The sequence below is a fragment of the Dechloromonas sp. A34 genome (genome assembly GCF_026261605.1).
Classification (GTDB): Bacteria; Pseudomonadota; Gammaproteobacteria; order Burkholderiales; family Rhodocyclaceae; genus Azonexus.
In genome coordinates, this window is record NZ_CP102486.1 from 1,352,053 (window position 1) to 1,407,373 (window position 55,321).

The window sequence follows — 55,321 nt, forward strand, 5'->3', positions numbered from 1 at the left end:
CGAGGACATCCTCGCCTTCAACGACATCAACCCGGCGCGGCCGGTGCATGTGCTGGTTATTCCGAAAAAGCACATCACCTCACTGGCCACGGCGACCGCTGACGATGCGCCGCTGCTGGGTCGGATGCTGGCCAAGGCCAACGAAATTGCGACGGCGCAGGGCAGTCCGGACGGTTTTCGCGTCATCATCAATACCGGGCGGGTGGGGCAGCAGGAAGTGCCGCACCTGCACATACATATCGTGGGCGGACCGGACCCGGTCGGCCCCATGCTGAAACGCCTTTAGGAGACAAACATGGGCAGTTTTTCCATTTGGCACTGGTTGATCGTCTTGGTCATCGTCTTGCTGATTTTTGGTACCAAGAAACTCCGCAATGTCGGGCAGGACCTGGGGGGCGCGGTCAAGGGGTTCAAGGACGGCATGAAGGATGCTACGGCCGAGAACAAGCCGGCCGATACGCAGCCGACGCAGCAGGTTAACGGCCAGACCATTGACGTCGAAGTCAAGGAAAAGACCAAGTCGTAACCGATGAGCGGATCTGTTCCGTTCGTCCTCCGAGCTTCCATGAATGTTTGATATCGGCTTTTCCGAACTCATTGTGATCGGCATCGTCGCCTTGCTCGTCATCGGGCCGGAGCGACTGCCCAAGGTGGCGCGCACGCTGGGGCATCTGCTCGGGCGGGCCCAGCGTTATGTCAGCGACGTCAAATCCGATATCAACCGCGAAATCCAGCTCGATGAACTGAAAAAGCTGCAGACCCAGGTGACCGATTCGGCCCGCGAGCTGGAAACCTCAGTCCGCAAGGAATATGAAACGGCGCGCAGCAGCATTGAAACGCCGGTTCAGGCTGCCGTGGGTGAACTGGAAGCTGTTTCTCAAGTAACGTCGTCTGTGCCGTCAGCCGCAGATGTTCCAGCCAAGCCCGCTGCATGAGCGATACACAGTCGAATTCCGCCCCGAAGAATCTTTCATTTCCCATCTGATCGAGTTGCGCGACCGCTTGTTGCGCAGTCTGATCGCGGTCGGCGTGATACTTGGCATCCTGTGCTTCTATCCAGGGCCCGGCGAAATCTACGACCTGCTTGCGGCACCGCTTACGGCGGCGCTTCCCGAAGGGACCAAGATGGTCGCGATAGGGGTCATCACTCCGTTCATGGTGCCGCTCAAGGTGACCGCCATGGTCGCGTTCGTGCTGGGTTTGCCATTCATTCTCTACCAGGCGTGGGCGTTCATCGCGCCGGGCTTGTACGCTCATGAAAAGCGTCTGGGCATTCCGCTGATCGTCTCCAGCACTCTGCTCTTCGTGTCGGGCATGGCTTTCTGCTATTTCTTCGTTTTCGGACAGGTTTTTCAGTTCATATCGAGTTTTGCCCCGAAGAGCATCACGCCGGCGCCGGATATCGAAGCCTATCTGTCTTTCGTGATGACCATGTTCCTGGCTTTCGGGATTGCTTTCGAGGTTCCGGTGGCCTTGGTCGTCCTCGTCAAGCTCGGCGTCGTGACGGTCGAGAAGCTGAAGGAATGGCGCTCCTACTTTGTTGTGGGTGCCTTCGTCGTGGCCGCCGTGGTCACACCTCCCGACGTCGTCTCGCAACTGTCGCTGGCGATTCCGATGTGCCTGCTCTACGAAATTGGCATTTTGGCTTCGCGCCTGGTCTCCAAGCCGGTGCCAGAGGATGCGGTGGCTGATGAACCGAGTCCGGCTGCTTCGGATGCCGCGATGGATCAGGCGGAAGAAGAGTTCCGCAAGCTGAGCGGCAAATAATCAGGCCGGCCGTTTGGCCGGTCCGGGCATCGTCGCCAGTGTCCGGACCGGAGAGCCCTCTTCAAACCACCACAGGGTTCCAGCCGGCATTTCTTGCCATGCCTCGTTGTCAGTGAGTGGTAGCGTGGCGATTACCGCTACCCGGTCATTCGGTGTGGTGATGTCGCTGAAATCGACCGTGACGTCCTGATCCTTCAGGTGGGCCTGAGTGAATGGCGCCTGTCGCACGACAAAACTTAGTTTGGTCGAGGCGTGGGCAAAGAGCCAGTCTCCATTCGACAGCAGGAAGTTGAATTCGCCATGCCTCGTGATTTCCAGCGTCAGTGCCTGTACTGTGTTGAAGAGGACCGAGCGTTCAGGTGCTGTGCTGCCGAATTTGCGGCGCAACTCCTGGAGCATCCAGCAGAATGCGCGCTCGCTGTCGGTCAGTCCGACCGGCAAGAAACTGCCGTCAAGTTCGGGATTGAAATCAAAGAGGTTGCCGTTGTGGGCGAATATCCAGTAGCGCCCCCACAGTTCGCGCATGAAGGGATGGGTATTCTCCAATCCGATCGATCCTTGGGTGGCCTTGCGAATATGGGCGATGACGTTCTTCGAGCGGATCGGGTAATGGCGGACCAGTTCGGCGACCGGCGAACAGTATGAAGGCTGCGGATCGAGAAAAAGGCGCGTTCCCTTGCCTTCGAAGAAGGCGATGCCCCAGCCGTCGGAATGGACATCGGTGCCGCCGCCGCGCGACTGGAAGCCGGTGAAGGAGAAGCAGATGTCGGTCGGCACGTTGCAGTTCATGCCTAACAATTGGCAAATTTTACGTTACCTCCGGTTCCATGTTACGGTTTGACAATGACCACTAAAGCCTATTCATACATTCGCTTCTCTACGCCGGAGCAGATGAAGGGAGATTCGCTGCGCAGGCAGTTGGAGAAGTCACAACTTTACGCCGCCGAGCATGGATTGGAACTCGATACGACGCTTAATATGCGCGATCTCGGCGTGTCGGCGTTTCGGAAAGCGAATGTTGAGAAAGGAAATCTCGGTGCTTTCATTCAGGCTATCGAGAAAGGCATAGTAAAGCCGGGGTCACATCTTCTCGTTGAGTCGCTGGATCGTCTGTCTCGCGCCGAAGTCGCTGATGCACTGCGAATCTTCCTGAATATCATCGAACATGAGATAGTCATTGTCACATTGGCCGACAATCGGGTCTACAGCAAGGATTCGATCAATAAAAATTCGGTCGAGTTGATCATCAGCATCGCGATAATGATGCGCTCGCACGATGAATCGCTGACGAAAAGTGTTCGTCGCCAAGCTTCGTGGAAGCAAGCAAAGAAACTCGCTGCCGAATCAGGCAAGAAGATTACCCGCAAGGTGCCGTTCTGGCTATCGCTACCCGACAAAAACGGTGAGTTCGTGGTCAAGCCTGACGAAGTTGAAGTGGTGCGCCAGATTTTCGAATGGGCGAAGAGCGGATTGGGGTACCTGCTGATCAGCAAGCGACTCAACGAGCGGGGCATTAAATCGCCTGCCGGTTCAACCTACTCCACCGAGCGGGTGGAAAGGGGGTGGGGAACATCGTCCGTCGCCTACGTTATCAACTCCGAAGCCGTGATTGGCAATCTGGTAGTCGACAAAAAGGCGGTGGAGCCCACTGTGATCAAGGGCTATTACCCGGCAATCATAGATGAATCGCTGTTTTACGCGGCACGGCCAAGACCGAAGCAGTCAAAGGGCGGGCGTGCCTCGCCTGCCAAGACCAATCTGTTTACGCATCTGCTTCATTGCGGCTATTGCCGAGGCCTGATGCAGGTCGATGCAGGCAAGGTGAATGGTGTCCGACGCAGCAACATGGTCTGTCAAAACGGGCGTCGGGGTTTCGGCTGTTTGGCGAAACCTTGGCACTACGAGCAGTTCGAGGAATCATTCCTGACCTTTGTTCGGGAGGTGGAAGTCTCGACGCTGGTGGGGCGTAAGAATGGGAATGTGCGACTGAGAGACGATGTTGATGGGGTACGTGGCCGTATCACTGACAACGACGCTCGCACAAAAGCAATCACCAGTGCTATCGAAGAAGGAGGGGCATTGTCACCCTTGGTAATGCGCCTCAAGGAACTCGAAGCAGAAAGGCTGGAATTAGAAATCGAACTGAAGGTGAAGTCGCTGGAACTCGACGACTATCTTCATTCTGAGTCGCGGCTCAATCAGAGCATTGAGCAGATCAAGGTGCTGTACGCCCAAATCAAGGCGGAGGAGTGCGAGGATCGCGTCATACTTCGCTATGCAATTGCGGACCACATCGCCAGCATCGTCGATTCAATTGAGGTGTTTAGTGCCGGGACAATGCTGGCACCGTTTGAGGCAAACGCTGATCTTGGCATCTATCCTGATCCTGTCCGGAGTTTCACCGTGAAGTTCAGAAACGGGATGTTGAGGCTGGTGCAGCCTGACGGGGAGTGGACTATCAAGTTGTAGTCTTGCCTCTGTGTCAATCAGGCCTGTTGGCGAGCACTCAGTACAGTTGTAAGAAACTGATCAAACAGTATTCCCACCTCGGGCAATACGCTGTTTAGTCGATGATCGCCATCCAGCACATGTAGTTCTGCACGCTGCTGCTGGGCGAAGCGGATGCCATGTTCAACTGGAATCACCTCGTCCTGCCAACCGAACACGACGCTGGTGAATATCGCACCTGAAACTGGCGACTGTTCCGCATAACCCGGTATGTAGAAGGCCGGTGCCATCAGGAATAGGCCTGCCGGTTTCAAGCTTTGCGAAGCGACTGTGGAGACGTAACCGCCCATGCTGGACCCCACCAACACCAACCGGCCATGAGGCAGCAACTCCATAGATAGCAAGCGACTAACTCGGGCATCCGCATCGATTAGATCGCTGTAATCGGGACTGAGGACCTTACAACCGTGGCGCTCGGCAATGGCAGCCAGATGTTTAATCTTGGAGCCCCATGGCCCAGATTCCTTGCCGTGGGCGAAGAGGACGAGAGTTTTGTTGGTGTGCATAAGCGGTTTTTAGAAAGACGGCGTCAGTCCAGATATTTTATGCCGCATCCCTTCAGTATTCCTCGGGAAGTAGGATCGTCGTGAATGACCGATCCGCTTCGGTTAGCACCCACAGCTGCCTGTGAGTATTCATCTCATCGACAGGAGCAACGTCATAAGCAGACAGGATGCGGCTGCCATTGCTCACTGACTGATGATTCACCCTTTGGTCATCGTTTGATATGTCACCCCAGTCCCCTGTCTGATGCCGGGCAATGAACCAGATCCAGTTGAGGTTGAAGTTCTTCATCAGGTCGTAAGCGCAGGGAGTCACGGCGATTTCACCGAGTGGAAAGAGAGCTTTGACCATGATTGACTCCGTTCGGGTAAGGGGGCGTCGAATGCCGGGTGTCCGGAGATCCGATAGCTATGCTGGCTATTCTTCCCCGCCTACTTAACGGTGTACATAGCCCCATAATGCTTACCGATGCCGGGGCGAAGTATCGTTAACTTCTGTTCAAAAGTTAATGAGCAACTTCCCGTTATTATCCGTTTCTGTTCAACGGGTTGAATGGAGTTGTGAATGAAAGATATCAGTTTTGGATCGAAGTTTCGTTCAGTATTAAATGAATGTTTAAAATAGTTAATCCCCGCTAGAGGTTTGAATCCCGAGCTAGACGCATCAAAACACTGTCCACTAGAGAAACGATGGTTGCATGCCTCACATGACGACTGTATGCTCGCTGACTAAACACTCAATGGGAGCAGTAACATGCGACTTGTCGCTTATGCTGGTGCTATCGCCATGGCTCTAGGCCTTGCCGGTTGCACGCATGTGGAAACGCGGGTAACACATTTCTACGGTAAGGACTTCCTAGAGCGCGGAGAGATTTACGTTATTTCCGCCGATCCCACCATTGTCCACAGTCTGGAGTTTGAGGCTCACAAAGCAAAGATTGAACAGAAGCTTGTTGGCGTGGGTTATTCGATCGCGCCGCCCCAAGAGGCGAAGTACGTTGCAGTTGTCTCTTATGGCATAGATAGCGGAAAAACAGAAATGGTCTCGGTTCCGATATTCGGAAAGACGGACGGCGAAACCACCTATACCTCAGGAACGATCTCTGGGCCTCGGGGAACTTCGGCATACAGTGGGACTTCTTACAGGATGCCTTCTTTCGGCGTAGTAGGCGCATCGGTAGGGGCGCAAACTGCGTACACGCGAGTGATTGCCATCGACATTGTTCCCAAAGCGAACAATTCAATGACCATCCCGGCAAAGACCTTTGAGTTGCGTGCGAAGAGTATAGGAAGCTGTCCAGTCATCAACGGCGTGTTTGATGAAATTCTCGAGGCACTGTTCAAAACATTTCCAAGCGAGAACGGCAAGACCCGAGTCATCAATGTTGTATCGAAAGGCAGCTGCTAATGCTTAAAAGCATTGTTGGATTTATTCGCGGATTTCCGGAGAATGCGAATCTTCGCCTGTTGTTAAGCGAATCACGCAAGGAGCTTGGCGAAGCGAAAACAAAAATAAAAGCTCTTGAGTCTGACATAACTCAGCGCAACGAAAAGATAGAGGAGCTGACAAACGATGTTAATAAACTTAAACGGCTTATAGACGGCGCAAAAAATCGACCTGCGTTTGCAATAACTGATGAAAATCCGCTCGGATAGAATCAGCTCTACCCCCTCACCCGGCGTATGAGTGCCGCACAATACCCAAATCGAGAATTATGCCCACTTTCTACTTCGCCCTTTTCGTAGCAATAGCCACGGGGGTCATGCAAGCAAGCCTCGACAAAGCTGGGGTTGGTCGTGTCGAAGATACTGCATCATCGACATTTTCAAATGTGCTTGTCGTGGCTTCCATACCCATCACTTTTCTGAGCAACCTTGGGCTTATCGTTATTGCCATTTGGTCATTCTTTGTTTTGCCCTGGCTTCCAACACTCGGCGTAGTTGCTGGCACATTTATCGGTTTCTCGTTTATCTGGGGCATGCTATTTACTTCGGCTCGCCGAAGCCAAAGCTGGGACAAGATCGCCGCTGCTGGTATTTCTCTCGTTATATTTCTTCGCCTAGCTTGTGCAGGCTGCGTCGTTTTCTTAGGCTTTAACTATGTTCGAGGTGTGGTGTCATAACATGACGCATGGCTTCATTGGCTCTTTCGCCGAGCGTTCAATTGTCCGACATAGTGTTTTTAATCAAGGTGATGTACACGCCTAAAGAGGCGAGATAGGATGTGTATGCAATATGCATTGACATTCTAGGAGATCACTATGTCCGCTAAAGTCGAGCCGACCACCAAGCAAGTCGTCCAGCCTGTTGCCGAAAAGCCTCGCCGTGTCCCCCTCTCCAAGCTGACCGGCCAACAGGTCAAGGCGCGTATCGAAGAGCTGGACGCCGAGATCAACGATCTCGTCGAGCGCACGATTAAGAACTTGGCTCCGGGACGTGGCTTTGATCGCAATCTGATCCGTCAGATGAACAAGGCCCAACGCGAGAAGAACAGGATCGTCGCTTCTCGGTTCATCTCCCTGCTGGATATCGGCCATCCGGAGGCTAAGGAACTGCTCAACAGGCTGATGCAGATTCCGGCATGAGCTACAGATGACGGCAGCCCCGTGCTGCCGCCATCACAGCTTCGGCGGTAATATCACGGCATGAAAATCTGCCGTCTCTTGGCCTTTGCCGCCCTTGTTCTGCTGTCGAATTGCGTGCTGGCAGACATCTTGATCGGCCGAGTGGTTCGCATAGCCGACGGTGATACCCTGACCGTCTTGGAAGACAACCGGGTTCAATACAAGGTCAGGTTGGCCGGCATTGACACCCCTGAAAGAAGACAGGCCTTCGGTGCCAAGGCCAAGCGGCACCTGTCAGACATGGTGATGGGGCGCACAGTGACCGTGGAGTATGGGAAGCTCGACCGATACAAGCGGATCGTCGGCAAGGTCACGCTGAACGGAGTCGACATCTGCCTTGAGCAGATCAAAGCCGGCTTGGCATGACACTACAAGAAATACATGAAGGAACAGTCGGCTGCTGACCGGGCGATGTATGGGGCCGAGGAGGACGCGGCAAGGGAGCGGAAGATCGGCCTCTGGTCTGATCCCTATCCAGTTCCACCGTGGGACTTCAGGAAGGCCAAGGACAAAAGGCCGGCTTTGGAATGAAGGACCAATGCCGATCTGCCGAACGTCCCGTGTGAGCTACTTCTTGCCTTTGGCCTGAGCCAACGCACTGCCCGCTGCTGACTTTGACTGTGCACTCGTTCTGCCGTCTTGGAGAACCTTCGAGGCAGCACTCGCGGCAGCAGGTGACGTCTGTTTTCTGGGAGCGCCGGCCTGTGACAGCGCACTTCCCGCTGCCGCCTTAGAGCTAGAACCGGTTGAGTTGCTTTGGAGTGTTTTTGAAGCCGATGTAGCGGCTTTGCTGCCGGTGGTCTTTGTGTTTGCCATGACGTATCCTCTGAACAGTGAACCGAGATTTGTCATAAGAATACAGCAATGGCATTGCAAATCGGAAGCAACTGAAATCAGTTGCTTCCGATCACAACAGAAATGAATCACTGCTTCCGGGCTGTTTCGGCCTTGGCACGTTCCGCAGACTGGAGGAGGGTTTGATTCAGGCGTTCAATAAACAGCGGGTTGTATGACGCCATCCGGTGCAGCGCGTTGATGATCTCTCCGGCGACGACGTACATGCAGACGAACGCCTCCTTGCCGTCCACTTGGTCATAGGCCAACTGCAGCAGAGTCTCCTCAACGTCGCCTGCTGGTGTTGCTGCCTTCGGTACTGCTTGGGGTTTATTCTGCACTACGGCAAGTTCTTCGAGTGTCATCTTCGTTCCTTTGGTGATCTGGTTGTTGCTGATATTTATCTGCGACAACTGATCATCCCTCGGCGCCTATGTGTCACCCCCAACGACGGCAGCAAGATCTATTGCGGTGTTGCCGATCTCCTGCCCCACCAGATCGCTAATCGTAAGCAGAAGCCGTTACCGACAGTCCCCATGCCTCCTGCAGCAGAAGAACAGCACACTCACTGACTAAGATAATTATATAAATTCAAATTTTTGAAGATAGTAATAACAGTCAAAACCGGAAGCCATCCCCCCCAAAACACAACGGTCCCCAAGCCGTTTTCGAGACTTGAGGACCGTCTTTGGCAACGGTTTCTGCCAGCCGTTGTTACCCACTCACCTTCATGCGATCAATCAGCTTCAACTTCCTTACCTCGTGTTGAGCGTCAGCCATGTCCGTTGGTTCGGGCGATTCATCCAGCAACTCAACCGACTCGTTGAAGCGAATGTTCCAATCCAGCTTCCACTTGCCGAGCACATTTGCCACGGCCGTTCTCAACACATCACGCCCCGGCAAATAAACCGTGGTGTGGTTGCCCTTTTTGACCGAGCGTCCCCCGAGGGCGGTGATGAACATCGAAAACTTATTCTTCGCCACCGGTTCCATCCTCCGGTTGCCCACACAGAACACGAGATAGGCTTCGTACAGGTTGGCGAAGCTCACCGAGCTACCGCACTTGATGTAAAGGTTGTCATCCGGTTCACCGAGCACACCGACCCGTTCCCTACGCATCGCTACCAGCATGTGGCTCTCCACCATGCCAATGCCTGCAAGCTCATAGAAGAACTTCAGCTCGCTCCGGGAGGTCATGCTGTCCTCCAGCGTGTCGAAGCCGGTCGTGCGTGCCGGAAGTTGTGACGCCTTCCATCCGGAAATGTCGCGCTGCTTGAGGAAGTGGAACAGATTTTCCACGCCCCCCTGCTTGAACATCGCCTCGCGCAAGTCGCCAAAAAACTCCGGGGATGCCGGAAAATCCTTGGCCGGCTCAAGAATCAAGTAACGGCGGTCGTCGGCATCCAGCCGTCCCCAGCGGACGTTGTTTGTCGTAATGACCAGCCTAGAATAATTCGGCGCGTCGAAAGACTCCAGCCCCTTGTACTCGCACCGGAACGTCGGATCGGTGATCAACTTCTTCGTGAACTCGACCTGCTCATGGTTGCCGCTGAAGGTGGCTTCGTTCAAGTTGATCAGCAGTTTGTTGGCGATCTTGCTGTTGAATCCGCCGGTCAGATCCTTGTTGCTAATGTCACCGGAGCAGTTGTGCTCGCCGATCATCGCCGTCAGGATCTCGATGAACGTCCCCTTACCGGCCCCCTGATGGCTGACGATGGCGATGGCCGTGCCGGGACGTTCGGCCGGTTTTTGCACCAGATGAGCCAACCACGACAACACGTACTCGTAATACTCGGCGTTGCCGCCACAGAACCCGTCACGCAACATGGCAAGAAAAAGGTGATGGTTGTCGCCCGCAGTCGGCGAGGTTCCCCAGCCGTTCCACAAATTGAAACGCTCGCGATACCGCTTCGGTCCTTCCGGTTGGAACGTCACGCCCGCAAAATAATCTGCCTCGGGACTGGCCCGCCACAGCTTGAAACAGTTGATTCGCGTCGGCTTCCCGTCTTGCGTCACACCTTCCTCGAAGATAGTGACGCCATTACGCAGCAAGTATTCTTCCGCGTCACGAACAGGAGACCAAACCTCTACCAGGCTGTTGTTCAACCATTCCTTGCGATCCTTGATCAAAAAGGCGGCACGGCCATTGATCCGAATCAGCCCCAAGTAGTCATTAATCTCGGCGAAGATTTCAGACCGGGTTTTGGGAGCCTCAAGCAGTTTCGCGTTGATCTCGGCACTGATCGCCATCAGCGCATTGGCGTCGCCAGCTGCCGCGACCTTAAGAACGAACTGCTGCTTCGTCGTCTCGTCGAAGGTCGCCGCCATGATGGCGCTAAGCAGGTTGGGGCGGGGTCGTTTACATTGTTCATGGGTTTTTTCTCCTTATTGTTGTTCCCATTGGGTTGATCCCTACGCGTAGGCGTAGGACTTGCGAGCCGTCGTGTCGTTAAAGTACAGACGGCCCATTGCGTCCCTCTGCACGAATGCCGAAGGGCGGTTCTCCTGACGGAAGGGGCTGAAGCAAGCCAGACGATTCTCGTAGCCTGACTTCATCCGCTTTCGCAGATCCTTGCATGTCGTCACCTCGCCGTTGGCGAGAATGACGATCAAATTCTTGTTGAATCGTTCCGGCTGGCCATTCGGCATCTCCGACGGCGAAGAGTCGTCTACTGCTTGAGCTGCCGGTTTCTTAACGGGCTTGCAGGCCGGCAACGATGAACTAGCCTGACCGACCACGACCAAGGCATCGACGCGTTCCTTGTCCATGCGGCGAGCAAACGGGTTATCGATCCGCACAACGGCATTGGGGCTCCCGAAAAACATCCGCGCCCTATCCCGGCACGAAACGTCGGCCATAGGGAACTCGGCGAAAAGCCCAGCATAGAAAGCCGGCACACGCACGGCTGGCAACTGCTCCGACAGGACGAAGACAAGCCGGAATCGAACCATCGCTTGGCCTACTCGGGTCCGAATTGCCGCAGCCTGTGCATCGCTCATGATCACTGCCTTGCTATCCGGCAGATCGTCCTGAACCTTGCCGTGGCTCGGCGTGCTGTACAGGCCGATGGCGTAGTCCTGATAAAGCGGATGCTCTGTCGCCTCCTCAACGGTCCAGGTATTGTCAAAGTCGAGCTGCGCCACCCGAATGCCTGCAACGTTCTCCCCCGTGCGCTTGCCGTCCTCCTTGAGCACGGCGGCAGTCGCAAACCCGAAATCCGCGCAAACATCCATAATCTGCGTCGGCGCCAGGGTGTCACGAACGTTGACGAAGCTATTGTTGTAACGCTTCAGTCTCTCAAGGTCCTTACCGATGATCTGCTCGTTCAGTGAAAATATGCTGTCGTCCATGTCGTCCTCCCGTCGCTCAACGACGAGCGCTGTTGCTGGCGGAGCTGGTTGACGTGCCCCTCTGCGCTGAGCCATCCCGTAGGAAATCGAGCAGTTTCTTGGCTACTCTCATGCGCGAGGCAATATCCGGCGTATCAACGTATTCGGGCGTCCCGAAGATATCTTCTGGCTCGGTGATGGTGTCTTTAATCTTGCTGTTCATTTTTGTCTCCTGCCGCTTAATGCGGCTATTGTTGTTATTTAGGGCTGGGCATTTTTCTGCCGCCCTGACTTCTGGGGTGGGTGCTGCTCACAGACGCCTAGTCCCCCAATCTAGAGGCACATAAAGCTCCTCCAGCACCGCCAGCACCACGTCGTCGTCGTTGATGACCTCGGCAGCCTCCCTAAGCTCGACCATGATTCCAGCCCTCCCGTCCGGCAAGACCGTTGTGCTGACCGCACTGATATGCCGCCCGAACGCGTTTTCAAAGAACAGGCTCGCTGCCTGCTCTCGGCATTTATCTATCATTGCCGGACTGAAGTTGTCCCCCCCTACCATCCACGTAACCATCTTCTGCCTCCTGTCCATACCGGACTCTCGTTCTTGTTTTCGATGGGCCGATTTGTTTCGGCTCGGGTATATTTAGGCCAGATTTCAGCGCAACATCAAATCTTCAGTAACAGCATTAAGATGTAGCTCTAAGAGTTTGTTATTAAACATTGCGGAAATTATCAATACTCTTCGGGGAGCAACACCGTCGTTGCCGACCGGTCTGCCTCGGTCACTATCCAGACCTTCACGGGTTCACTTCCGGTCCCTACCGTATAGCTCGACAGGACGCGGTTGCCCATTCTCAAAGACCGTTCGTTCTCTTCAGCATCTTCGGCGCAAACGTCACCCCAGTCGCCTGCTCCGTGTCGGAGCAACAGGTCGAACACGACAACGCCAACCGACTCAAGTGCCTTCAAAGCGGCTGGTGTAGCAACCATCTGACCCACAGGAAACCGGAACTTCACCATCATTCACCTCCTTCTCAGCTGGTTCTATTCTTTCCTCATCTGGCGGTCGTGTACATAGCCAGAAAATTCCCACAACGGCCGTTATCGCTGGATGTACACCGTTCAGGCATTGTGATAATTTGACATTGTCATGTTCGTAGGCTGGGCGCAATGTCATCACCGAAGGGACGCAATCCGAACCACCCGAAGCCCGGCTCGATCATCCGCGTTGAGCCGATCCGGGACGTGAAGGCCATCGGCCGCATTAAGAAGTTGCTGGCCGATCACCCGCGCAACCATGCGCTGTTTGTGCTGGGCATCAACACGGCGTTTCGTGCCGGTGACTTGCTGCGTGTCCGTGTGGGGCAGGTCCGTGGCCTTGCGCCGGGTGACATGCTGGCTGTGCGAGAGGAGAAGACCGGAAAGGCGAGGGCGGTGGTTCTGAACCATCAAGCCTTGGAAGCGATTCAGCGATTGATCGAGGCATCACCCGACAAGGACGACGACGATCTGCTGTTCACTGGCACGAGAGGTTCGATGACCGTGCAGTACGTCAATCGTCTGGTCAAGGCGTGGTGCGCCGACGTTGGGCTTCACCGTGAGAACTACGGGTCACACAGTTTCAGGAAAACTTGGGGGTACCACCAACGGGTGACTTACCGGACGGATTTGCCGGTGCTGATGGATGCGTTCGGCCATTCGACTCAACGGCAGACCTTGAGTTACCTCGGCATTACGACAGACGAAGTTCGTCAGTGCTACATGAATGGGCTTTGACGAAGATGCTGTGGCTCAGCTTGTTGCCTGCAAGGTTCATTGACTGGTTGCAGTACAGGTTGCTCTGGATTGAGGTCAGGTTTGCCGACGGTACAGGGCGTGACGAGCACGGTGCAATCCAGTTCTACTGGCTACGGATCGTTCGTGATGACGGTCAGGTAAGGGTAAGCACACTGCGCCGCAGGTATGCCGACTGCCCCGTACAAAAGATCGGTGGCTGGTACTTTGTGCTGGTTCTGTCTGGCTGAATTGTCAGCCACGCCCTATCAAGTAGACAACGGCAGCTTGGGCAATGACTCAAGCCTAGATGGCTGCTCCTAAATTTGCGTAATATTGTCCACTAAGTACCGAGCAACTGGCACATGGCTTATTCCTTTTCAGCCCGGATCGCGGGTCGCTTGCCGATCTTGACCTGAACCTCGACGATGGTCTTGTCACGGCGCAGACGGAAGCCGGCTTTTTCATCCGGTTTCAGGGCGGCGATCAGGTCGAGCATGACTTGCGGGTCGCGTACTGTCTTGCCGCCCACCGTCAGCAGCACATCGCCCGGGCGGATACCGGCTGTGTCAGCAGGACTGCCGCGCATGACGCCGGCAATCAGGGCGCCTTCGGTGTCGGGTAGGCCAAATGACTCGGCCAACTCGGCGGTGATTTCCTGCGCTTCGACGCCGATCCAGCCGCGGGTGACGGCACCGTTCTGGATGATCTGCTCCATGATGCTGCGAGCACTGGAGGCCGGGATGGCAAAACCGATACCGTGATTACCGCCGGTGCGGGAATAGATGGCGGTGTTGATCCCGACCAGGTGGCCGTCGACATCGACCAGCGCGCCGCCGGAGTTACCCGGATTGATAGCCGCGTCGGTCTGGATGAAGTTCTCGAAGGTATTGATGCCCAGATGCGAGCGGCCTAGTGCCGAGACAATGCCCATAGTGACCGTCTGGCCGACGCCGAAGGGGTTGCCGATGGCCAGCACGATGTCGCCGACCCGCAGGCCCTCGGTTTGTCCGAAGGTGACGGTGGGCAGTTTGTCGGCCTTGATCTGGAGTACGGCAAGGTCCGATTCGGGGTCGCTACCGATGACCCGTGCCTTGTAGGTCTTACCGTCGTTGAGCGAGACCTGAATGTCGTCGGCGGCTTCGACTACATGGTAATTGGTTAGGATGTAGCCATTGGCGCTGACGATGACGCCGGAACCGAGGCCGGAGTTTTGTGGTGCCCGGCCCTCTGGACGTTCGCCGAAGAAGTGGCGGAAAATCGGGTCGTCGAACAGCGGATGACGCTGCTGCTTGATTTGTTGCGTGGTGTAGATGTGCACCACCGAGGGTAGTGCGGCCCGGGCTGCCTCGCGATAGGAGGCGGCCGGGGGCGGTTGCCATCGTCGGAGCTTGCCGGGGCTTCCTGTAGCGCCAGCTCGGTGCGTTGATGGGGCAGCCAGTCCGGTTTCAAGGTCATCACGACGAACAGAATCGCCACCGCAACGGTAACCGTTTGTGCAAAAATCAGCCACAACCTGTGCATGAAAGACCGTATCGATGAAACGCGAAGAGTTGGTGAGCTATCTGGACGGATTGCTTGAATCCGGAAGGTTCAGGGATTATTGCCCAAACGGCCTGCAAGTGGAAGGACGTAGCGAAGTGCGGCGCATCGTGGCCGGGGTCACGGCCAGTCAGGACTTGCTCGACGCCGCGGTAACCCGCGGTGCCGATGCCATTCTGGTTCACCACGGTTACTTCTGGAAAGGGGAGGATGGGAGGGTGACCGGGATTCGTCGGCAGCGTCTGCGGACGCTGATCGCCAACGATATCAATCTGATCGCCTATCACTTGCCTTTGGACGCCCACTCCGAACTGGGCAACAATGCGCAACTCGCCAGTCGCCTCGGATGCCAGTCGGAAGGTCGGTTTGGGGAACAGGATATCGCCTGGTTCGGAACGCTGACCAAGTCACTGGACCTGGGCGTTCTGGGCAGCAAGGTGGCGTGTGCCCTTGGTCGGGAGCCGCTGGTGATTGGCCGGCCCAGCCAGCCGATTCGCCGTATTGCCTGGTGCTCGGGTGGGGCGCAGGGCTATTTCGAGCAGGCCATAGCGCTCGGGGTCGATGCCTACCTGTCAGGAGAAATATCCGAGCAGACGGTACATTTGGCTCGCGAAAGCGGCGTGGCCTATATCGCTGCCGGCCATCATGCGACGGAACGTGGCGGGGTAGAGGCGCTGGCCGCGCATCTGGCCGCCCGTTTCGGGCTGGAATGCGAGTTTGTCGATGTCGACAACCCGGTCTAAAACCACAAAGGCAAAGGCTGACACTAGTTCGGGCGCTTTAGTCCGTAAGCCTCTTCGAGGATGCGCATCAGAAGGGCAATTTCCTCGACCACTTCCAGCGGAAAGCCGCTGCGCTGGCCGGCACGGTTGTCGTGAACGAGTTCATAGAGGTAGTTCAGACATTCCTGGGTGCCCCAGCTGTTGGATGCTCGCCAGACAATATGGGCATAGTCCTCCAGCGACTTGAGGCCGGAGACTGGCGAATTCGACTCTGCCCAAGAGGGAACATGGACATTGAATTTTTCACGCATTCGGCCGGCCAGCGTTTCGAATTCGCTAGGCATGTCACCCCGGCGATAGAGATCGAGCAGCATGCTCCACGGCTGAATATTTTCCGGTGAGTTCTCTTCGATATGCTGGGCCAGGGTTTCGGCAGCGCCCCGTACCCGGCCGAAGGAAAGCATGATTTCGGCAAGCTCAAGCGCGGTGCCACCTTCGTTGTAATTGACGTCGACCGTTTCGGCTTCGAGCGGAATATCCACGGTGGTTGCCGTTGGGGCGGGCAATGTTTCGGTTGGCTGACTGGTACTAGTCGCTGGTGATTCGAAGACGCTGGAGGCGGGCGGCCTGACCACGACTTCGGGACGGTAGCCGGAGACCGCGAGTGGGAGTTCATCATCGCTCCGGCGTTGACGGTGGCGACTCAGCAGGTGGGCCATGCCTGCCGCAATGCCACCCCCCGCGAGGGCGCTGAACAACAATTCAAGCCAGTTGTTTTGGCTTGAGCGATCAACCGGCGGTGGCGCGGTGACACCGGCCTTGACGGCTGGCATGGCATCAGGCACCGGCGGGGCCGATTGCGCGGCCTGGATCTTGTTCTGGATGGCCAGCGCTTCGGTGGTCAGCGCCAGGGCGCTGTTCAGTTTGTCAATTTCCTGATTTAGCACCTGCAGCGTCGTTTCCAGCTTGAGCATGCGCTCTTCCATCTCGTTCAGGCTTGCGCGAGGTGGAACCGCCTTTTCGCCCGGTTGCAAATCCTCCGGCGGCTTGCCGAGGACAAGGCGGTCGCCACCTTTTTTTGTCTGGTTGGGAGCGGCCTCTGTCTTCGGAGCTTTTTTAGGCCGGAGGGGGGGGGCTTGCTCTCTCTGCGCGCGCAGCGGTTGCGGGGCGCTACTGCTGGGTGGGGCGCTTCGCTCGACGGCGGTGCGTTGCCGCAAATACGGTATCCGGACCAGCGTTCCTTCGGTGAGTGGCTCGTCGGCGGAAATCGCTGGGTTGGCACGCTTCATCGCCAACAACAGGCGGCGTTGCTCGCTGCCGCCCTCCGGCGCCTGCGATTCTGCAATTCCTGCCAGGGTGTCGCCGTCGTGGGCTTGCCATTCGCGGAAATTGACAGATTTCCGGCTGGCCGTGCTGGTAATTGGCGGGGGCGCCTCGCCATCGGCCGAAGCCAGCATCACCGGCGCTGCAGGCATCAAGACATAGTCGCGTTGGAGATCAACGCCGCAGTTGGCGCGCAATCCGATAACGAAGATAGGTTCGGCAACCGGGCGGGTGCCTGAAATGAGCAGGCGGTACGCCGTACCGTTGCGAACCAGTCGGATACGGGCATTGCTGACGGCGGGAAGTTCGGAACCCGGCAGCGGGGCTAGTGAAAAGCAGGCGGTATCGATGGATTCGCCGGCGCCGGCGAGGAGCGGAACTTCGGCTCTTAGGGCTTCGCCGACCCGGGAGTGCAGGACTATTTCACCAAATCCGACCGCCCCGGCGTAGCTGGAAACCAGGGCCAGGCCCAAGGCGTTGAGTCGAAACAGCTTTGTATTCATTGGGGTTCCCTCGTGGCGCGCTTTTTTTTATGTCTGGCGAAACAGTAACATCGTGCTGACACTGTCAGGGTGAAATATTGCACACTTCTGACCTTGGTCAAACCAGCTCGAGACAATCCATGAAATATGCATTTTTGCCACATCCCATTCCTTCGTTGCCGATTGCCGGGAGCGATCAGCGTTTTCCCGTACGGCGGATCTTTTGCGTTGGCCGCAACTATGCCGAACACGCCCGCGAGATGGGCGCTTCCGACCAGGCAGCCGGACTCGAGCCACCATTTTTCTTTATGAAGCCCGGTGACGCCTTGGTCAGTGGGAGTGGCGAACTCAGCATCGCCTATCCACCGATCACCAAGAACCTGCATCACGAGGTCGAAATGGTCGTCGCGCTAGGAGCGGGGGGGGTGAATGTTGCAGCCGAGGCTGCCCATAAACTGATTTTTGGCTATGCCGTCGGCCTCGATCTGACCCGGCGCGACATTCAGGGCAAGGCCAAGGAAAAGGGCCATCCCTGGGATATGGGCAAGGGTTTCGATCAGTCGGCCGTGGCCGGGGAGATCAGGCCTGCGGCTCTGGCCGGGCATCCGGGTCAGGGCCGTATCTGGCTGTCGGTCAATGGCGAGCTGCGTCAGGACGGCGACTTGTCGGACATGATGTGGAAAGTGGCCGACATCATCGCCAACTTGTCGACCTCGGTGCGTCTGGAAGCCGGCGATCTGATCTATACCGGCACGCCGGCCGGGGTCGGGCCGATCGTGCCGGGCGACCGGCTGGAGGCTGGTGTCGACGGCGTCGGTACGCTGCGCGCCCGGATCGTCTGAGATTTACTTCGGGCGTTTGTCAATAACGCGTTTCGCCTTGCCGATCGAGCGCTCGATGCCGCCGAGTTCGACAATGTCGATGCGGGCCGAAATTCCGATGTAGGACTTGATGTGGTGCTGCAGATCGTGCGCCACGAATTCCTTCTCGGCCGTGCTGGCAAATTCGAACTCCCGCTTCAGCTCGACATTGACCTTCATCGAATCCAGGTGGCCGTCGCGCGAAATTTCCAGTACGTAATGCGGCGACAGCTTGGGTTGCTTGAGGATCAGTTCCTCGATCTGCGACGGGAAGACATTGACGCCGCGGATGATCAGCATGTCGTCCGAGCGGCCGGTGATCTTGCCGATCCGCCGCATCGAACGTGAGGTCGGCTGTAGCAGGCGGGTCAGGTCGCGGGTGCGATAGCGGATGACCGGCATCGCTTCCTTGGTCAGCGAGGTGAACACCAGTTCGCCCTGGCTGCCTTCGGGCAGCACCTCGCCGGTCAGTGGGTCGATGATTTCCGGGTAAAAGTGGTCTTCCCAGATCACCGGGCCATCCTTGCTTTCGGCGCATTCGTTGGCGACGCCCGGACCGATGACTTCTGACAGCCCGTAGATATCGATGGCATCGATGCCAAAAGCGGCCTCGATCTCGCCGCGCATGGCGTCGGTCCACGGCTCGGCGCCGTGGATGCCGATGCGCAATGCCGTGCTCCGCGGGTCGATGCCCTGACGGCGGAACTCGTCGGCGATGTTCAGCATGTAGGACGGCGTCACCATGATGATGTTCGGTTTGAAATCGCAGATCAGCTGGACCTGCTTTTCGGTCTGCCCGCCGGACATCGGGATCACCGTGCAGCCCAGTTTCTCGGCGCCGTAGTGGGCGCCCAGACCGCCGGTGAATAGGCCGTAGCCATAAGCGACATGGACGATGTCGCCCTTGCGGCCGCCGGAGGCGTAGATCGAGCGGGCAATCAGCTCGGCCCAGGTGCCGATGTCCTTCTGCGTATAGCCGACCACGGTCGGTTTGCCGGTCGTGCCACTCGATGCATGGATGCGCACCACCTCTTCACGCGGCACGGCGAACATGCCGTAAGGGTAGTTGTCGCGCAGGTCCTGCTTGGTGGTGAAGGGGAAGCGGGCGAGGTCGGCCAGTGTTCGGAAATCCTCCGGATGGATCCCGGCGGCATCGAACTTGGCGCGGTAATGTGGCACATTGTTATAGACATGCGACAGCGTCCATTTTAGACGTGCGGTCTGTAGGGCGACGATTTCCTCGCGGCTGGCGTTTTCGATGGCGTGTAAGCCTATTTTCATTATTGACTCCCTCCTGAAGCCGGGATTTTCGTCCGGCATACCGGGCGGCTGCTTGAGCCAGATCAAGGTGGCCCGTATTTGCCCGGGCGGCCGAGGCCGGCGTGCGTGCGACAATCTCCTCTCATGCTCCTTGCCGCTGCCCGTGGGCTGCTTGCCCACGCCTTCCCCATCCTGATCGCCCAACTGGCCTCCATCGGCATGATGGTGGTCGATACCGCTGTGCTCGGCCATGTCAGCCCTGTCGATCTGGCTGCGGTGGCGATCGGCGGCGGCATCCATGTTTCGGTCGTCTTCGCGCTGGTCGGGATTTTGCAGGCTGTGGCGCCGGTGGTAGCGCATTTGCATGGTGCGAAGCGCGAGGGCGAGGTGGCTGGCGTTCTGCAACAAGGTTTCTGGCTGGCCCTGCTGTTGAGCCTGCCAGGCGTGCTGTTTCTGACCCATCCGGGGCGGTGCTGGGAATGGCGGAAATGGATGTGGCGGTGGAGGCCAAGGTTCGCCAGTATCTGGCCATGCTCGCCTGGAGCTTGCCGGCCGCGCTGTGCTATCGCACGTTCTATGCTTTTTGCAATGCTCTGGGCAAGCCGCGGGTGCTGATGGCTATCGGTCTGGGCGGCCTCGCCCTGCATGCGCTGCTGGCCTGGGGGCTGACCTTGCAAGGCTGGTCGGGCGAACCGCTCGGTGTCGCCGGGTGTGCGCTCTCCAATATCCTGATCGGTTGGCTGGCCTGTTTGAGTGGGGCGGCCTATCTCGCCTGGGGCCGCTCGGACAACGATATCGGCCATTCAGAAAGTGGCAACGGCCGTGCTGGGCCGGTTGGCGAGAACTATTGCGTCTTGGGGTACCGATGGGGCTGTCCAATCTGGTGGAAATCACCTCATTTACGCTGGTCAGTCTGTTCGTCGCGGAACTGGGGGCGACAGTGGTGGCGGGGCACCGCATCGTCGCCAATATTTCGGCGTTGGCTTACATGCTGCCCTTGTCGCTGGCCATCGCCACCATGGCTACGGTCGGGCAGGCGGTCGGCGGAAGAGATTGGCCGCGCGCCCGCGCCGCAATCCGGGCCGGGCTGTTACTGGCTGCCGGGCTGTCCACGCTGGCCGGCAGTTTCCTCTGGTTGGCGGCCGAACCGTTGATCGCGGCCTACACGAACGATCCGTCGGTACGGGCGATTGCCCTGGGCCTGATTGCCTACGTGGCGATCTACCAGTTTTTCGATGCGTTGCAGACGGTCGCCGGACATGCTTTGCGGGCCTACCGGGTAACTTTTGTCCCAATGCTGGTCCAGACGATCTGCTTCTGGGGCGTCGGGCTGTTGGGCGGTGCCTGGCTGTGCTACCGCTGGCAGCCTCCGCTCGGCGTGGCCGGTTTCTGGCTGGCCGCGGTGGCTGGAATCGTCCTGGCCGCTGCCATGCTTTTGCCACTGCTGCGCAAGGCCATTCTGGTCGTCGAGTCGCGGCCATAATTATGAATTTTGGCGCGCAATAAAAATGGCGGTCTGTGGTAACATTTTGGGTCCAAGTCGGTATAACCAAGCGGGGCCGGGGGACTGTATGGCTACCGTTTATTGCTCGCAACTCAACTAAACGCAAGGAAAGCGCATGAAAATTCACGAATATCAGGGCAAACAACTCCTGAAGAAATTCGGCGTTACGGTTCCGCGCGGGATCTTCTGCCAGTCCGTCGATGACGCGGTCAAGGCAGCCGAGACCCTGGGCGGCAGTGTCTGGGTGGTCAAGGCCCAGATTCACGCCGGTGGCCGTGGCAAGGGTGGTGGCGTCAAGGTGGCGAAGTCGCTCGAGCAAGTGCGCGAGTACGCCAACCAGATCCTCGGCATGCAACTGGTCACCCACCAGACCGGTCCGGAAGGCCAGAAGGTCCGTCGCCTGCTGATCGAAGAAGGCGCCGACATCAAGCACGAGTACTACGTTGCGGCGCTGACCGATCGCGCCACGCAGACCGTCGCCATGATGGCTTCCTCCGAAGGTGGCATGGACATTGAAGAAGTCGCCCACAAGACCCCGGAAAAAATTCTCAAGGTTTTCATCAACCCGCTGGTCGGCCTGACCGACGAGCAGGCGCTGACCCTGGTAGCCGGTATCGGCATCCCGGCGGCTTCCCAGGCGCAAGCTGTTGCAGCGCTGAAGGGGCTGTACAACTGCTACATGGAAACCGATGCTTCCTTGGCCGAAATTAATCCGCTGATCCTCGAAGGCAACGGCAACATCAAGGCCCTCGACGCCAAGTTCAACTTCGACTCCAACGCCCTCTACCGTCAGGAAGAGATCGTTGCCTTCCGCGACTTGGACGAAGAAGATGCCGACGAAATCGAAGCTTCCAAGTTCGATCTGGCCTACATCTCCCTCGACGGCAACATCGGCTGCCTGGTGAACGGTGCCGGTCTGGCTATGGCCACGATGGACACCATCAAGCTGTTTGGCGCCGAGCCGGCCAACTTCCTGGACGTCGGTGGCGGCGCCACGACCGAGAAGGTCACCGAAGCCTTCAAGATCATGCTCAAGAACACCAAGGTCAAGGGCATCCTGGTCAACATCTTCGGCGGCATCATGAAGTGCGACACCATCGCTGCCGGCGTCGTCGCCGCGGCTCGCGAAACCCATCTGTCGGTGCCGCTGGTCGTTCGCATGAAGGGTACCAACGAAGATATGGGCAAGCAGATCCTCAAGGATTCCGGTCTGCCGATCATTTCTGCCGATTCCATGGCCGAAGCCGCCACCAAGATCGTTGCTGCGGTCAAGTAAGGAGCTATTGAATGTCCATTTTCATCAATAAAGACACCAAGATCATCACCCAGGGCATCACCGGCAAGACCGGTCAGTTCCATACGGAAAAATGCCAGGAATATGCGAACGGCAAGAACTGCTTTGTGGCTGGTGTGAACCCGAAGAAGGCCGGCGAGTCGATCTTCAACATTCCCATCTTCGGTTCCGTCAAGGAAGCCGCCCAGCAAACCGGCGCTACCGTTTCCGTCATCTACGTGCCGCCCCCGGGCGCTGCAGCAGCGATCTGGGAAGCCGTTGAAGCTGACCTCGATTTGGCCATCTGCATCACCGAAGGCATCCCCGTCCGCGACATGCTGATCCTGCGCAACAAGATGAAGGAAAAGGAAGCCAAGGGCGGCAAGAAGACCCTGCTGCTCGGCCCGAACTGCCCTGGCCTGATCACCCCGGATGAAGTGAAGATCGGCATCATGCCGGGTCACATCCACAAGAAGGGTCGCATCGGCGTGGTTTCCCGCTCCGGCACCCTGACCTACGAAGCCGTCGGCCAATTGACCGAAATCGGTCTCGGCCAGTCGTCTGCCGTCGGTATCGGCGGTGACCCGATCAACGGTCTGAAGCACATCGACGTCATGAAGGCCTTCAACGACGATCCGGATACCGACGCCGTCATCATGATCGGCGAAATCGGCGGTCCGGACGAAGCCGAAGCTGCCATGTGGTGCAAGGCCAACATGAAGAAGCCGATCGTCGGCTTCATCGCCGGTGTTACCGCTCCGGCCGGCAAGCGTATGGGCCACGCCGGTGCCTTGATCTCCGGCGGTGCCGATACCGCCGATGCCAAGCTCGCGATCATGGAAGAGTGCGGGTTCAAGGTGACGCGCAACCCGTCCGAAATGGCCAAGCTGCTCAAGGCCATGCTGTAAAATTCGAGCCTAGCTCAACCAAAAAGGCGGGCCGCGGGTCCGCCTTTTTTTCGCCTGGTGTTTATGGAACTTGACCTTACTTCTAGCCTGTTCTGGATCGCTGTCGGCCAGATTATCCTGATCGACATCGTGTTGTCGGGCGACAACGCCGTGGTGATCGCGCTTGCCTGTCGCAATCTGTCGCCGGAGCAGCGCAAGACCGGTATTTTCTGGGGTGTCGCCGGGGCGGTCAGTCTGCGCGTCGTGCTCACTGTATTCGCCGCGCTGGTCATGAATTTGCCGTGGCTCAAGCTGATCGGCGGCCTGTTGCTGGTCTGGATCGCCGTCAAGCTGATGCTCCCGGGCAATGAGGAAGGGCACGATATCGAGCCCTCGGCCCATCTTTGGGGGGCGGTCAAGACCATCGTCGTCGCCGATTTTGTGATGAGCCTGGACAACGTGATTGCGGTGGCCGGCGCCGCGCACGGCAGTCTGGCCCTGCTGCTGTTCGGCCTGGCGGTCAGCATTCCGCTGATCGTCTGGTCCAGCCAGCTGATTCTGCACTGGATGGAGCGCTGGCCATCGATCGTGCTGTTCGGCGCAGCCTTGCTCGGTTATGTGGCCGGTCAGATGATCTTCAGCGATCCGGGGCTGACCGCCTGGCTGCCGCCAATTCCGGACTGGTCGCCCAAGGTGGCCGGTGCCGTCGGGGCGCTGCTGGTGGTTGTAGTCGGGCGTTTGCTGGAACAGCGAATTCTGGCGCGACAGGATCAGACCATCGTTTAAGGGGAAATCATGGCACTCTTTCTTTCGGAAGCTGACGTAAAACAGGTACTGAACGTCGAGATGGCGCTCGAGGCAGTCGAATCGGCGCATCGCGACCTTGCCCTTGGCCAGGCGCTGGATACGCCACGGGCGCGCAGCCGTCTGCCGCAAACCGTGCTGCACATGCTGCAGGGAGCGCTGCCGGCGCAGGGCGTCATCGGTTACAAGGCCTATACCACCAACCGCAGCGGTAACCGCTTTCTGGTGCATCTGTTCGATGCGGCCACGGGTCGCCTACGCGCCGTGATCGAAGGCGACTATCTGGGCATGATCCGCACCGGCGCGGTCAGCGGCCTGGCCGCCAAGTGGCTGGCCCGGCCGGATGCCACCGTGGCCGGTGTCTTTGGTTCCGGCTGGCAGGCAGAAGGCCACGTTCGCGCCATCTGCGCGTCCCTGCCGCTGGAGAGGGTCAAGGTGTTCAGCCGGCAAGCCGACCGCTTGCAGGATTTCTGCTGCCGGCTCAGCGAAGCGACCGGGGTGGCCGTTGTGCCGGCGGGAAGTGCCGAGGAAACGGTGCGTGGCAGCGATCTGCTGGGGACGGTGACGACGGCAACGCAACCGCTGTTCGACGCCGAGTGGCTGGAAGAGGGCATGCACATCAATGCCGCTGGCTCGAATGCGCTGATCCGTCAGGAATTGTCGGAGGCGGCTATCCGGCGCTGTGACCTGGTTACGGTCGATACTGTGCCGACTGCCTTGGCCGAGGCCGGCGACCTGTTGCCCCTGCTCGAAAAAGGGCGTTTGCACGTGCGCCAGTTGGTCGAACTGGGGGATGTCATCATCGGCCGTCATGCCGGTCGAACCGCGGCCGGACAGGTGACGCTTTTTGAATCTCAGGGCTTGGCGATTCAGGATTTGGCAGTAGGGCTGCGCGTGCTGGCAGCGGCCGAGGCGGCTGGCCTGGGGCAGAAAATCCCGATGCAATGAGGTTTGACCAGGTCGCCAAGTGGGCGTAAAAATATCTCACGGACCGGTGTCGCTCTAATTTCGCGGCCAATAATAAGGGGAGGGGATGGCGAAGGGGGCTTTCTGGAAGGCTGACTGGTTTCTCGGCATCGCGCTGACGCTGCTCATGCTTGCCGCCAGTTTGTGGATTCCGTTGAGCGCCGCTGCCGGCCTGCTGCTGATCGGCTATCTGCTGCTGATCGCCAAACGCTTGTTGTCCAGCGGGCGCCGCGAGCCGAAGCCCGTTCGCGCTTCGGCCGAGTCCAGCCGCCTTCTGGCGCTTGCCTTTCAGGGGCAGGGGCAGCTCGACCAGGCTTTCGACAAGTTCCGCCAATGCCCGATGGACGACGGGCTGATGGAGAACCTGTACAACCTCGGGCTGGATTTTGAGCGCCAGCGCCAGTTCAGCAAGGCCGAAGCAGTGTTTCGCGCCATGGCCGAGCACGATTCCGGCTATCGCGACATCGCCAAGCGCCTGACCCGTGACCGGCAGTTGCCGGAAACCGTGGTGCCGACCGGCGGCCAGAGCCATGGCGATCCGCTGACTTTCCGCGACGCCGAGCTTGGCGATCCGCAGCTCGGCCCCTACCGGCTGGAGCGGGAGCTGGGCAAGGGGGCGATGGGCGTCGTCTACCAGGGCCGCGACCCGAAGATCAACCGCGTCGTCGCCATCAAGACCATGGCCCTGGCGCAGGAATTCGATGCCGACGAACTCGCTGACGTCAAGCAGCGCTTTTTCCGCGAGGCGGAAACGGCGGGGCGTCTGAATCATCCGAACATCGTCACCATGTATGAGGCCGGCGAAGAACACGACCTCGCCTACATCGCCATGGAGTTCCTCAACGGCTGCGATCTGCTGCCCTGGAGCAAGCCGGGGCCTTGTTGCCCCTGCCCAAGGTGCTGTCCATTGTGGCGCGCGTGGCCGATGCGCTGGATTACGCCCATGCCCGGAACGTTGTCCATCGCGACATCAAGCCGGCAAACATCATGTACGAACCGGAATCCGACCAAGTCAAGGTGACCGATTTCGGCATCGCCCGCATCACCGATTCGTCGCGGACCAAGACCGGCATGGTGCTGGGTACCCCGTCCTACATGTCGCCCGAGCAACTCGCCGGCAAGAAGATCGATGGCCGCTCGGATCTCTTTTCTCTGGGCGTGATGCTCTATCAGTTGTGCTCCGGGCAATTGCCCTTTACCGGCGAGTCGCTGGCCCAGTTGATGTTCAAGATTGCCAACGACACACCGGCCGATATCCTGAGTATTGCGCCGGGTTTGCCGCCGATGGTGGCGGCGGTGATCGACAAGGCCTTGCGCAAGAATATCGAGGAACGCTATCAGCGCGGTGCCGTCATGGCCGCTGATCTGCGCGCCTGTATCGACCAGTTGGCCAGCGAAGTGGCCTGATGACAATTACCCTTGAGGATTCCCCGAGATGAAGCTTCCCGACGCTCTGGAAATGGCGGTTCGCACCGATCCGGGGATGGTTCGCTCGCACAACGAAGATGCCGTATTTGCCGATGCTGGTCTGGGCATCGCGATCCTCGCAGATGGCATGGGCGGCTATAACGCTGGCGAGGTGGCTAGCGGCATGGCAACCACCTTGCTGGCAACCAATTTTTCCCGCTTTGTTCCGACCCTGACCACAAAGCTCGCCGGCATCGGCGACATCGACTTCGCCGAACGTCATATCGCCGACGAAGTGGCGGCTGCCAATTCAGCCATCTTCAATGCCGCCCAAAGCCAGCCGCAGTATGCCGGCATGGGAACGACGCTCGTTCTGGCCTGGTTCCACAACAACCAGATGAATGTCGCACACCTTGGTGACTCCCGACTCTACCGGCTGCGTAACGAGCGTTTCGAGCAATTGACCAAGGACCATTCACTTTTGCAGGAGCAGCTTGATAGTGGCATGATTACCCCCGAAGAGGCACGCTATTCGCAGAACAGGAATCTGGTGACGCGGGCGCTCGGAGTGGACCCAGAAGTTGAGACGGAAATTCATGCCCATGACGTTCAGGTTGGCGATACCTACCTGCTCTGTTCGGATGGTCTGAACGACATGGTTGATGACGAAGAAATCGCGCTCACCCTGCAGACGCTGGGTGGCAACCTGGCGCTGGTAGCAGAGCAACTGGTGCAGATGGCCAACGACAACGGCGGGCGGGACAATATTTCGGTCATTCTGGTCAAGGTGCGGGGCGACTATGCGTCGCCCAGCGGCTGGTGGCAAAAGCTGCTGGCCGGTTTGAAGTAGAACGGGGAAGGCGAGATGGCAAAACTGATCCTTTCGATGGACGGGCTGGTGCTCAAGGAAATCGTGCTCAACAAGGAGCGCCTGAGCATCGGCCGCAAGCCGCATAACGACATCCAGATCGACAACCTGGCCATTTCCGGTGAGCATGCCGTCATTGTCACCATCCTCAACGATTCCTTCCTCGAGGACCTGAACAGCACCAACGGTACGCTGGTGAACGGTCAGCCGATCAAGAAACACATCCTGCGCAACAACGATGTCATCGAGCTCGGCAAGTACAAGCTCAAGTTCATGAGCGGTGACGAAGTCGGCGCGGCGAGCGGCGATTTCGAGAGGATTCCCGTGCGGCGTCCGGACATGGCCAAACCGTCTGCGGAAATGCAGTTGGCGCCGACCTCGTCGCCAACCCGTTCCAATGTCGGCGTCGCCCCGACGCCGCCAGCGCCAAGCATTCCGGCGGCGGCCATCCAGTTGCTCAACGGCCCGAACGCCGGCAAGGAGCTGGAACTGACCAAGACCCTGACGACGCTCGGCAAGCCCGGCTTGCAGGTGGCCGTAATCGCCCGCCGGCCACATGGCTATTTCATCACCCATGTCGAAGGCAAGCAGTTTCCCGTCGTCAATGGCGAGGTGCTCGATGCCCAGGCACACCCGCTGGGGGACCACGATGTCATCGAGATCGCTGGCATCAAAATGGAATTCTTCCTCAAGGCCTGACGCGACGCATCGCCCGCCCTGAAAATTTCTTGAAAAGGTGCCTTATCCGGTACGTCCTCGATGCCTATCTTTACGAGGCGAGTCCCAGACACGATGAACTGAATTGTGGCGTCATGCTTGACGCCTGTACCGAGCCAGGGACTGGGATCAGGCCGAATTGCAGATGTACAATCTGAGCCAGCGTGCGCCCGGTTGTTGGCTGGATGCGCTGTATGCGGAACGTATCGTCGCCTGGCGTGCCTCAGCACCGGACGACTCCTGGAACTGCGTCACCAATTACCAGACCAAATAGACATGAAACTGCGCGTGCTTGGTTGTAGTGGCGGTATCGGTGGCCGGCATCTGCGGACCACCTCCCTGCTCGTCGATCACGATATCCTGATCGATGCCGGGACTGGCGTGGCTGACCTTTCGATTGCCGAATTGGCGGCGATCGATCATGTCTTTCTGACCCATACCCATCTCGATCACATCGCCTCGCTGCCGCTGATGATCGATACCGTTGCCGACCGCCGTAGCGAGCCATTGACCATCTATGGCACCGAGGCCGTCCTGACCATCCTGCGCAATCACATTTTCAATTGGGCGATCTGGCCGGATTTTGCCGAGGTGCCCAGCGTCGACAAACCCTTCATGCGTTACCAGGCGATCGAGCTGGGCAAATCAACCACGATCGACGGGCGCAATATTACCGCCCTGCCGGTCGAGCACACGGTGCCGGCCGTCGGCTACCACGTCGCTTCCGGGGCGGCCAGCCTGGTCTTCTCGGGCGACACCGGGATCTGCAGCGCTTTCTGGCGTGCGGTCAACCGGATTTCCGATCTGAAACACCTGATTATCGAATGCGCTTTTTCCAATCGCGAACAGCAGCTGGCCATCGTCTCCAAGCACCTTTGCCCGAACATGCTGGCCGCCGAATTACAAAAACTGGAGCGCGAATGCGACATTTACATCACCCACCTGAAGCCGGGGCAGATCGAACTGACCATGGAAGAAATCGAGCAATGCCTTGGCGATTTCAAACCCATGATGTTGCAAAACAATCAGGTTTTTGAGTTCTGAGATGGCACTGACTGTTGAAACACTTGGCCGGCTGGAGCCAATCCGTGGCTTGTCCAAACTCCGCCGCGAAGAGCTCGCTGGTTTATGCCGGTCGGAGAGTGGGCTGATCGGCTGTGATCCGCTGTCGGAAAGAAACAGCACGGCGCAGTTTACCTATCTGCTCTCCGGCGAACTGAAGATTGTCCTGCCCGATGGCAGCATGCGGCTGCTGGTCGGTGCCTGCGACATCGCCAACTGGCCGATCGGCTACAAGACCGTTCCGCCGGTGAGCTGCAAGGCGATTACCCCGATCGAACTGCTGCGCATTGACTGCGACCTGCTCGACATCATGATGACCTGGGACGAACTGTCATCTGTTGCCGAAAACAAGGCAAGGGGCAAGGAGGACGCTGCCAAGTGGAGCGCGATGACCGGGGCGTTCAGCGCCCAGACGCTGACTTCCAGCGCTCTGGCTCAGCTGCCGCCGGCGCACATCCCCGAACTCCTGCGGCGCTTCGAGCGCATTCGGGTCGAGTGCGGGCAGAAATTGATTCGCGAGGGCGAGGTCGGTGACTTTTTCTATCTGATCGAAGCGGGCTGTTGCGAGGTCAGCAAGCGGGTGAGTGGGGCCGACCTCTGCGTCGCCGAACTCAAGGCCGGTGACTCGTTCGGCGAGGAGGCCTTGGTCTCGGACAGCCGGCGTAATGCCTCGGTCACCATGAAGACCGATGGCGCATTGCTGCGCCTTGCAAAGCCGGATTTTGTCGAATTGTTGCAGGCGCCGTTGCTGCATGCCATCGAACGCGCCGAGGCCGAGCGCAAGGTCGGGGCCGGCCAAGCCGGCTGGCTCGATGTGCGCTATCCGGCCGAATTTGCCGAAGACGGCTTGCCGGGTGCGCTCAATCTGCCGCTCAACGAAATCCGCAATGCCTTTGGCCTGCTCGACAAGAGCCGCGAATACATCGTCTATTGCCAGAGTGGCCGGCGCAGCTCCGCCGCCGCCTTCCTGCTCGCCCAGCACGGTTTCAAGGCCGGCTGGCTGCGGGGTGGGCTGGGCGTTCCGGAGAAAACATGAGCAACTTCTCCAGCCGCTGGTCGCATCGCGTGATGCGCATCTTGGCTGCTGGTGACCCGATCAAGGTCGGCTTCTCGCCGCACAGTCTCGATTTCCTGATCCGGCCGAGTCCTAGGCAGCGATCCGTTGGAAAGATGTGCCAGGAAAAAGCCTGGTTGTGGAAATCGTCGTATGCTAATTGAATAACGGCGTGCAATCGCTGAAGATGAGCGACATCGAAACAGTCCTGCGGGGCGTTACCGACATCAATTAGCTGTGGGCCGCTTGCATCAAATAGGGGGAGGTATGGACACGCCGGACGATCTGTTTCGCCGCCTTGAGCAGCTCAACGATATTGGCGCCTCATTATCCAACGAACGCAACCTCGCATTGTTGCTGGAAAAAATCCTGCTCGCCGCCAAGGCGATTACCCGGGCCGACGGCGGGACGCTCTATCTGCTCTCCGAGGACCGCCAGCACCTGCATTTCGAGATCGTGCGCACCGATTCGCTGAATATCGCCTTCGGTGGTTCGAGTGGGCAGCCGACATCGGGCAAGTTTTCCGATCTACCGCTCTACAAGGTTGACGGCTTGCCCAACACCAGCCTGGTCGCCGGCCACGCTGCGCTCACCGGCCACACCGTAAATATCGCTGATGCCTATATGGCCGAGGGTTTCGACTTCTCCGGGACGCGCCAGTTCGACGAGCGCACCGGCTACCGTTCACAGTCCTTCCTGACCGTGCCGATGAGGAACCACGAGGGCGAAATCATCGGCGTACTGCAGTTGATCAATGCGCTTTGTCCAGCGAGCGGCAAGGTCGTCGAGTTTTCCCCGGCCGACCAGCGACTGGCCGAATCGCTGGCTTCGCAGGCGGCGATCGCGCTGACCAACCGGCTGCTGGTGCAGCAACTGGAAGCGCTGTTCGAATCCTTCATCACCATGATCAACCTGGCGATCGACGAGAAATCACCCTACACCGGGGGCCATTGCCAGCGCGTGCCCGAGTTGACGATGATGCTGGCCGATGCCGTCGATGCCGCTGACAGCGGTCCGCTGACCAATTTCCGGTTGACCGACAAGGACCGCTACGAACTGCGTATTGCAGCCCTGATGCACGATTGCGGCAAGATCACGACGCCGGTGCATGTCGTCGACAAGGCGACCAAGCTACAAACCATCTACGACCGCATCCATCTGGTGGATACCCGCTTTGAGGTCATCAAACGCGATGCCGAAGTGCGCAAGTGGCGCCACATCGCCGAAGGTATGGCCGCAGCGGAGGCCGAGGCCACCTGTCTCGCCTTTTGCCGGCAATGCGATGCCGACCGTGCATTTCTGCGCCAGGCCAACATCGGTGGCGAGCACATGTCCGACGACGATATCGAGCGCGTCCGGCGGATCGCCAGCAGCTACCGCTGGCAGGACGAAAGCGGAGCGGATGCTCCATTCCTCAGCGACAACGAGCTGGAAAACCTGACCGTCCGGTCTGGCACGCTGACTTCCGCCGAGCGCGAAACGATCAACTACCACATTGTGGCCACGATCAAGATGCTGGAACAGCTACCCTGGCCCCAGCACCTGAAGAACGTGCCGGAATACGCCGGTGGCCACCATGAGCGCATGGACGGCAAAGGCTATCCGAAAGGCCTCAAGCGTGAGCAGATGAGCTGGCAGGCGCGGATGATCGGGGTTTCCGATATCTTCGAAGCGCTGACCGCTAGGGACCGGCCGTACAAGGACGGCATGAAGCTGTCACAGGCCTTAAATATTCTGGAGAATTTTCGCAACAACGGCCATATCGACCCCGACCTGTACGAAATCTTCGTCAGCAGTGAGGTCTACCGCAAGTATGCGGCGAACTACATGGGTGCGCAGCAGATCGACTGCTGATCGCCCGGCCGCACGGTGGCGGCCGGGCAGATTTCAGCTCAGTGCGCCAGCCTTTGGGCAATATGCGCCAGCGCCTCTTCGACCTGGTCGATCAGGATCAGGCAGAGATCGCCGGCCTGCAGGCGACCGAGGGCCGTGTCGATAGCCAGGAACTCGCCGGTGATGGCGTCGATCTGCCGGGTCCGGCTGGCGTTGGCCAAGCCTTCACGGAGCAGGGCGATGACTTCGCCGTCCTCGCGGCCGCGCTGACAGGCGTCCTGGTAGAGGATCACGTCATCGAAGGCATCGCCGAGGATTTCCGTCTGTTGGCGGATGTCGTCGTCGCGCCGGTCGCCGGCGCCGCTGATCACCACCGAACGGCGTTTGGCTGGCATGTTGTCGATGGCATTGACCAGCGCCTGGATGGCATCCGGGTTGTGGCCGTAGTCGGCGATCAGCGTCGCCCCCTTGTAGTCGAAGACGTTGAAGCGGCCGGGGGCGGTCCGAGCATCGCTGACGAAGCCGGCCAGCGCCCGCTCGATGGTTTCCCAGGCGTAGCCCAGGGCCCAGCCGGTGGCAATGGCGGCCATGGCGTTTTCGACCTGGAAGCCGATCGTGCCGTTGCGGGTTAGCGGGATGTCGGCCAGCGGGATGCGCTGCTTCTTGCGTCCCTCGCCACAGATGATGGCGTCGCGCTCGACATAGACGACCCGCTTGCCCTGGGCGCGATGCGTCGCCAGCACCGGATTCATCCGGTCCTGAGCGAAGAAGATGATCTGGCCGTGACAGTGGTGGGCCATCGCCGCGACCACCGGGTCGGCAGCGTTGAGCACGGCGGTTCCTTTGGGTGCGACGTTCTCGACGATGACGCGCTTGACCACAGCCAGTTCATCGACGGTGGTGATGAAATTGAGGCCGAGGTGGTCGCCGAGGCCGATGTTGGTGATCACCGCGACATCGCACATGTCGAAACCGAGGCCTTCGCGCAAGACGCCGCCGCGCGCGGTCTCGAAGACGGCGGCATCGACGTCGGGGTGGAGCAGCACGTTGCGGGCACTGCGCGGACCGCTGCAGTCGCCGTCGTCGGTGCGCCGGCCGGCGATATAGACGCCGTCGGTGCTGGTCATGCCGACGCGCAGGCCCTGGCTCTCGAAAATCCGGCCGATCAGTCGGCTGGTCGTTGTCTTGCCGTTGGTGCCGGCGATGGCGACGACCGGAATGCGGGCGTTGTCGCCGTCCGGGAAGATCATCCCGACGATCGCTTCGCCAACGGCGCGGCCCTTGCCGAACGAGGGGTCGAGGTGCATGCGCAGGCCGGGAGCGGCATTGCATTCGACGATGCCGCCGCCCTGATCTTCGAGCGGCTTCAGGATAGTGTCGCAGACGACGTCGATGCCGCAGATGTCGAGGCCGACCGTTTGCGCGGCAGCGACGGCGGCGGCAGCCAGTTCGGGATGGACATCGTCGGTAACGTCGGTGGCGGTGCCGCCGGTGGATAGATTGGCGTTGTTGCGCAGAACGACGCGGACGCCGCGCGGCGGCACGGTCTCGGCGCTATAACCCTGCTCGGCGAGGCGGGCGAGGGCGATTTCGTCGAAACGAATCTTGGTCAGTGAAGTGGCGTGGCCGTCGGAACGGCGCGGATCACGGTTCACGATGTCGACCAGTTCGCGGATGGTGTGCGTGCCGTCGCCGATGACCAGCGGCGGGTCGCGGCGGGCGGCGGCGATCAGCTTGTCGCCGATGACCAGCAGGCGCCAGTCGTGGCCGGGCAGGAATTTCTCGACCATGATGTCGTCGCGGAACTCGATGGCGACGCGGTAGGCTCGGCGCACCTGTTCCTCGGTGGTCAGGTTGACCGAAATACCCTTGCCCTGGTTGCCGTCCTGCGGCTTGACGACGACGGGCAGGCCGACTTCCTGGGCGGCGACCCAGGCATCGTCCTCGTCCTCGACCGGGCGGCCGTAGGGCACGGCGACGCCGGCCGCGTGCAGCAGCTTCTTGGTCAGTTCCTTGTCCTGGGCGATCGATTCGCCGATCGCGCTGGTGAAACAGGTTTCCGCAGCCTGGATGCGCTTCTGTTTGCTGCCCCAGCCGAATTGCACCAGGCTGCCTTGGGTCAGGCGGCGATAGGGAATGCCGCGGGCGACGGCGGCCGAGACGATGGCGCCGGTCGATGGGCCGAGGCGGATGTCCTCGTCGAGGTCGCGCAGTTCCTTCAAGGTCGCATCGAGATCGAAAGGCGTGTCGTGCAGGGCGGCATTGCACAGCTGTTCGGCACGCTCGAAGGCGAGGCGGCCAACGTCCTCTTCGGTGTATTCGACGACCACCTGATAGACGCCCTGGTCGACCGTCTGTGCGGTGCGACTGAAGGTCACCGGGCAGCCGGCCTGGGCTTGCAGGCCGAGAGCGGCGAATTCGAGGGCGTGGGCCATCGAGACGGTGTCGAGGTGATCCGACGGGATCAGGTCGCCGAGTTCCGGGAAGCGCTCGCGCAGCCGGGCTTCAAAATTGGGCAGATCGGAAATGGCCCGTTCGCCACCTTCGCAGGTGACGATGGCCTGAATCGCGGTGTGCCGGCTCCACAGGTTGGGGCCGCGCAGGGCACGAATGCGTGAAACGTCCATGACACTGAATCCTTGTTAGTTCCGGGTTGCCGCTTTGCGCGGCTTTTTGGCGACCTGGGTGAGCAGGTCGGACGGTGCGGGCAGATCGAGGCCATAGGTCTTGATGCCGGTGCCGATTGCATCGAAGGTGATACCGAGCGCCCAGCCGGCAGCGACGGCGGCCAGGACGTTGGCGATGGTGGCCGGGTCCTTCTGCTTGCCGATCGCCGGCACGTCGCCCAGGCGGCAGAGTAGCCAGGCTTCGCTGTCGCCGGTGGCGACGGTGATCCGCCCGTCGCGCACGAAGACGCCACGCTTGCCGGCGGCGAGATGGGCGGCCAGGGCCGGGCAGGTCGGGTCGGCAGCGAAGAGGATGACCTCGCCATCGCACAGTTCGGCGAGGTCGGCAACGATTGGGTCGGCGGCATTGAGTACGGCGTAGCCGTTGCGCAGAACGACGTCGACCTGGGTTCGGTAGGTGTTGCGGTAGGTGGTGAAATACTCGCCACCGCTCGGATGGACATCCCAGCGCGCCAGGTTTTCGGCATCCGGTTCGATATTAGTGACGATGCCGACCTGGCAGCGGTCATAGGGCAGGCCTTCGCCGAGGATAGTGCGGCCGCCGTTTTCGATGACCGCAGCCTCGACGGCGCGATTGAGCAGCAGGCGGTGGCCGGCTGTCCAGTTGGCGGCGTCGCTCTTTTGGACATGGCGGCGGTCGAGATGCAGGCCGTCGCTGCAGGCCAGGCCGACATGCTTGCCGGACATGTAGAGCAGGTGGGCGACGAGCTTGGCGACGGCGGTCTTGCCGCGGGTGCCGGTGACGCCGACCACCGGGATGCGGCCGGTTTCGTTGGCGGCGAACAGATTGTCGACAATCGCCTTGCCGACCGGGCGTGGCTTGCCGATGCCCGGCTTGAGGTGCATCAGCAGGCTGGGGCCGGCATTGACTTCGACGATGGCACCGCCCTGGGCGGACAGCGGCTGGGAAATGTCTTCGCAGACCAGGTCGATACCGGCAATGTCGAGGCCGACGACGCGGGCGGCCAGCGACGCCAGGGCGGCGGTTTCCGGATGGACGTCGTCGGTGACGTCGAAGGCGTGGTTGGCGTTGCGCTGGATCAGGACATCGCGGCCGGCGGCCGGAATCGAGTCCGGTTCCAGGTTCTGGCGCGACAACTCCATGCGGGCCGCGGAGTCGATCCGGATGTTGGAGAGCGGGTGCAGTTCGGTCGGGCCGCGGCGGGGGTCGGAATTGACCTGGGAGTCGATCAGCTCGCGGACCGTCGACTTGCCGTCGCCGGTCACCATCACCATGTCGCCGCGATTGGCGGCGACCAGCTTGCCGCCGATCACCAGCAGGCGGTGCTCGGTGCCGGGAATCGAGCGTTCGACGAGCACGGCGCTGCCTTCCTCGACGGCGATGGCGTAGGCCTTCTCGACCTCTTCGCGGGTCTTGACGTCGATGAAGACGCCGCGCCCGTGGTTGCCGTCGACCGGCTTGATGCAGACCGGCAGGCCGATGTCTTCGGCGGCATCCCAGGCGTCGGCGGCGCTGGTGACTTCGCGGCCTTCGGGAATCGGCACGCCGCAGGATTCGAGCAGGCTCTTGGTGAGGTCCTTGTCGCGCGAAATGGTTTCGGCGATGGCGCTGGTGCGGTCGGTTTCGGCCGTCCAGATGCGGCGCAGCGCGGCGCCGTAGCCGATCTGCACCAGATTGCCGTCGTCGAGCAGGCGGATGGTCGGGATGTCGCGGTCATCGGCGGCATCGACGATGCTCGCCGTCGATGGGCCGAGGCACTTGGAATCGACCATGTCGCCGAGTTCCTCGACGGCGGCCTCGACGTCGAAGGGCTTGTCCTCAATCGCCGCCATGATCAGCCGGCGCGCCTGTTCCAGCGCAGCGCGGGTGACTTCCTCATGCCAGGCGCGGACAGCAACCTTGTAGACGCCGCGCTCCGAGGTCTCGCGCGCCTTGCCGAAGCCGCCGGGCAGGCCGGCCAGGTTTTGCAGTTCGAGCGTGACGTGTTCGAGAATGTGGCCGGCCCAGGTGCCTTCCTCGACCCGGCGCAGAAAGCCGCCGCGCTCCTCGTAGCTGCAGCGATGCTCGATCAGCGAGGGCAGCCAGGCCGAGAGGCGTTGGTAAAAACCGGGAATCTTGTTGGAGGGAAACTCTTCCAGCTCGCCGATATCGACCCAGGCTTCGAGCACCGGGCGGTAAGTCCAGATATTCGGGCCACGCAGGGGAATGATGTCCCGAATGATGATTTCTTTTTTCTTCATGCTTGCTAAGCCCAGCTCCGTAGGTGGCAATAATTATGGGGCAACTGGTGATTATTAACGCTTTCGCGGGGTCGCGGATTACCCGCGTCAAAAAAATGTCACAAGGCGTGACCTGCCGTTACAGGAAGCGGTCGAGCAGCTTGCGGCTGTGGCGGTCGAGCTTGCCGGTGTCGCGGATCAGGAACTCGATGCCGTGGGTGTCGGCGATGATCAGGCGGGTCTGCGTCAGGCGCCGGATGTCTTCCTCGCCCTTGAGGACCAGCGCCGCGTCGCCGCGATCGGTGACGACCTGCCAGGTGCTCGGGCAGGCGAAGCTCGAGACCTCGACGATGCGCTCGATTTCCGGGACGAATTCGCGGCTGGCCAGTTCTTCCTCGATCAACTGGCCAATCGCCGGCGGCAGGTCGGCGATACGGTCGATCCAGCCGGCTTCGTGGCCGTCGGCACTGACCAGGGCGATACCCTCGTCGGGTGCGGCAATCGGGAAGGCGCGCACGGGAATGATGCCGACATGGCTTTCCCCGTTGGCCGTGGTCAGGATCAGCTGACCGAAGGCGTTGCGGCTGAGCGTGAAGTTCGGCGTCGTCATTTGCTGTGGTCCTTGCTTTCCGATTCGTTGCTGCGCCGGCTTTCCGGTTCGGTATCGACGTTGCGGGCCTGGGCTTGGTAGAGTTTGAAGTAGTGGCCTTCGACCGCCATCAAGGTATCGTGATTGCCGACTTCAACGATGCGGCCGCGATCCATGACGACCAGCCGGTCGGCCTTGCGCAGCGTCGACAGGCGGTGGGCGATGGCGATCGTGGTCCGGCCACGGACCAGGTTGTCCAAGGCCTTCTGGATTTCCTTCTCGGTCTCGGTATCGACCGAAGAGGTCGCTTCGTCGAGGATCAGGATCTTCGGATCGATGAGCAGGGCACGGGCGATCGAGATGCGCTGGCGTTCGCCGCCGGACAGCCCCTGGCCGCGTTCGCCGACCAGCGAGTCGTAGCCGTGCGGCAGGCGCAGGATGAATTCGTGGGCATGGGCGGCGCGGGCGGCGGCGATGATTTCCTGGCGGCTGGCGTCCGGTTTGCCGTAGGCGATGTTCTCGGCAATCGTGCCGAAGAACAGGAAGGGCTCCTGCAGCACCAGGCCGATGTTGCGGCGGAATTCGGCGATCGGCACCGAGCGGACATCGACGCCGTCGATGAAGACGGCGCCTTCGGTGACGTCGTAGAAGCGGCAGATCAGGTTGACCAGCGTGCTCTTGCCCGAGCCGGAGTGGCCGACCAGACCGATCATTTCGCCGGGCTCGATCATCAGGTCGACATCGCGGGTGACGGCCCGGGTGCCATAGCGGAAGCTGGCCTGGCGCAGTTCGAGGCGGCCTTCGACCTTGCCGAGATGGACCGGATTGGTCGGCTCCGGTACGCTGGAAACATGGTCGAGGATGTCGAAGATGCGCTTCGCGCCGGCTGCCGCCTTCTGCGTCACCGAGACGATACGGCTCATCGAGTCGAGGCGGCCGTAGAAGCGGCTGATGTAGGCGAGGAAGGCGGTCAGTACGCCGACCGTGATGTCGCCCTTGGAAATCTGCCAGATGCCGAAGGCCCAGACCACCAGCAGGCCGACTTCGGTGAGCAGCGTGACGGTCGGCGAGAACAGCGACCAGGTCTTGTTCAGCCGGTCGTTGATCGCCAGGTTGCGGCTGTTGGCCTCGCGGAAACGTTCGGCTTCGCGCTTTTCCTGGGCAAAGGCTTTGACCACGCGGATGCCGGGGATGGTGTCGGCCAGTACGTTGGTGACTTCGGCCCACACCCGGTCGACCTTCTCGAAGCCGGTGCGCAGCTTGTCGCGCACGAAATGGATCATGTAGGCGATGAAAGGCAGCGGCAACAGCGTGACGATGGCCAGCCAGTGATTGATCGAGAACAGAATGCTGGCGGTCATCGCGATCATCAGGATGTCGGTCGCGAAATCGAGCAGGTGCAGCGACAGGAAGACGTTGATGCGGTCGGTTTCGTTGCCGATCCGCGCCATCAAGTCGCCGGTGCGTTTGCCACCGAAATATTGCAGCGACAGGTGGAGCAGGTGCTCGTAGGTCGTGGTCCGCAGGTCGCGGCCGATCCGTTCCGAGACCAGGGCCAGGATGTAGGTGCGGATCCAGCCGAGCAGCCAGGCGACAAGTGCCGCACCGAGCAGACCGCCGAGGTAGAGGGTGACCAGGTCCCAGTCGATTGGCTGGCCGTTCTGGAACGGGATCAGCACGTTGTCCATCAGCGGCATGGTCAGGTAGGGGGCGACCAGCGTTGCGGCAGTCGACGCCAGGGTAAGCAGGAAGCCGGCCAGCAGTTGCCACTTGTAGGGGCGGGCGAAACGCCAGAGGCGGAACAGCGTCCAGGTCGAGGGCGGGACGGTGGTTTCGCGGGTGCAGATCGGGCATTCGTCCTCGCCCGGCGGCAACGGCGCCTTGCATTTCGGGCAGATGTCGTCGAGCGCCCGTTCGACCGGCTGGCCGGTGAGCAGGCTTTTCAGGTGTAGGTCGAACTCAGTGATGACGCGCAGCGCGGCCAGGTTGTTGCTCAGCGTGTAGCGCCAGCGGCCGAGGCGACCGTTGGTGTCGAGCAGCTCCAGCGTGCCGACCCCGGCATGGTCGATATGGGTGAGTTGAAGGTCGGTGCGCAGCGGCCACTGCACCCACTTCGTCTCGCCCGGCGCCCGGGCCAGCAGGCGCTGGTCGGTGACGACGAGGAGGCCATTGGCGAATTGCAGGCGGGCATCGAGGTCGATTTCCACCCAGGCCTGAGTTTTTTCGCCGGCGGCCAGTTGCGGCTCGACTTCGGCGGCCCACTGGCTGGGGAGTGCCGGTTCGATAACGGCCAAATTCTTTGCGTTCGGGGTCATTCCGAAAGTATAGCGCAAGGCTTGCGGAGCCCATCTAACGCCTCATTTTTTCGATGGTTGACGCGTATCAAGGAGTTGCCCGGAGGCCTGCCGTTGAATACGACGAACCCTCCCGCAAGGAAAACCATGTTTCGCATCTCACAGTACATCCAGGAAATCGCCGCGCCGACCCCGCTCGGCCCCAAGCGTAATCCGCCCGGACCGGTGGTGATCTGGAACCTGATCCGGCGCTGCAACCTGACCTGCAAGCATTGCTACTCAATCTCGGCCGACACCAACTTCCCCGGCGAGCTGAGCACCGAGCAGGTCTATGCCGTGATGGACAATCTTCGGGGCTTCCAGGTGCCGGTGCTCATCCTCTCCGGCGGCGAACCGCTGCTCCGGCCGGACATCTACGACATCGCCAAGCGTGCCAAGGCCAAGGGTTTTTATGTCGGGCTGTCGTCGAATGGCACGCTGATCGACGAAAACAATATCGAGCAGATCGCCGCATGCGATTTCAACTACGTCGGCGTTTCGCTCGATGGTATCCGCGAAACCCACGACAAGTTCCGCCGCATGGATGGGGCGTTCGAAGCCTCTCTGAAGGGCATCCGGCTGTGCCGCGATCTCGGCCTGAAGATCGGCGTGCGCTTCACGATGACCCAGGACAACGCCCACGACCTGCCGGGGCTCTTGAAGCTGGTCGAGGAGGAAGGCATCGACCGTTTCTATTTCTCGCACCTCAACTACGCCGGGCGCGGCAACAAGAACCGCAAGGACGACGCCCAGCACCAGTTGACGCGCTGGGCGATGGACCTGCTCTTCGAGACCTGCTGGGAGTACAAACAACGCGGGCTGGAGAAAGAATTCACCACCGGCAACAACGATGCCGACGGCGTCTATTTCCTGCACTGGGTGCGCCGGCGCTTCCCGGAGCAGGCGGCGCATGTCGAAGCCAAGCTGCGCCAATGGGGCGGCAATTCGTCGGGGGTCAATGTCGCCAACATCGACAACCTCGGCAACGTGCATCCGGACACCATGTGGTGGCACCACAACTTGGGCAACGTCAAGGATCGGCCATTCTCGCAAATCTGGCCGGACACCTCGGATGCGCTGATGGCCGGCCTGAAGCAGCACCCACGGGCGGTCAAGGGGCGCTGCGGTAGTTGCGCCTACCTTGAGATTTGCAACGGCAATACCCGCGTCCGCGCCCAGCAGATGACCGGCGACGCCTGGGCCGAAGACCCCGGCTGCTATCTCTCCGACGAGGAAATCGCGGCATGAACTGGAAAATCCTGATCCCGGCCGGCTTTGCCGCCTATTTTCTGTTCGGCATGGCGCAACTGGCCGAAGCGGCGGATGCCGACGTCAATTTCCAGCTGCACTGCGCGTCCTGTCATGGCAAGGATCGCCTGGGCGGCCTCGGCCCGGCGCTGATCCCGGAAAACCTGGCCCGCCTGCGCAAGCCAGAGGCCGAGAAGGTCATTCGCGAAGGACGGCCGGCGACGCAGATGCTGGGCGTTGGCGACAAGCTGTCGGCCGAGGAAATCAAGGCGTTGGTCGATTATGCCTACACCCCGATCAAGCCGATGCCGGCCTGGGGCGAAAAGGAAATCACCGCCTCACGGATCGTCAACTTTGCGCCGGGCAGCCTGCCCGACCGGCCGCAATTCAAGGCCGAGCCGCTGAACCTGTTCGTCGTCGTCGAGTCCGGCGACCACCATGTTTCGATTCTCGACGGCGACAAGCTGGAACCGATCCACCGCTTTCAGTCCCGCTACGCCCTGCACGGCGGGCCGAAATTCACGCCGGACGGGCGCTATGTCTTCTTCGCTTCACGCGACGGCTGGGTCACCAAGTTCGACCTGTGGAACCTCAAGGTCGTCGCCGAAGTGCGCGCCGGCATCAACACCCGCAATGCGGCGGTCTCCGGCGACGGCAAGTGGGTGGCAGTGGCCAACTACCTGCCGCACAGCCTGGTGATTCTCGACGCCGACTTGAACCTGAAGAAAATCCTGCCGGTGACCGACAAGGAGGGCAAGACCAGCTCGCGCGTCTCAGCCGTCTATGACGCCTCGCCGCGCCAAAGCTTCGTCGCCGCGCTGAAGGACGTCAAGGAAGTCTGGGAAGTCTCGTACAACCCGAAGGCGGACGACATCCCGGCCGGCATGATCCACGACTTCAAGTACAAGGAAGGCGCCTTCGTTCCCGGTTTCCTGAATCCGCAACGCAGCCAGCTCGACGACTATCTCGACGACTTCTACTTCACCCAGGGTTATGACGAAGTGATGGGCGCCTCGCGCAACGACAGCAAGTCGGCAGTCAGCGGCCAGGTGGTCAATCTCGACGCCCGCAAGAAGATTGCCGACCTAGAGCTGCCCGGCATGCCGCACCTCGGGTCCGGCATCAGCTGGAAATGGAAAGATGCAACGGGGCAGGAGCGGAGCGTGATGGCGACGCCAAATCTCAATGAAGGTCTGATCAGCATCATCGACATGCAGACCTGGCAGACTATCAAGCAGATCAAGACCCGCGGCCCCGGCTTCTTCATGCGCAGCCACGAGAACAGCCGCTACGCATGGACCGATTCGATGATGAGCAAGGAGTTCAAGGACACCATGCAGGTCATCGACAAGGAAACCCTGGAAATCGTCGCCGAACTGAAGCCCGAGCCGGGCAAGACTTTCGCCCACGTCGAATTCACCAGGGACGGCAAGTACGTGCTGGCCAGCCTGTGGGAAATGGACGGCGCGCTGATCATCTACGACGCAGCGACGCTGAAGGAAGTGAAACGCCTGCCGATGAAGAAGCCGGTCGGCAAGTACAACGTCTGGAACAAGATCAGCAAGTCGGAAGGCACCAGCCACTGAGCGTCATTTCGCGGGCTTGAATTTAATTGCCGAGGTGAGTGGCCGATTGGTCGGGCAATTGAGAAGTATCAAGCCGGATGGCAAAGTTCGGCGCAAAATACTTTGGCATGCTTGCCCCGGAAGCTCCGATGAGACCCGCGCTGATTCGCAAAAACCATTCTGATTCGCGCTCCGCAGCGACCCGGGGGCGGGGGCTTCATTCTCGTGGGCCGAGGTCGGTCGCGAACTCGGCGCCTTGCCGGATGGTCCGCTCAACATCGCTCACCTGGCCGTGGACCGTCATGCCCATTCGCCGCACGCCGAGCGCCCGGCATTCCGCTTTCTTCGGGCGGATGGCAGTTCCCGGGCCGTCAGCTATCGCGAACTCGCCGGGCTGACCGACCGCTTCGCCAACGTCCTCAATTCCTTGCAGGTGAAGAAGGGCGATTTTGTTTTCGTGCTCTGCGACCGCAGCGTGGAGCTTTACGTGGCCGTTCTCGGCGCACTGAAAGTCGGCGCTGTCGTCTCGCCTCTTTTCCGGGCCTTCGGGCCGGAACCGATTCGCACCCGCATCGCCCAGGCGGGGGGCAAGGTCCTGGTAACCACGGCGAGTACTTATCAACGCAAAGTCGCTGGGCTGCGCGCCGCCTTGCCTAGCCTCGAACACGTTTTGCTGGTTGATGACCTCGGCGATGGTGCAATTGCCGGCACGCAGGATCTGCAGGCCTTGCTGCGCCTTGCCCCGGATACGCCGGCGCTGGTTCCGACCCGTGCCGAAGATCCGGCGCTGCTGCATTTCACCAGTGGAACGACCGGCCTGCCCAAGGGCGCCATCCACGTGCACGGTGCGGTCCTCAGCCATTTCGCGACGGCCCGGATCGCCCTCGACCTGCATGCGGACGACGTGTTCTGGTGCACCGCCGATCCGGGCTGGGTGACCGGCACAACTTATGGCATCGTCGCGCCCCTGGTGCTCGGGGTGACCAGCATCGTGGACGAGGCCGAGTTCGACCCGGCGCGCTGGATCGAGATTCTGGCGAGCGAGCGGGTCAATGTCTGGTATACGGCGCCGACCGCGCTCCGCCTGTTGATGAGGGCCGGCCGCGAACTGTTTGCCGGGCGGCATTTTCCCGACTTGCGCTTCATCGCCAGCGTCGGTGAAGCGCTCAATCCGGAAGCGGTCTGGTGGGGTCAGGAGGCCCTTGGGCGACCGATCCATGACAACTGGTGGCAGACCGAGACCGGCTGCATCATTATCGCCAACACCGCCGGGCAGGACATCAAGCCCGGCTCGATGGGGCGCCCCTTGCCGGGTTTTGCGGCGCATGTGGTTCGTCGCCTGGCCGGCAAGGGCGTCGAGTTGGTCGAGGCGCTGGACTGCGTCGGCGAACTGGCGCTGGAAGCCGGCTGGCCCTCGATGTTTCGTGCCTATCTCGAGCGGCCGGCGCGTTATACCGAATGCTTTGCCGGCAATTTGTATTTGACTGGCGACCTGGTCCGGCGCGATGCCGACGGCTACTACTGGTTTGTCGGCCGGCGCGATGATGTCATCAAGTCGGCCGGTCATCTGATCGGGCCGTTCGAGGTCGAGAACGTCCTGATGGAACACCCGTCGGTCGCCGAGGCCGGTGTGATCGGCAAGCCGGATGCCCTGGCCGGCGAGGCCGTCATGGCCTTTGTCGTGCTCAAGCGTGACGTCCTGCCCAGCGAGAGCCTGCGCCTGGCGTTGATGGCGCATGCGCGGCGGCGCCTCGGGGCGGCCGTGGCCCCGAAGGAAATTGCCTTCGCCACGGACCTGCCACATACTCGAAGCGGAAAAATCATGCGGCGACTCCTCAAGGCCCGGGAACTCGGCTTGCCCGAGGGAGATCGTTCGACGCAGGAAGGAGGGGAGGGGTGATGAGTCAGAATTATGAGCAGTTGCGCACGGGCGTGTTCGATATCCTGAAGACGCTGGCGCCGGAAATCGATCCGACCCGGATCATCGGCGACAAGCCGCTGCGCACGCAGATCGACCTGGATTCCATGGACTGGCTGAACGTGCTGGCCGCCATCCATGACAAGCTCGGGGTCAATATTCCCGAAACCGACTATGGCAAGGTCGTGACGCTGGACGGCATCCTCGCCTATCTGGCCGATAAGGCCCGGCCAGCCAACGCGGGGTGACATTGGTGAGCGACTATCCCGCCGACCTCGTCCGTACTCGCTATCTGTTCGATGGCAGTCCGGTCACGATCCGCCCGATCCGGCGGGAAGATGCCACGATGGAACAGGATTTCGTGAAGCATCTTTCGCCGGACTCGCGCTACAAGCGCTTCATGTCCACCTTTCAGGAACTGCCGCCCGGCAAACTGAAGTACCTGACCGAGATCGACTACGTTCGGCATCTGGCCTTGGTGGCGGTGCTGCAGCAGGATGGGCAGGATCTGGAAATCGGCGTGGCGCGCTATGTCGCCAATCCGTCCGGCAACAGCTGTGAATTTGCCGTCGCCATTGACGACGCCTGGCAGGGTAGCGGCGTCGCCGGCATCCTGATGCTGGCGCTGATCGATGCGGCCAAGGCGCGCGGCATGGAAAGCATGGAGGGATTCATTCTTGCCTCCAACGACAAGATGCTCAAATTTGCCCGGCAGCTCGGCTTTGCACTGCACCGGGATCCTGAAGATCCCGGCCAGGTCATTGCCGTGCGTTCGCTGCTCACGCCACCAGTTGGCCGACCGTAGTCGACAATACTGAACAGGCTGTCGAGCTCGGAGCCGAAGCCGCCGCCCACCGCTATCTTCACGTTATGGCCCATTCTTTTTCTCTTCCGTTTGCATCGGATCAACTGTTGCTTTGTATCGCGCCTGGTTGGGATAGCTGCGCCGCGCAATTGCTGCGCTTTGTGCGCGATCGTCCTCATCGTGGCTGGCAGCGTGCCGGCCCGGCGGTGACGGTGAGCCTGGGCAGATCGGGGCTGGCCTGGGGGCGAGGGCTGCATCCGCCGGTTGGTGGCGCAGGGCGGGAGAAACGTGAGGGCGACGGTCGGGCGCCGGCCGGCATCTTCGCGATCACCGCGCTGTTCGGTTATGCCGCGGCGGACAGCCCTTTTGCCCGCGTCGCCAGGTTGCCTTACCTGTGCGCCACCCCCGATCTCAAGGCTATCGACGACCCGGCTTCGGCGCATTACAACCGGATTGTCGATCAGTCGGCCGTCGCGCATCCCGACTGGGTTTCGTGCGAGGACATGCGGCGCTGCGATCAGCGCTACGCCATCGGGGCGGTGGTGGCCCATAACAGCGATCAACCGGTGCCGGGCGCCGGGTCGTGCATCTTCCTGCACGTCTGGGCCGACGAAGGGGGGGCGACGGCCGGGTGTACTGCGATGCCGCTGACCGATATGACGGAAATTGCCGGCTGGCTGGATGGCGCGGCGGCGCCGTTGCTGGTGCAGCTACCATGGACCGAGTACGAGCGTTTGCGCGAGGCTTGGGGGCTTCCGGTGTTTTCCGCGCAAGGCTGAAAATTGGCGATTGCCGCTGAGTCGGTTGGTGTCGTCGATGACAGCCACCGGCGAGGCGGCTAGACTGGCGGACCTTTCACCCGCCCGCTTCTTCGCCAGTGCTCAATCGAATCTGGGTCGCCTTCATCCTCATCGGCTTCGTTGCGGCGGTGGTCCTGTTGCTGCAAGGCGACCTCGACATCTTCACGCGTGTGCTGAGCGGGCTGTTCGATACGGCCAAGACCGGCTTCGACATTTCGCTCGGGCTGGTCGGCGTCATGAGCCTGTGGCTGGGGATCATGAAGATTGGTGAGCGCGGCGGGCTGATCCAGTTGTTCGGCCGCATCGTGGCACCGTTCTTCAGGCGCGTATTTCCCGATATTCCGGCCGGCCATCCGGCCAGCGGCAGCATCGTCATGAATGTCAGCGCCAACATGCTGGGCCTGGATAACGCGGCGACGCCGCTCGGTCTCAAGGCGATGCGCGAACTGCAGGAGATCAACCCGCAGAAGGACACCGCCAGCAACCCGATGATCATGTTCCTGGTGCTCAACACGGCCGGCATCACGCTGATTCCGACCTCGGTCATCGCCATCCGCCAGAGCATTGCGCTCAAGCAGGGGCTGGTCGGCTTCAACGCTGCCGACATTTTCCTGCCGACGCTGCTCGGCACCTTCGTCTCGTTCTGCGCCGGGCTGATCGCCATCGCCATCTGGCAGCGCATCAATCTATTCTGCCGACCGGTGCTGGCTTTCTTCGCCGGTTTCGCAGCGCTGATGGGGGCGCTGTATTTCTGGTTGGCCGGCATGCCGCCGGAGCAGATGGCGCAAATGATCGGCCTCCTCGGCAGCGGCCTGATCGTGTCGCTCATCGTGCTTTTCGTCGGTGTTGCGGCATGGCGCGGCATCGATGTTTACGAGAGCTTTGTCGACGGTGCCAAGGAGGGCTTCGGCGTCGCCGTGCAGATCATTCCCTACCTGATCGCCATGCTGGTGGCGATTTCGGTCTTTCGCACCACCGGCTGTATGGACTACGTCATTGCGGCGATCCGCAGCGCCGTACTGGCGGTCGGCCTGAATGACGATTTCGTCCCGGCACTTCCGGTCGGCCTGATGAAGACACTGAGCGGTAGCGGCGCCCGCGGCCTGATGGTTGATGTGATGACGACCTATGGCGTCGATTCTTTCCAGGGCAAACTGGCGGCGATCATCCAGGGTTCGACCGAAACCACCTTCTACGTCCTGGCCGTCTATTTCGGCAGCGTCAATATCACCAAGACGCGCTACGCCGTGGCCGGGGCCTGATAGCCGACGCCGTCGGGCTGCTCGGGGCGATCCTCATCGGTTACGCCTTCTATCATTAACAAGGGGCTTAACGGCACGCCGATTACCCGTTAGAATGCCGCCCCTTCATCGACGTATGAAGCAATTCAGCATCTCCGGATGCCGCAGCCTTGGTGGTGAAATTGGTAGACACGCTATCTTGAGGGGGTAGTGGCGCAAGCTGTGCGAGTTCGAGTCTCGCCCAAGGCACCAATAATTTATATTAAACAATTGGTTAGATGATTGGCGCCCGGTTTGTGTGGCACTTTGGTGGCGCTTGAGCATGCAACCAGGGATAAACCAGCTTCTACGTACTACGGTAAAGCACTCCTATCTGGGGGGTGCTATGGGCGTGGCTTTGATTGAAGTAACGTACTGCATGTCTGAACCCTGGATATGTTCAGACCACCAGTTAGACAGATAGTGGTGAAGACCGTCTCGGTTGATATCACCTCGACTCGCCATCACCAAGAAGTCGGTCAATCGGTCATGATATTTGTCGTGTTCCCTTTGGTGTTGGGCCAATTGGGGATAACCACATTCCTTCATCAGGGCTTCTTCGGTTCTGAAATGTGTTCTGACGTAATCGGATAGCTCACCGAGGATGTCATGAAAAAGTCGAACGCCCTCAGGGCTGCTGTCTGACATACAAAGGACAGCCTTTTTGCATAGGCCCAACAGCTTCTTATGCTGTTCATCCAGCACTTGGTTTCCAACACTGTAGCTGGGTTGCCACTCGACAAAAAACAGTTGATCCATTGGAGGCCACACATCTTTCGAGGATTGCTGAACCCCAAAATAGTAACCGTGCAAAGTATGTTTGGGAAGACATTCATCCAGGTGAAAACAGCCTTGAAGGGCAACGTACTTGGGCTTGTATGAACTTGTGACTGTAAGCATCCGGTAATGTTGGATAGGTAGAATCCTGTCGCTCAAATAACAGCAGGAGGAGACAAATGACTCAACAGACCACTACCAAGTTCCTGACCACCAGTGCTGCCTATCTTGGGCTGGATCTGATCGAGCAGGATTGATATGTAGGGGTGTATCTCGGGTAGACCGGAACGGGCATTGCCAATCTCAATAGTTCCATGGTTTTGAGCCCGTCAATTTTGGATTACCTGAGCCCCGTGCCTCATTCAAGACCGTGCAGCCTCGCCCCTTGGCTGACGGTCGTCCAGACGTAATCAAGTCGGCTGCGGGGGGCAAGCTGTACGAGTTCGAGTCTCGCCCAAGCACCGAATACGCTACGTCGGGCCGTCCGCCCCTACTGATTCCACGGGGATACGCAAAATCGGCGAAAATCGCGGTTTCGTCGACCGTTCGAAGCTCCTGCCTGTGTCCTCCATTGTCTTATTCAACAAGCCTTACGGCGTCCTCAGCCAGTTCACGCCGGAAGGCAAGTGGCGGGCGCTGGACGAGTTCATTCCGGTCAAGGGTGTCTATGTCGCCGGCCGGCTCGACGCCGACAGCGAGGGCCTGCTGATCCTGACCGACGATGGCAAGCTGCAGGCCAAGATCGCCGATCCCAAGCACAAGCTGGAAAAAACCTACTGGGTGCAGGTTGAGGGCCGGCCCGAGGAGGCGGCGCTGGAACCGCTGCGGCGCGGCATCAAGCTTTCCGATTTCACGGCCCGGCCGGCCAAGGTGCGTTTGATTGACGAACCCGCCGGGCTCTGGCCGCGCGATCCGCCGATCCGCTTTCGCGCGGCTATTTCAACCGCATGGCTGGAAATCCGCATCGCCGAGGGCAAGAACCGCCAGGTCAGGCGCATGACGGCCGCCATCGGTTATCCTACGCTGCGTCTGATACGGGCGGCGATCGGTGCCGCGACGCTGGACGGTCTGGCGCTCGGGCAATGGCGGCAGATCGCAGGCAGCTACCAGGATTTGCAAGGAAAATTCAATGAATAAACGTGTTGTCGCGGCCTGTCTCGGGCTGATCCTGAGTGCCGCTGTCTGGGCGCAGAATGCCATGCCGCTCATGGAGCTGAGCGCCGGCATGCACCGCATCGAAGCCGAGGTAGCGGCTGATCAGCAGAATCGGATGCTCGGTCTGATGAACCGCAAGGCGATGGCGCCGCAGCGCGGCATGCTTTTCGTCTTCCCGCAGCAGAACACCCACTGCATGTGGATGCGCAATACGCTGATCCCGCTGTCGGTGGCCTTCCTCGATGAAGATGGGATCATCATCAACATCGAGAACATGCAGCCGCAGACCGAAGACAACCACTGCGCCAGGGTGCCGGCCCGCTACGCGCTGGAAATGAACCTCGGCTGGTTTGCCCAGCGCGGCATCAAACCCGGCACCAGGCTCAAGGGAATCGACAAGGCGCCGCGCCCGCAGTGAGGCGCAGCTATTGGCGGGCGGGCCTCTTCGGCCGGCTCGACCCCGTTTTGCGTTCCTGGCTGACTGAGCCGGATTCGCTGACTGCCCGCTGCCAGAGGTCATGCGTCGATTTTCGCGTGCGCCTGTTGCGCTACGACCACGGGCGCCCGCTTGCCGACGAGGCGGCCGGTTGCGCGCGCGGGCGGCAGCCGGCCTGGGTGCGCGAAGTGGTTCTCGAATGCGACGGGCACCCGGTGATCTTCGCCCACACCACATTGGCGACCACGGCCAAGGGGCATCTGCCGCGCTGGATGGCCGGCCTCGGCAACCGTTCGCTCGGTTCGCTGCTGTTTTCCTTCCCCGGCTTTCGCCGTGAGGCTATCGAGTATCTGCGGCTGGATCACCGGCACCCGCTCTACCGGCGTGCCGCCGCCGTCGGTGCGGCCAGCCCAACCCTGTGGGCGCGGCGCTCTCTGCATTGCCTTGGCAGCGAGTGCGTGCTGGTGACAGAAGTCTTCCTGCCGGAAATCAGTCGCCTGAAATGAAAAAACCCTCGCCGCGGCGAGGGTTCTGAGGCTGAACTGAAAAACTCAGGCGAAGTTGGCTTCGGCGAAGGACCAGTTCACCAGGCTGTTCAGGAAGGTCTCGACGAACTTCGGACGCAGGTTGCGGTAGTCGATGTAGTAGGCGTGTTCCCAGACATCGATGCAGAGCAGGGCCTTGTCGCCGGTGGTCAGCGGGGTGCCGGCGGCGCCCATGTTGACGATATCGACCGACCCATCGGCCTTCTTGACCAGCCAGGTCCAGCCGGAACCGAAGTTGCCAACGGCGGAGGTCTGGAAGGCGGTCTTGAAGGCATCCAGCGAACCCCACTTGGCGTTGATGGCTGCCGCCAGCGCACCGCTCGGGGCACCGCCACCGTTCGGCTTCAGGCAGTTCCAGAAGAAAGTGTGGTTCCAGACCTGGGCGGAGTTGTTATAGATGCCGCCGGCCGGGGCCTTCTTGATGATGGCTTCGAGGTCGAGAGCTTCGTACTCGGTGCCCTTGATCAGGTTGTTCAGGTTGGTGACATAGGCCTGATGGTGCTTGCTGTAGTGGTAGTCGAAGGTCTCGGCCGACATGTGCGGGGCGAGAGCGTCCTTGGCAAAGGGCAGCGCGGGGAGTTGGTGTTCCATTTTGTATTCTCCGTTGTTTATGAGGGGTGAATCGAAAATTCTAGTCAGCTTCGCGGCCTGCGACAACCTGATTTACCGTGGCCTGCGCCGAACCACGCGCGAAATCGAGTTTCAGGGTGTCACCGGCGGTCAGCGTGGCGGCGTCGCGAACGACACGGCCATCAGGGCCGATGGCCAGAGCATAGCCCCGGGCGAGTACGGCATCCGGATCAAGCTGTTTTAGACCACTGCTCAGCGCATTTAGTTTCGCCGCCTGTTGAGAAATTTGCCAAAGGGTTCGGCTACTCAGCCGGAAATGCAGGTGGGACAGGCCTTCGGCGAGTTGCTCCGGGCGCGGTCGGGCGCTGCTGAAGCGCTGCCGCAAGCTGTCCAGGCGCAACTGGCTGGCCTCGCCCTGGCGGCCGATGGCCTGGCGCAAGCGGCGGCCGAGGGCCTTGAGGTCGGCGTTGCGCTGGCGGATCTTGTCGGCCGGGTGAATCAGGCGGGCGGCCAGCCAGTCGATCCGTTGCTGATGCTCGGCCAGCGAACGTTCCATGCGGCGGGCGAGCTGGCGCTGCAGTTCGCCCAGGCGGGCGAGCAGGGCGTCGCGGTCGGGGCTGATCAGTTCGGCGGCGGCGGTTGGCGTCGGCGCCCGCAGGTCGGCGGCGAAATCGGCAATGGTGAAATCGGTCTCGTGGCCGACGCCGGCGACCACCGGGATGCTCGTGGCGACGATGGCGCGGGCGACGACTTCCTCGTTGAAGGACCAGAGGTCTTCGATGCTGCCGCCGCCGCGGCATAGGATGATCGCGTCGCAGTCGCAGTCGCTGCGGCTGGCCTGAGCGAGCGCTGCAGCGATTTTCTCGCCAGCTCCTTCGCCCTGCACCGGGGTCGGGAACAGGCTAATGCGCAGATGCGGGGCGCGGCGGTGCAGCGTGGTCAGCACGTCACGCAGGGCGGCGGCCTGCGGGCTGGTGACGATGGCCAGATGGCGCGGGAAGGCGGGCAGCGGGCGCTTGCGTTCGGCGGCGAAGAGGCCTTCGCTGTCGAGCTTTGCCTTGAGTTTGAGGAAGCGCTCGAAGAGGTCGCCCTGGCCGGCGCGGCGGATGGCCTCGACATTGAGCTGGAATTCGCCGCGCGGCTCGTAGAACGAAACCAGCGCCCGTGCCTCGATCTTTTGCCCGTTCTCAAGTCGCCAGCCGAGCAGTTGCGCCCGGCTGCGCCACATCACGCAGCGCACCTGGGCGCTGGCATCCTTCAGGGAGAAATAGACGTGGCCGGAAGCGGCATAGGTCAGGTTGGAAATTTCGCCGCCGATCCAGGTCAGCGGAAAGGTTGATTCCAGGCATTCGCGAACCAGCCGGTTCAGGCTGGAGACCGAAAGGATGGAATCATCAACAGGCATAAAGGGGCTGGGCATGCTGGCGATTGTAACCTGCAGCCCGCTTGATCGCTTTGTACTTGACAGGGAGCCTATTTGTTAAGTTATTGATTTTTAGTTGATTAAACTGGATGCCTTGTTTTTTGGCAGAGCAGAAAAAACCCTTTGCCAAAATAGGGTTAGCGCATTTGATGACAGTTCATTCACAGATTTATCCACAGGTTTTGGGGATAAGCCGCGGCGGCGGCAAAAAAAGCGTGACAAATTGCCGCTTGCCGCGCTGTCAGAGGAGAGGCAAAATCCCGGGTTGATTTTCCAACGAGGATTCCTCACGTGTTTGCAATCGTTCAGGCTGCCGGTTGGCCCATCTGGCCGCTGCTTCTGGCCTCCATCATCTCCGTTGCCCTGATTATCGAGCGCCTGGTTGCGCTGCGCCGTTCCAAGGTGGTGCCCCAAGGCCTGTTGCAACGCGCCGTCGGCGAGTTCAAGCGCGGTGCCAACAACGACAAGCTGCTCGAAGAGCTGGATCGCCATTCGCCGCTCGGTCGCGTACTGTCGGCAGGCCTGCGCAATGTCGGCTCGTCCCGGGAAATCATGAAGGAGTCGATCGAAGAGTCGGGTAATGCGGTGTCGCACGAACTGAATCGTTACCTGACGACGCTCGGTACCATCGCTTCGATCAGCCCGCTGATGGGCTTGTTCGGGACAGTGATCGGGATGATCGAGATTTTCGGCTCGCAGACGCCGGGTTCCGGCAACCCGCAACAGCTGGCACACGGTATTTCGGTAGCGCTCTACAACACCGGTTTCGGTATTTTCATCGCGATCCCCAGCCTGATCTTCTGGCGCCATTTCCGCGCCCTGGTCGATGGCTTCGTAGTCGAGATGGAGCAGCAGGCGATTCGCCTGGTCGAATACATGCATGGTGATCGGAAGTAAGCGATGAATTTTCAGCGCGGCCGCAGCCGGGAAGAGCCGGAAATCAATCTGATCCCGATGATCGACGTCTTGCTGGTGATCATCATCTTTCTGATGCTGACTACCACCTATACCAAGTTTTCCGGGCTGGAAATCAACCTGCCGACGGCCGATGCCAGCAAGCAGGCTGAACAGCCGAACGAGATCGATGTCGCGATCACGGCCAGCGGCCAGGTCCTGGTGAATAAGTCGCCGCTGACGGCAACCGACGTCAAGGGCATCTCCGAAGCCCTGCGCCGTGCCGCCGGCCCGCGTCCGGACCCGGTGATCGTGATCAATGCCGACGCCAAGGCGACACACCAGAGCGTCATCGATGTCATGCAGGCGGCGCAGACCGCCGGCTATCCCCACATCTCCTTCGCCACTCAGTCACCACGCTGATGCTGGCTCGCTGGCTACAGCGTCTCTGGTTCGAGCAACGCCGGCTTTCGCCGGCGTTGTGGCTTTTGCTGCCGCTGGCCTGGTTGTTCCCGTTGCTCGCCTGGCTGAATCGCCGGCTGACCGCCGCCGAGAGCCTGCATGTGCCGGTCGTCGTGGTCGGCAACATTACCGTTGGCGGTGCCGGCAAGACGCCACTGAGCATCTGGCTGGCCCGGCAGTTGAGCGCCCGTGGCTGGCGGCCCGCTATCGTCAGCCGGGGCTATGGTGGCGCCGCTGCCGAGCCGCGTCCGGTGACGGCGTCGGCGCTGCCCGGCGAAGTCGGCGACGAGCCGATCCTGCTCGCCCGGCGCAGTGGCGTGCCGGTCTGGGTCGGGCGTAACCGGGCAGCGGCCGGCCGGGCCCTGCTGGCGGCCCATCCCGATGTCAATATCGTCTTGTGCGACGATGGCCTGCAGCATTACCGGCTGACGCGCGATGTCGAACTGGCAGTCTTCGACGGCCGTGGCGCGGGCAACGGTTGGCGGCTGCCGCTGGGGCCGCTGCGCGAGCCGCTGAGCCGGCTGGCGACGGTCGATGCCGTGGTCTGCAATGGCGTGCCGGATGACCGGATCGACCGCAGCATCCCGCAGTTCGCCATGCGTCTTCAGGCGGGTGTCTTCTACCGGCTCGAGGACGCCGGGCAGACCTGTGAGGCGGTGAGTCTGCAGGGGAAGAACCTCCATGCCCTGGCCGGGATCGGCGATCCCGGGCGCTTTTTTCGGACCCTGACGGCACTTGGCCTGGTTTTCGAAGCCCATCCCTTTCCCGACCACCACGCCTATGCGGCGGCCGATCTTGCCTTCGCCGGGGACGGCATTCTGCTGATGACCGAGAAGGATGCAGTAAAATGCGCCGGTCTGACGGCAGGCGAAACCTGGGTTTTGCCGGTCGAGGCCGAGCTCTCGCCGGCCCTTATTGATCTTATTCTGGAGAAACTCCGTGGACGCCAGGCTGCTTGATATCCTCGTCTGCCCGATTTGCAAGGGCAACCTCGAACACCGCAAAGCCGAAAAGGAACTGGTCTGCAAACCCTGCAAACTGGCTTTCCCGATCCGCGACGACATCCCAATCATGCTGGAGGATGAGGCGCGCCAACTGACGGACGAGCAGTAATGTCCGGCCTCGCCTTCAAGGTGGTGATCCCGGCGCGTTACGCGTCGACCCGGCTGCCGGCCAAGCCCTTGCTCGATCTCGGCGGCAAGCCGATGGTCGTGCGGGTGGCCGAACGGGCCCGGCTTTCGGGCGCCGAAGAAATCTGGGTGGCGACTGACCACCCGGAGGTGCGTGCCGCCGCCGAGGCCCATGAAATTGCCGCCCTGATGACGCGCAGCGATCACCCGACCGGCACCGACCGCCTGGCCGAAGTGGTCGAGCAACGCGGCTGGGGCGGCGATACCATCATCGTCAATGTCCAGGGCGACGAGCCGCTGATCGAGCCGGAGGTGATTCTCCAGACGGCGCGGCAACTGGCAGTCAGCGGTGCCGATATCGCCACCGTGGCGCATCCGATCACCGACGCTGCCGATTTTTTCAATCCGAACGTGGTCAAGGTGGTTTGCCGCGCTGACGGCGATGCCGCTTATTTTTCGCGGGCCCCGATTCCCTACGCCCGTGACCATTTCGCCGGTGAGAACGGTGGCGAGACACTGCCGGCCGACTTTCCGGCCTATCGCCATGTCGGGCTTTATGCTTACCGGGCGAGTTTCCTGAAGGCTTACGCCGGCCTGTCCATGGCGCCAACCGAGCGCTT

Annotated in this window: 61 protein-coding genes, 1 tRNA gene and 1 pseudogene (2 of these 63 running past the window's edge); 44 read left to right on the forward strand and 19 right to left on the reverse strand. The window is 60.4% G+C overall.

What is annotated here, in order from left to right; translation table 11 throughout:
* The 4 genes in view from NQE15_RS06795 to tatC are tightly spaced (at most 43 nt apart) and all read left to right on the forward strand, a layout consistent with a single transcriptional unit that may run on beyond the window.
* Positions 1–286, forward strand: partial view of a histidine triad nucleotide-binding protein gene (locus NQE15_RS06795; RefSeq protein ID WP_265947774.1) — the 3' portion only. The gene continues 65 nt to the left of window position 1, outside the view; only the last 286 of its 351 coding nucleotides appear in the window; its start codon lies beyond the left edge, outside the window; the stop codon is at positions 284–286.
* A 9-nt stretch (positions 287–295) separates the two neighbouring features.
* Positions 296–526: a Sec-independent protein translocase subunit TatA gene (gene tatA / locus NQE15_RS06800; RefSeq protein ID WP_265947776.1), complete on the forward strand. Its 231-nt coding sequence runs from the start codon at positions 296–298 to the stop codon at positions 524–526.
* 43 nt (positions 527–569) lie between these two features.
* On the forward strand, positions 570–935 hold the full coding sequence (gene tatB, locus NQE15_RS06805) for a Sec-independent protein translocase protein TatB (RefSeq protein ID WP_265947778.1): 366 nt from the start codon (positions 570–572) through the stop codon (positions 933–935).
* On the forward strand, positions 910–1,767 hold the full coding sequence (tatC, locus tag NQE15_RS06810) for a twin-arginine translocase subunit TatC (protein WP_265947780.1): 858 nt from the start codon (positions 910–912) through the stop codon (positions 1,765–1,767). The genes tatB and tatC overlap by 26 nt, the downstream gene beginning before the upstream one ends.
* On the opposite strand, the gene NQE15_RS06815 is transcribed toward tatC, so the two are convergent.
* Complete coding sequence (locus tag NQE15_RS06815) at positions 1,768–2,574, reverse strand: class II glutamine amidotransferase (RefSeq protein ID WP_265950158.1); 807 nt, start codon at positions 2,572–2,574, stop codon at positions 1,768–1,770.
* Positions 2,575–2,610: 36 nt separating this feature from the next.
* Between NQE15_RS06815 and NQE15_RS06820 the strand changes: the two genes are divergently transcribed.
* Complete coding sequence (locus NQE15_RS06820) at positions 2,611–4,236, forward strand: recombinase family protein (RefSeq protein ID WP_265947782.1); 1,626 nt, start codon at positions 2,611–2,613, stop codon at positions 4,234–4,236.
* A gap of 17 nt (positions 4,237–4,253) precedes the next feature.
* Here NQE15_RS06820 and NQE15_RS06825 read toward each other — a convergent pair whose 3' ends face one another.
* Both NQE15_RS06825 and NQE15_RS06830 read right to left on the reverse strand, forming a co-directional pair.
* Positions 4,254–4,781, reverse strand: coding sequence for an alpha/beta hydrolase (locus NQE15_RS06825; protein WP_265947784.1), 528 nt, complete (start codon positions 4,779–4,781; stop codon positions 4,254–4,256).
* A 52-nt stretch (positions 4,782–4,833) separates the two neighbouring features.
* Positions 4,834–5,130 (reverse strand): hypothetical protein, encoded by a 297-nt coding sequence (locus NQE15_RS06830; RefSeq protein WP_265947786.1) that lies wholly within the window; start codon positions 5,128–5,130, stop codon positions 4,834–4,836.
* Positions 5,131–5,532: 402 nt separating this feature from the next.
* On the opposite strand from NQE15_RS06830, the gene NQE15_RS06835 reads away from it, so the two are divergent.
* The 5 genes from NQE15_RS06835 to NQE15_RS06855 all read left to right on the forward strand — a co-directional run bounded on the left by NQE15_RS06835 (position 5,533) and on the right by NQE15_RS06855 (position 7,768).
* Complete coding sequence (locus tag NQE15_RS06835; RefSeq protein WP_265947788.1) at positions 5,533–6,186, forward strand: hypothetical protein; 654 nt, start codon at positions 5,533–5,535, stop codon at positions 6,184–6,186.
* A complete protein-coding gene (locus NQE15_RS06840) occupies positions 6,186–6,434 on the forward strand; it encodes a hypothetical protein (protein ID WP_265947790.1) in 249 nt (82 codons plus the stop codon). Before NQE15_RS06835 ends, NQE15_RS06840 begins: the two co-directional genes overlap by 1 nt.
* 107 nt (positions 6,435–6,541) lie before the next feature.
* The gene (locus tag NQE15_RS06845; protein ID WP_265947792.1) at positions 6,542–6,901 is read left to right on the forward strand and encodes a hypothetical protein; all 360 of its coding nucleotides are present in this window, start codon (positions 6,542–6,544) and stop codon (positions 6,899–6,901) included.
* A gap of 138 nt (positions 6,902–7,039) precedes the next feature.
* Complete coding sequence (locus tag NQE15_RS06850) at positions 7,040–7,363, forward strand: hypothetical protein (RefSeq protein ID WP_265947794.1); 324 nt, start codon at positions 7,040–7,042, stop codon at positions 7,361–7,363.
* A 60-nt stretch (positions 7,364–7,423) separates the two neighbouring features.
* Positions 7,424–7,768 (forward strand): thermonuclease family protein, encoded by a 345-nt coding sequence (locus NQE15_RS06855; RefSeq protein WP_265947796.1) that lies wholly within the window; start codon positions 7,424–7,426, stop codon positions 7,766–7,768.
* A gap of 557 nt (positions 7,769–8,325) precedes the next feature.
* Here NQE15_RS06855 and NQE15_RS06860 read toward each other — a convergent pair.
* From NQE15_RS06860 to NQE15_RS06885, 6 genes are all read right to left on the reverse strand, one after another.
* Positions 8,326–8,601, reverse strand: coding sequence for a hypothetical protein (locus tag NQE15_RS06860; protein WP_265947798.1), 276 nt, complete (start codon positions 8,599–8,601; stop codon positions 8,326–8,328).
* A 349-nt stretch (positions 8,602–8,950) separates the two neighbouring features.
* Complete coding sequence (locus NQE15_RS06865) at positions 8,951–10,564, reverse strand: primase-helicase family protein (RefSeq protein WP_265947800.1); 1,614 nt, start codon at positions 10,562–10,564, stop codon at positions 8,951–8,953.
* A gap of 84 nt (positions 10,565–10,648) precedes the next feature.
* Entirely contained in the window at positions 10,649–11,587 is a 939-nt protein-coding gene (locus tag NQE15_RS06870; RefSeq protein ID WP_265947802.1) for a hypothetical protein, read from the reverse strand.
* Positions 11,588–11,603: 16 nt separating this feature from the next.
* The gene (locus tag NQE15_RS06875; RefSeq protein ID WP_265947804.1) at positions 11,604–11,789 is read right to left on the reverse strand and encodes a hypothetical protein; all 186 of its coding nucleotides are present in this window, start codon (positions 11,787–11,789) and stop codon (positions 11,604–11,606) included.
* An 87-nt stretch (positions 11,790–11,876) separates the two neighbouring features.
* Positions 11,877–12,155: a hypothetical protein gene (locus tag NQE15_RS06880; RefSeq protein WP_265947806.1), complete on the reverse strand. Its 279-nt coding sequence runs from the start codon at positions 12,153–12,155 to the stop codon at positions 11,877–11,879.
* 143 nt (positions 12,156–12,298) lie between these two features.
* Complete coding sequence (locus NQE15_RS06885; protein ID WP_265947808.1) at positions 12,299–12,589, reverse strand: hypothetical protein; 291 nt, start codon at positions 12,587–12,589, stop codon at positions 12,299–12,301.
* Positions 12,590–12,736: 147 nt separating this feature from the next.
* Between NQE15_RS06885 and NQE15_RS06890 the strand changes: the two genes are divergently transcribed.
* Together NQE15_RS06890 and NQE15_RS06895 are read left to right on the forward strand one after the other, a co-directional pair.
* Entirely contained in the window at positions 12,737–13,342 is a 606-nt protein-coding gene (locus NQE15_RS06890) for a tyrosine-type recombinase/integrase (RefSeq protein ID WP_265947810.1), read from the forward strand.
* The gene (locus tag NQE15_RS06895; RefSeq protein WP_265947812.1) at positions 13,339–13,590 is read left to right on the forward strand and encodes a hypothetical protein; all 252 of its coding nucleotides are present in this window, start codon (positions 13,339–13,341) and stop codon (positions 13,588–13,590) included. Before NQE15_RS06890 ends, NQE15_RS06895 begins: the two co-directional genes overlap by 4 nt.
* A gap of 119 nt (positions 13,591–13,709) precedes the next feature.
* Here the strand turns inward: NQE15_RS06895 and NQE15_RS06900 are convergent.
* Positions 13,710–14,863 (reverse strand): annotated as a pseudogene (locus tag NQE15_RS06900) (Do family serine endopeptidase).
* A 14-nt stretch (positions 14,864–14,877) separates the two neighbouring features.
* On the opposite strand from NQE15_RS06900, the gene NQE15_RS06905 reads away from it, so the two are divergent.
* Entirely contained in the window at positions 14,878–15,624 is a 747-nt protein-coding gene (locus NQE15_RS06905; RefSeq protein WP_265947814.1) for a Nif3-like dinuclear metal center hexameric protein, read from the forward strand.
* Between the two features lie 23 nt (positions 15,625–15,647).
* Here NQE15_RS06905 and NQE15_RS06910 read toward each other — a convergent pair whose 3' ends face one another.
* On the reverse strand, positions 15,648–17,429 hold the full coding sequence (locus NQE15_RS06910) for a FimV family protein (RefSeq protein ID WP_265947816.1): 1,782 nt from the start codon (positions 17,427–17,429) through the stop codon (positions 15,648–15,650).
* A gap of 119 nt (positions 17,430–17,548) precedes the next feature.
* Between NQE15_RS06910 and NQE15_RS06915 the strand changes: the two genes are divergently transcribed.
* Positions 17,549–18,250 carry a fumarylacetoacetate hydrolase family protein gene (locus NQE15_RS06915; RefSeq protein WP_265947819.1) on the forward strand — a complete coding sequence of 234 codons (702 nt, stop codon included), beginning with the start codon at positions 17,549–17,551 and terminating at the stop codon, positions 18,248–18,250.
* A 3-nt stretch (positions 18,251–18,253) separates the two neighbouring features.
* Here the strand turns inward: NQE15_RS06915 and paaK are convergent, their stop codons facing one another.
* Positions 18,254–19,549 carry a phenylacetate--CoA ligase PaaK gene (paaK, locus tag NQE15_RS06920; RefSeq protein WP_265947821.1) on the reverse strand — a complete coding sequence of 432 codons (1,296 nt, stop codon included), beginning with the start codon at positions 19,547–19,549 and terminating at the stop codon, positions 18,254–18,256.
* 123 nt (positions 19,550–19,672) lie between these two features.
* Between paaK and NQE15_RS06925 the strand changes: the two genes are divergently transcribed.
* From NQE15_RS06925 to NQE15_RS06990, 14 genes are all read left to right on the forward strand, one after another.
* Positions 19,673–20,143, forward strand: coding sequence for an MATE family efflux transporter (locus NQE15_RS06925; protein WP_265947823.1), 471 nt, complete (start codon positions 19,673–19,675; stop codon positions 20,141–20,143).
* Positions 20,144–20,393: 250 nt separating this feature from the next.
* Positions 20,394–21,011, forward strand: coding sequence for an MATE family efflux transporter (locus tag NQE15_RS06930; protein WP_265947825.1), 618 nt, complete (start codon positions 20,394–20,396; stop codon positions 21,009–21,011).
* 136 nt (positions 21,012–21,147) lie between these two features.
* Entirely contained in the window at positions 21,148–22,308 is a 1,161-nt protein-coding gene (gene sucC / locus NQE15_RS06935; protein ID WP_265947827.1) for an ADP-forming succinate--CoA ligase subunit beta, read from the forward strand.
* A gap of 11 nt (positions 22,309–22,319) precedes the next feature.
* Positions 22,320–23,213 (forward strand): succinate--CoA ligase subunit alpha, encoded by an 894-nt coding sequence (gene sucD / locus NQE15_RS06940; RefSeq protein ID WP_265947829.1) that lies wholly within the window; start codon positions 22,320–22,322, stop codon positions 23,211–23,213.
* 63 nt (positions 23,214–23,276) lie between these two features.
* On the forward strand, positions 23,277–23,978 hold the full coding sequence (locus tag NQE15_RS06945) for a TerC family protein (protein WP_265947831.1): 702 nt from the start codon (positions 23,277–23,279) through the stop codon (positions 23,976–23,978).
* A 9-nt stretch (positions 23,979–23,987) separates the two neighbouring features.
* Positions 23,988–24,944 carry an ornithine cyclodeaminase family protein gene (locus NQE15_RS06950; protein WP_265947833.1) on the forward strand — a complete coding sequence of 319 codons (957 nt, stop codon included), beginning with the start codon at positions 23,988–23,990 and terminating at the stop codon, positions 24,942–24,944.
* 85 nt (positions 24,945–25,029) lie between these two features.
* The gene (locus NQE15_RS06955; protein ID WP_265947834.1) at positions 25,030–25,983 is read left to right on the forward strand and encodes a protein kinase domain-containing protein; all 954 of its coding nucleotides are present in this window, start codon (positions 25,030–25,032) and stop codon (positions 25,981–25,983) included.
* Positions 25,881–26,369 (forward strand): serine/threonine-protein kinase, encoded by a 489-nt coding sequence (locus NQE15_RS06960; RefSeq protein ID WP_265947836.1) that lies wholly within the window; start codon positions 25,881–25,883, stop codon positions 26,367–26,369. Before NQE15_RS06955 ends, NQE15_RS06960 begins: the two co-directional genes overlap by 103 nt.
* A gap of 28 nt (positions 26,370–26,397) precedes the next feature.
* Positions 26,398–27,219: a Stp1/IreP family PP2C-type Ser/Thr phosphatase gene (locus tag NQE15_RS06965; RefSeq protein WP_265947838.1), complete on the forward strand. Its 822-nt coding sequence runs from the start codon at positions 26,398–26,400 to the stop codon at positions 27,217–27,219.
* 15 nt (positions 27,220–27,234) lie between these two features.
* Positions 27,235–27,936: an FHA domain-containing protein gene (locus tag NQE15_RS06970; RefSeq protein ID WP_265947840.1), complete on the forward strand. Its 702-nt coding sequence runs from the start codon at positions 27,235–27,237 to the stop codon at positions 27,934–27,936.
* A 294-nt stretch (positions 27,937–28,230) separates the two neighbouring features.
* Positions 28,231–28,998: a 3',5'-cyclic-nucleotide phosphodiesterase gene (locus NQE15_RS06975; RefSeq protein ID WP_265947842.1), complete on the forward strand. Its 768-nt coding sequence runs from the start codon at positions 28,231–28,233 to the stop codon at positions 28,996–28,998.
* Between the two features lie 49 nt (positions 28,999–29,047).
* Positions 29,048–30,052, forward strand: coding sequence for a cyclic nucleotide-binding domain-containing protein (locus tag NQE15_RS06980; protein ID WP_265947844.1), 1,005 nt, complete (start codon positions 29,048–29,050; stop codon positions 30,050–30,052).
* Positions 30,049–30,234, forward strand: coding sequence for a hypothetical protein (locus tag NQE15_RS06985; protein WP_265947846.1), 186 nt, complete (start codon positions 30,049–30,051; stop codon positions 30,232–30,234). The genes NQE15_RS06980 and NQE15_RS06985 overlap by 4 nt, the downstream gene beginning before the upstream one ends.
* 103 nt (positions 30,235–30,337) lie before the next feature.
* Positions 30,338–31,924 (forward strand): HD family phosphohydrolase, encoded by a 1,587-nt coding sequence (locus tag NQE15_RS06990; RefSeq protein ID WP_265947848.1) that lies wholly within the window; start codon positions 30,338–30,340, stop codon positions 31,922–31,924.
* 38 nt (positions 31,925–31,962) lie between these two features.
* On the opposite strand, the gene cphA (NQE15_RS06995) is transcribed toward NQE15_RS06990, so the two are convergent.
* From cphA (NQE15_RS06995) to NQE15_RS07010, 4 genes are all read right to left on the reverse strand, one after another.
* Positions 31,963–34,530 (reverse strand): cyanophycin synthetase, encoded by a 2,568-nt coding sequence (gene cphA / locus NQE15_RS06995; RefSeq protein WP_265947849.1) that lies wholly within the window; start codon positions 34,528–34,530, stop codon positions 31,963–31,965.
* Positions 34,531–34,545: 15 nt separating this feature from the next.
* A complete protein-coding gene (cphA, locus tag NQE15_RS07000; protein WP_265947850.1) occupies positions 34,546–36,792 on the reverse strand; it encodes a cyanophycin synthetase in 2,247 nt (748 codons plus the stop codon).
* A gap of 118 nt (positions 36,793–36,910) precedes the next feature.
* Positions 36,911–37,381 (reverse strand): DUF1854 domain-containing protein, encoded by a 471-nt coding sequence (locus NQE15_RS07005; protein WP_265947851.1) that lies wholly within the window; start codon positions 37,379–37,381, stop codon positions 36,911–36,913.
* Positions 37,378–39,654, reverse strand: coding sequence for an ABC transporter ATP-binding protein (locus NQE15_RS07010; RefSeq protein WP_265947852.1), 2,277 nt, complete (start codon positions 39,652–39,654; stop codon positions 37,378–37,380). Before NQE15_RS07010 ends, NQE15_RS07005 begins: the two co-directional genes overlap by 4 nt.
* 147 nt (positions 39,655–39,801) lie before the next feature.
* Between NQE15_RS07010 and nirJ the strand changes: the two genes are divergently transcribed.
* The 8 genes from nirJ (at position 39,802) to NQE15_RS07050 (ending at position 47,522) form a co-directional block, all read left to right on the forward strand.
* Complete coding sequence (gene nirJ, locus NQE15_RS07015; RefSeq protein WP_265947854.1) at positions 39,802–40,941, forward strand: heme d1 biosynthesis radical SAM protein NirJ; 1,140 nt, start codon at positions 39,802–39,804, stop codon at positions 40,939–40,941.
* Positions 40,938–42,527 carry a cytochrome D1 domain-containing protein gene (locus NQE15_RS07020; protein ID WP_416336505.1) on the forward strand — a complete coding sequence of 530 codons (1,590 nt, stop codon included), beginning with the start codon at positions 40,938–40,940 and terminating at the stop codon, positions 42,525–42,527. The genes nirJ and NQE15_RS07020 overlap by 4 nt, the downstream gene beginning before the upstream one ends.
* Positions 42,528–42,762: 235 nt before the next feature.
* A complete protein-coding gene (acsA, locus tag NQE15_RS07025) occupies positions 42,763–44,406 on the forward strand; it encodes an acetate--CoA ligase (RefSeq protein WP_265947856.1) in 1,644 nt (547 codons plus the stop codon).
* Positions 44,406–44,672 (forward strand): acyl carrier protein, encoded by a 267-nt coding sequence (locus tag NQE15_RS07030; RefSeq protein ID WP_265947858.1) that lies wholly within the window; start codon positions 44,406–44,408, stop codon positions 44,670–44,672. Before acsA ends, NQE15_RS07030 begins: the two co-directional genes overlap by 1 nt.
* Before the next feature lie 5 nt (positions 44,673–44,677).
* A complete protein-coding gene (locus NQE15_RS07035) occupies positions 44,678–45,229 on the forward strand; it encodes a GNAT family N-acetyltransferase (RefSeq protein ID WP_265947860.1) in 552 nt (183 codons plus the stop codon).
* Positions 45,230–45,390: 161 nt separating this feature from the next.
* On the forward strand, positions 45,391–46,008 hold the full coding sequence (locus tag NQE15_RS07040) for a L,D-transpeptidase family protein (protein ID WP_265947862.1): 618 nt from the start codon (positions 45,391–45,393) through the stop codon (positions 46,006–46,008).
* A gap of 98 nt (positions 46,009–46,106) precedes the next feature.
* Complete coding sequence (locus tag NQE15_RS07045; protein WP_265947864.1) at positions 46,107–47,291, forward strand: nucleoside recognition domain-containing protein; 1,185 nt, start codon at positions 46,107–46,109, stop codon at positions 47,289–47,291.
* Positions 47,292–47,437: 146 nt separating this feature from the next.
* Positions 47,438–47,522 (forward strand) — tRNA-Leu (locus NQE15_RS07050).
* A 117-nt stretch (positions 47,523–47,639) separates the two neighbouring features.
* Here the strand turns inward: NQE15_RS07050 and NQE15_RS07055 are convergent.
* Positions 47,640–48,068 carry a bacteriohemerythrin gene (locus NQE15_RS07055; RefSeq protein WP_265947866.1) on the reverse strand — a complete coding sequence of 143 codons (429 nt, stop codon included), beginning with the start codon at positions 48,066–48,068 and terminating at the stop codon, positions 47,640–47,642.
* A 579-nt stretch (positions 48,069–48,647) separates the two neighbouring features.
* On the opposite strand from NQE15_RS07055, the gene NQE15_RS07060 reads away from it, so the two are divergent.
* The 3 genes from NQE15_RS07060 to NQE15_RS07070 are packed head-to-tail and all read left to right on the forward strand — an operon-like array spanning position 48,648 to position 50,183.
* A complete protein-coding gene (locus NQE15_RS07060) occupies positions 48,648–49,223 on the forward strand; it encodes a pseudouridine synthase (RefSeq protein ID WP_265947868.1) in 576 nt (191 codons plus the stop codon).
* On the forward strand, positions 49,216–49,659 hold the full coding sequence (locus NQE15_RS07065) for a DUF192 domain-containing protein (RefSeq protein WP_265947870.1): 444 nt from the start codon (positions 49,216–49,218) through the stop codon (positions 49,657–49,659). Before NQE15_RS07060 ends, NQE15_RS07065 begins: the two co-directional genes overlap by 8 nt.
* Positions 49,656–50,183 carry a chorismate--pyruvate lyase family protein gene (locus NQE15_RS07070; protein ID WP_265947872.1) on the forward strand — a complete coding sequence of 176 codons (528 nt, stop codon included), beginning with the start codon at positions 49,656–49,658 and terminating at the stop codon, positions 50,181–50,183. Before NQE15_RS07065 ends, NQE15_RS07070 begins: the two co-directional genes overlap by 4 nt.
* A gap of 45 nt (positions 50,184–50,228) precedes the next feature.
* Here the strand turns inward: NQE15_RS07070 and NQE15_RS07075 are convergent, their stop codons facing one another.
* On the reverse strand, positions 50,229–50,813 hold the full coding sequence (locus NQE15_RS07075; RefSeq protein WP_265947874.1) for a superoxide dismutase: 585 nt from the start codon (positions 50,811–50,813) through the stop codon (positions 50,229–50,231).
* Positions 50,814–50,853: 40 nt separating this feature from the next.
* Positions 50,854–52,212 (reverse strand): exodeoxyribonuclease VII large subunit, encoded by a 1,359-nt coding sequence (gene xseA / locus NQE15_RS07080; protein ID WP_416336506.1) that lies wholly within the window; start codon positions 52,210–52,212, stop codon positions 50,854–50,856.
* A gap of 294 nt (positions 52,213–52,506) precedes the next feature.
* Here xseA and NQE15_RS07085 point away from each other — a divergent pair, with 294 nt between their 5' ends.
* The 5 genes in view from NQE15_RS07085 to kdsB are tightly spaced (at most 3 nt apart) and all read left to right on the forward strand, a layout consistent with a single transcriptional unit that may run on beyond the window.
* Entirely contained in the window at positions 52,507–53,112 is a 606-nt protein-coding gene (locus tag NQE15_RS07085; RefSeq protein WP_265947878.1) for a MotA/TolQ/ExbB proton channel family protein, read from the forward strand.
* 3 nt (positions 53,113–53,115) lie between these two features.
* Complete coding sequence (locus NQE15_RS07090) at positions 53,116–53,532, forward strand: ExbD/TolR family protein (protein ID WP_265947880.1); 417 nt, start codon at positions 53,116–53,118, stop codon at positions 53,530–53,532.
* Positions 53,532–54,530 (forward strand): tetraacyldisaccharide 4'-kinase, encoded by a 999-nt coding sequence (lpxK, locus tag NQE15_RS07095; RefSeq protein ID WP_265947882.1) that lies wholly within the window; start codon positions 53,532–53,534, stop codon positions 54,528–54,530. Before NQE15_RS07090 ends, lpxK begins: the two co-directional genes overlap by 1 nt.
* A complete protein-coding gene (locus NQE15_RS07100; RefSeq protein WP_265947884.1) occupies positions 54,511–54,684 on the forward strand; it encodes a Trm112 family protein in 174 nt (57 codons plus the stop codon). The genes lpxK and NQE15_RS07100 overlap by 20 nt, the downstream gene beginning before the upstream one ends.
* A protein-coding gene (kdsB, locus tag NQE15_RS07105) for a 3-deoxy-manno-octulosonate cytidylyltransferase (protein ID WP_265947886.1) crosses the window boundary here: on the forward strand, positions 54,684–55,321 show its 5' portion. It continues 136 nt past the right edge of the window; 638 of the gene's 774 nt are visible here — the first part of the coding sequence; its start codon is at positions 54,684–54,686; its stop codon lies off the right edge, out of view. Before NQE15_RS07100 ends, kdsB begins: the two co-directional genes overlap by 1 nt.

Excerpts from the sequence above, each read along its gene's own strand:
- tatA (WP_265947776.1), top strand. The coding sequence starts at position 296 with ATGGGCAGTTTTTCCATTTGGCACTGGTTGATCGTCTTGGTCATCGTC.
- tatB (WP_265947778.1), top strand. The coding sequence starts at position 570 with ATGTTTGATATCGGCTTTTCCGAACTCATTGTGATCGGCATCGTCGCC.
- tatC (WP_265947780.1), top strand. The coding sequence starts at position 910 with ATGTTCCAGCCAAGCCCGCTGCATGAGCGATACACAGTCGAATTCCGC.
- NQE15_RS06820 (WP_265947782.1), top strand. The coding sequence starts at position 2,611 with ATGACCACTAAAGCCTATTCATACATTCGCTTCTCTACGCCGGAGCAG.
- NQE15_RS06825 (WP_265947784.1), bottom strand. The coding sequence starts at position 4,781 with ATGCACACCAACAAAACTCTCGTCCTCTTCGCCCACGGCAAGGAATCT.
- NQE15_RS06830 (WP_265947786.1), bottom strand. The coding sequence starts at position 5,130 with ATGGTCAAAGCTCTCTTTCCACTCGGTGAAATCGCCGTGACTCCCTGC.
- NQE15_RS06835 (WP_265947788.1), top strand. The coding sequence starts at position 5,533 with ATGCGACTTGTCGCTTATGCTGGTGCTATCGCCATGGCTCTAGGCCTT.
- NQE15_RS06840 (WP_265947790.1), top strand. The coding sequence starts at position 6,186 with ATGCTTAAAAGCATTGTTGGATTTATTCGCGGATTTCCGGAGAATGCG.
- NQE15_RS06845 (WP_265947792.1), top strand. The coding sequence starts at position 6,542 with ATGCAAGCAAGCCTCGACAAAGCTGGGGTTGGTCGTGTCGAAGATACT.
- NQE15_RS06850 (WP_265947794.1), top strand. The coding sequence starts at position 7,040 with ATGTCCGCTAAAGTCGAGCCGACCACCAAGCAAGTCGTCCAGCCTGTT.
- NQE15_RS06855 (WP_265947796.1), top strand. The coding sequence starts at position 7,424 with ATGAAAATCTGCCGTCTCTTGGCCTTTGCCGCCCTTGTTCTGCTGTCG.
- NQE15_RS06860 (WP_265947798.1), bottom strand. The coding sequence starts at position 8,601 with ATGACACTCGAAGAACTTGCCGTAGTGCAGAATAAACCCCAAGCAGTA.
- NQE15_RS06865 (WP_265947800.1), bottom strand. The coding sequence starts at position 10,564 with ATGGCGGCGACCTTCGACGAGACGACGAAGCAGCAGTTCGTTCTTAAG.
- NQE15_RS06870 (WP_265947802.1), bottom strand. The coding sequence starts at position 11,587 with ATGGACGACAGCATATTTTCACTGAACGAGCAGATCATCGGTAAGGAC.
- NQE15_RS06875 (WP_265947804.1), bottom strand. The coding sequence starts at position 11,789 with ATGAACAGCAAGATTAAAGACACCATCACCGAGCCAGAAGATATCTTC.
- NQE15_RS06880 (WP_265947806.1), bottom strand. The coding sequence starts at position 12,155 with ATGGACAGGAGGCAGAAGATGGTTACGTGGATGGTAGGGGGGGACAAC.
- NQE15_RS06885 (WP_265947808.1), bottom strand. The coding sequence starts at position 12,589 with ATGATGGTGAAGTTCCGGTTTCCTGTGGGTCAGATGGTTGCTACACCA.
- NQE15_RS06890 (WP_265947810.1), top strand. The coding sequence starts at position 12,737 with ATGTCATCACCGAAGGGACGCAATCCGAACCACCCGAAGCCCGGCTCG.
- NQE15_RS06905 (WP_265947814.1), top strand. The coding sequence starts at position 14,878 with ATGAAACGCGAAGAGTTGGTGAGCTATCTGGACGGATTGCTTGAATCC.
- NQE15_RS06910 (WP_265947816.1), bottom strand. The coding sequence starts at position 17,429 with ATGAATACAAAGCTGTTTCGACTCAACGCCTTGGGCCTGGCCCTGGTT.
- NQE15_RS06915 (WP_265947819.1), top strand. The coding sequence starts at position 17,549 with ATGAAATATGCATTTTTGCCACATCCCATTCCTTCGTTGCCGATTGCC.
- paaK (WP_265947821.1), bottom strand. The coding sequence starts at position 19,549 with ATGAAAATAGGCTTACACGCCATCGAAAACGCCAGCCGCGAGGAAATC.
- NQE15_RS06925 (WP_265947823.1), top strand. The coding sequence starts at position 19,673 with ATGCTCCTTGCCGCTGCCCGTGGGCTGCTTGCCCACGCCTTCCCCATC.
- NQE15_RS06930 (WP_265947825.1), top strand. The coding sequence starts at position 20,394 with ATGGGGCTGTCCAATCTGGTGGAAATCACCTCATTTACGCTGGTCAGT.
- sucC (WP_265947827.1), top strand. The coding sequence starts at position 21,148 with ATGAAAATTCACGAATATCAGGGCAAACAACTCCTGAAGAAATTCGGC.
- sucD (WP_265947829.1), top strand. The coding sequence starts at position 22,320 with ATGTCCATTTTCATCAATAAAGACACCAAGATCATCACCCAGGGCATC.
- NQE15_RS06945 (WP_265947831.1), top strand. The coding sequence starts at position 23,277 with ATGGAACTTGACCTTACTTCTAGCCTGTTCTGGATCGCTGTCGGCCAG.
- NQE15_RS06950 (WP_265947833.1), top strand. The coding sequence starts at position 23,988 with ATGGCACTCTTTCTTTCGGAAGCTGACGTAAAACAGGTACTGAACGTC.
- NQE15_RS06955 (WP_265947834.1), top strand. The coding sequence starts at position 25,030 with ATGGCGAAGGGGGCTTTCTGGAAGGCTGACTGGTTTCTCGGCATCGCG.
- NQE15_RS06965 (WP_265947838.1), top strand. The coding sequence starts at position 26,398 with ATGAAGCTTCCCGACGCTCTGGAAATGGCGGTTCGCACCGATCCGGGG.
- NQE15_RS06970 (WP_265947840.1), top strand. The coding sequence starts at position 27,235 with ATGGCAAAACTGATCCTTTCGATGGACGGGCTGGTGCTCAAGGAAATC.
- NQE15_RS06975 (WP_265947842.1), top strand. The coding sequence starts at position 28,231 with ATGAAACTGCGCGTGCTTGGTTGTAGTGGCGGTATCGGTGGCCGGCAT.
- NQE15_RS06985 (WP_265947846.1), top strand. The coding sequence starts at position 30,049 with ATGAGCAACTTCTCCAGCCGCTGGTCGCATCGCGTGATGCGCATCTTG.
- NQE15_RS06990 (WP_265947848.1), top strand. The coding sequence starts at position 30,338 with ATGGACACGCCGGACGATCTGTTTCGCCGCCTTGAGCAGCTCAACGAT.
- cphA (WP_265947849.1), bottom strand. The coding sequence starts at position 34,530 with ATGGACGTTTCACGCATTCGTGCCCTGCGCGGCCCCAACCTGTGGAGC.
- cphA (WP_265947850.1), bottom strand. The coding sequence starts at position 36,792 with ATGAAGAAAAAAGAAATCATCATTCGGGACATCATTCCCCTGCGTGGC.
- NQE15_RS07005 (WP_265947851.1), bottom strand. The coding sequence starts at position 37,381 with ATGACGACGCCGAACTTCACGCTCAGCCGCAACGCCTTCGGTCAGCTG.
- nirJ (WP_265947854.1), top strand. The coding sequence starts at position 39,802 with ATGTTTCGCATCTCACAGTACATCCAGGAAATCGCCGCGCCGACCCCG.
- NQE15_RS07020 (WP_416336505.1), top strand. The coding sequence starts at position 40,938 with ATGAACTGGAAAATCCTGATCCCGGCCGGCTTTGCCGCCTATTTTCTG.
- NQE15_RS07030 (WP_265947858.1), top strand. The coding sequence starts at position 44,406 with ATGAGTCAGAATTATGAGCAGTTGCGCACGGGCGTGTTCGATATCCTG.
- NQE15_RS07055 (WP_265947866.1), bottom strand. The coding sequence starts at position 48,068 with ATGGATCAACTGTTTTTTGTCGAGTGGCAACCCAGCTACAGTGTTGGA.
- NQE15_RS07065 (WP_265947870.1), top strand. The coding sequence starts at position 49,216 with ATGAATAAACGTGTTGTCGCGGCCTGTCTCGGGCTGATCCTGAGTGCC.
- NQE15_RS07075 (WP_265947874.1), bottom strand. The coding sequence starts at position 50,813 with ATGGAACACCAACTCCCCGCGCTGCCCTTTGCCAAGGACGCTCTCGCC.
- xseA (WP_416336506.1), bottom strand. The coding sequence starts at position 52,212 with ATGCCCAGCCCCTTTATGCCTGTTGATGATTCCATCCTTTCGGTCTCC.
- NQE15_RS07090 (WP_265947880.1), top strand. The coding sequence starts at position 53,116 with ATGAATTTTCAGCGCGGCCGCAGCCGGGAAGAGCCGGAAATCAATCTG.
- lpxK (WP_265947882.1), top strand. The coding sequence starts at position 53,532 with ATGCTGGCTCGCTGGCTACAGCGTCTCTGGTTCGAGCAACGCCGGCTT.